Raw genomic sequence first — 56,963 nt, forward strand, 5'->3', positions numbered from 1 at the left:
AGGCTCCCCTTCGACGCCGTGAAGCTCGATCGCACGCTCGTGGCGGGTGTCGCGGGAGACCGCGAAAAGCAGACGATTCTTCGCCTGGCGCTCGGACTTGCGGACGAATTGGGGTTCGAAACGGTCGTTGAAGGCGTCGAAACGGCCGAAGACCTTCGGTTCGCGGCCGAAAACGGCGCCACCATGGCGCAAGGTTATATTTTTTCTCCGCCGCTACCGCTCGAAGAGTTCGCCGTCCTGCTCCAGCCAACCCTTTTGGCGGTCGAACTGGTGCCCAGGCGAGACGGAGCGGAGCGGAAGACTATGATCCGCTGAGGCGTCGGCGCCAACCTCAGATGCCGATCGGGTATCAAATAGGCACCGATCCATACGAGAGCTCTGCAAGAGTTCGCGGTTCTGTACTGAATGGTGGGAAAATGGCGCGCCCGGAACGATTCGAACGTCCGACCCTCAGATTCGTAGTCTGATGCTCTATCCAGCTGAGCTACGGGCGCGTTTTTCGCGGACAGTGCGGGCTGGGCCCGCAGGCAGCCTCCGGACAGCGCCGGAGGGGTGCGAAAGAGCGCTCTGACTAACCGCTCTTGTCCCGATTGGCAAGGTCCGGGATGGGGAGATTTTGTAGAGAAATGACGACTTCGCCCGGGTCATTCCGGGCTCGCGAAGCGAGAAGTGCGGAATCTCGACCCCAAACCTCCGGATTCCGGGTTCGGCGCTTTGCGCCGCCCCGGAATGACGCCGTTGCTCGGCCGCTGACCGACTCGACTTACGCCCGCGCCCGCTCGTTGCGGATGGAGAGCAGTTCCACGGGACGGTCGGGGATGACGATCCGGAAGGTGGCGCCGATAGTGCCTTCGACCAGGTGGATGTCGCCGCCATGGGCGCGGACGAGCTCGGCGGCGATGGCCAAACCAAGCCCGCTGCCGCCGGGACGGCCCGATGTCTGGAACGCCTCGAACAGATGGTCCCGGGTCTTCTGGGGGACGCCGGGACCCGTGTCGGAGACCTCCAGGATGGCGACGGCGCCCTCGCGCTTGCCCGTGATCCGGATCTGCTGCGCGCCGCCGTCGCCGGAGGAATGACTTTCCAGCGCCTGGGCGGCGTTGCGGACGAGGTTGAGCAGCACGCGGAACAGCTGGTCGGGGTCGGCATCGACCGCGAGCCCGCGCTCGATCGCGGCGACCCAGGCGATCGAGGCATCGCTGGCAAGGCCGGCGGTCTCGCGCACCTCGAGCACGACAGGCTCGATCAGGATCATGCGGCGGTCGGGCGAGGCCTCCTGGGCGCGGCCGTAGGACAACGTCGACTGGCAGAAGGCGATGGCGCGCTCGAGCGAACGCACGAGCTTGGGCGCAAAGCGCTGCACCCGCGGATCCGGCACGCTGGCAAGCTGGTCCGACAAAAGCTGCGCCGACGCCAGCAGATTGCGCAGATCGTGGTTGATCTTGGAGACGGCGAGGCCGAGGGCGGCAAGCCGGCTCTTCTGATGCAGCATCGACATCAAATCGCGCTGCATGTCCGACAATTCGCGTTCGGCGACCCCGATCTCGTCGCTGCGCTGGCTCGGCACGATGATCCGCGCCGAGCTCTCGGGGTTTTCGTGGAAGCCGACCAGGCTCGCGGTGAGCCGCCGCATCGGCCGCACGAAGAGATAGTGGAGCGCGAGATAGACGAGGCCCGCGGTCAAGACCCCGATGATCAGCGCGACCACGACGACATTGCGGGAGAAGCGGTACATCGACTGCCGCAGCGGCAATTCGTCGGTCACGATCTCGACGAACTGGGCGTTGCCGACGCCGGGGCCGACGATGCGGATGGCCTGGTTGCCGGTCTCCAGCATCATCTGGATCGAGCCGGTGATCGCCTCCCATACGGTCATGTCGCGGAGATCAACGTCGTGCTCGATCGCGGCGGGCAGATTGTCGCTGGCGAGCAGCCGGCGCTGCTGGCCCATCTTGATGGCGACGGCGCGGGCATTGATGCTTTTCAGGATCTCGCGCGACAGCGAATCGGGAACCATGCCGAGCGGGGCGGCGTCGAGCACCAGCGCCGCCGTGTTGGCGGCGGCCACGCGGTCGTTCAGCCGGTTGACCCAGAAGTTGGCGATGGCGGGCACGTAGAGCAGGATGGCCGCGATCATCACCAGGGGGACCGTGAGCAGCAGCAGCTTGCCTGACAGCCCCAAGCCGGCAGGCCCACGCGGCCGCATCGCCGGCGGGTCCCGCTGATCCGTATCCTGGATCGGCTGGAGGTCTGTCGCTGCCACGAAATTCGTCCTCACTGACTTGGCCCGACTGAGTTGGCCGGTGAACGATCTGGCGGAGGAAGGATGCGGCCCGCCCCCGGTCCGGTCAAATTACGGATCGCTAATCTCCCAAGGTGGGATGTAGGCGCTGATAAGGCGAGTCGCCACCTCAACGATTAAAAACCCCGCACAATCAGCGATATTCAGCGCAATCCTGCGCTCTCGCGGCGTTGACGAAAAGGGAGCGCTCGCATATAAGCCGCCCGAATTGTCCGCGATGACCCGGTGTGACGCCGGGAGCGGCTCTCTTGGGGCCGAAAAAGGGCCCGTTTTGGGCCGCATCGTTGGGACTTTACCATCAATTCTACAGGCAAATTGCCCGGTCAGCGGAGAAAAACCCGTGAAGCGGACTTATCAACCCAGCAAACTGGTGCGCAAGCGCCGTCACGGTTTCCGTGCCCGTCTCGCCACTGCCGGCGGCCGCAAGGTTCTCGCCGCCCGCCGCGCCCGCGGCCGCAAGCGTCTGAGCGCCTGAGCCAGACCCCCTTTTTGGGATTTCATCATGGATCGGCTGAGGCAGCGGGCGGATTTCCTCGCCGTTGCCAATGGCGCGCGGGTGAATAGTCCCGCGTTCGTCCTGCAAAGCCGCCCCCGCGACGACAGCGGCCCGATCAGAATCGGCTTCACCGTCACCAAAAAGAACGGCAACGCCCCCGAGCGCAATCGCATCCGGCGCCGGCTTCGCGAACTCGTGAAGCGGCTCGAGCCGGTGTTAATGCAGCCCCATCATGATTATGTGCTGGTCGGCCGAAGGGACGCGTTGTCGCGCCCCTTCGCCACCATGCTCAACGATCTGCGCATAGCGTTCTCGAAGCCCGCGCGGCATACGGCCAAGGAACAGTCAAAGGGACGCGGCCAGAGGCCCGGCACCGCTCCTGCTGCCAGCCGCAAAACGGATTGATGACGAGACATTAGATGATGACCGACAATCGCAATACCATCCTCGCCGTCATTCTATCGGGCCTCGTGCTGATCGCCTGGCAGTATTTCTACAACGTGCCGGCGATGGAGAAGCAGCGCGCCCAGCAGCAGGCGCAGGCCGAGCTCCAGAAGACCACGCCGCAGCCGACGGCCTCCGCGACGCCGGGGGCCACGCCGCAATCCGGCGGTGCCGCGCAGCCGTCAACGCCGGCAGCAGGCCAGCAGGCTCAGCCGGTCGTCGCCCGCGACGCCGCGATTGCGGCCAGCCCGCGCGTGAAGATCGACACGCCGCGGATCGCCGGCAGCATCTCGCTGAAGGGCGGCCGCATCGACGATGTCGCGCTGGTGCAGTATCGCGAAACGGTCGATCCGAAGTCGCCGCCGATCGTCCTGTATTCGCCCTCGGGCACCGCTGAGCCCTATTACGCCGAGTTCGGCTGGGTGCCGGCCACGGGCGTGACGGCGAAACTGCCGGACGCGCAGACCCTCTGGCAGCAGGACGGCAGCGGCAGCCTGACGCCGACGACGCCGGCGGTGCTGAAGTGGGACAATGGCGAGGGCCTCACCTTCCGCCGCACCATCTCGGTCGACGACCACTATCTCTTCACCATCAAGGACGAGGTGAGCAATGTCGGCAACGCGCCGGTCACGCTCTATCCGTTCGCGCTGATCTCGCGTCACGGCACGCCGCAGGTTTCCGGCTACTACATCCTGCACGAAGGCCTGATCGGCTATCTCGATGGCTTGCAGGAATACGCCTACAAGAAGATCGACGAAGCCAAGTCGGTGAACTTCAAGGCCACCAATGGCTGGCTCGGCATGACCGACAAGTACTGGGCCTCGGCGCTGCTGCCGGACACCAGTGCCCAGCTCCAGGCGCGCTTCTCGTCGAACCCGGTCGGCAACGTCCACACCTATCAGACCGACTATCTGCTCGATCCCGTCACCGTCGCGATCGGCGGCAGTGCGACGGCGAATGCGCGGCTGTTTGCCGGCGCCAAGGAAGCCGGCGTGGTCGGCATCAACTTCCCGCTCGCCGGCCACGGCGGCTACAACAAGGAACTCAACCTCAACCATTTCGACCTGTTGATCGACTGGGGCTGGTTCTACTTCATCACCAAGCCGATGTTCCTCGGCCTCGACTTCTTCTACCGCTTCTTCGGCAATTTCGGCATCTCGATCCTGCTCGTGACCGTGATCGTGAAGCTCTTGTTCTTCCCGCTGGCGAACAAGTCCTACGCCTCGATGGCGAAGATGAAGTCGATCCAGCCGCAGCTTCAGGCGCTGAAGGAGCGCTACCCTGACGACAAGGTGAAGCAGCAGCAGGAGATGATGGAGATCTACCGCAAGGAGAAGATCAATCCGGTCGCCGGCTGTCTTCCCGTCGTGATCCAGATCCCGGTGTTCTTCTCGCTCTACAAGGTGCTGTTCGTCACCATCGAGATGCGGCAGGCGCCGTTCTACGGCTGGATCAAGGACCTCTCCGCGCCGGATCCGACCAATCTGTTCAACCTGTTCGGGCTGATCCCGCTCGATCCGACCACGATTCCGGTGTTCGGCCACTACCTCGCGCTCGGCATCTGGCCGATCATCATGGGCATCACGATGTGGTTCCAGATGAAGCTGAACCCGACGCCGCCGGATCCGACCCAGCAGATGATCTTCAACTGGATGCCGCTGATCTTCACCTTCATGCTGGCGGGCTTCCCGGCGGGCCTCGTGATCTACTGGGCCTGGAACAACACGCTCTCGGTGCTCCAGCAGAGCTTCATCATGCGCCGCAACGGCGTGAAGGTGGAGCTGTTCGACAATCTCAAGGCGACGTTCGCGAGGAAGGCGACGTAAGTCACCCACTCCGTCATTCCGGGATGGTGCGAAGCACCAGACCCGGAATCTCGAGATTTCGGATTCGACGCTTCGCATCGCTCCGGAATGACCGCGAAACAAAGAGCTTCGCATGACCGACGACAAAGATGCGAAGCTGATCGAGGCCGGGCGAAAGCTGTTCGCGCGCGACTGGCAGTTCATCTGGGCCTCGCCCTCGATCCAGACGCTGCCGCCGATGGACGGGCTGGAGATCGCCTTTGCCGGCCGCTCCAATGTCGGCAAGTCGAGCCTGATCAACGCGCTCACCGGCCGTAACGCGCTGGCGCGCACCTCGCATACGCCGGGCCGCACCCAGGAGCTGATCTTCTTCGAGGTCCCCGGAAAGAAAGACCTGCGCCTCGTCGACATGCCCGGCTATGGCTACGCCAAGGCACCGAAGAGCCAGGTCGCGTCCTGGACCGAGCTGATTCATAAATTCCTGCTGGGCCGCGCCAGCCTCGCGCGCGTCTATGTGCTGATCGACGCGCGGCACGGCCTGAAGGACGTCGATCTCGATATCCTCGGGACGCTCGACCGCTCCGCCGTGAGCTACCAGATCGTGCTGACCAAGGCCGACCAGGTGAAGCCCTCCGAGCTTGCCTCGCGCATTGCCGAGACCGAGGCCGCGCTGGCCAAGCATCCGGCCGCGTTCCCGAACGTGCTCGCGACCTCGTCGCGGAGCGCGACGGGCATGGCCGAGCTGCGCGCCGCGATGGCGAAGCTGCTGGAAGAGCGGAGTTCGTGATGGCCGCGCATCGCCTGTTGATTGGGCTTGCCGGCTTGATGGGCGCCGCCGGCGTCGCGCTGGCCGCCGCCTCCGCCCATGGCGGCGACGCGAGCCGGCTTGCGTCGGCCAGCGCCATGCTGCTGTTTCATGCAACTGCCATACTTGCGACGGTCGCGCTGCTCGCGCGCGGCCTTCTGCACGGCGGAATTGGCCTCATTGCCGCGTCCGGCTTCGTAGGCGGCGCCGCGCTGTTCGCGGGCGATCTCACCTTGCGGCAATTTGCCGGGCACTCGCTGTTTCCCTACGCGGCGCCGACCGGTGGGACGGTGATGATCTTGAGCTGGCTGGCGGTGACGCTGGCGGCCGTGGTGGCGCAGAAATAGCGCTCGATCTTCCCCTCCCCTGGAGGGTAAGAACCAACACCCACTTTGCGCTGCCCCCGCCAATCGGATAGAACGCGGCCCGACAGTCCCGCCAGCGAGATCCGCCTCATGACCGACATCTCCCCGCTCGACCAGGCCCGCATCCTGTCCGAAGCGCTGCCGCACATGCAGCAGTATGACGAGGAAACCATCGTCATCAAATATGGCGGCCATGCCATGGGCGACGAGGAGACCGCGAAGAACTTTGCCCGCGACATCGTGCTGCTGGAGCAGACCGCGATCAACCCGGTGGTCGTGCATGGCGGCGGGCCGCAGATCGCGACCATGCTCAAGCGCCTCGGCATCCAGTCGGAATTCGCCGCCGGCCTGCGCATCACCGATGCCGCGACCATCGAGATCGTGGAGATGGTGCTGGCCGGCTCCGTCAACAAGCAGATCGTCGGCTATATCAACGAGGCCGGCGGCAAGGCCGTGGGACTATCCGGCAAGGACGCCAACATGGTGAAGGCGTCGAAGACGACGCGCACCATCGTCGATCCGGGCTCGAACATCGAGAAGGCGATCGATCTCGGCTTCGTCGGCGACCCCGAGAAGGTCGACCTCACGCTGCTCAACCAGCTGATCGGCTACGAGCTGATTCCGGTGCTGGCGCCGCTCGCAACCTCCAAGGAAGGCCAGACGCTGAACGTCAACGCCGACACCTTTGCCGGTGCCGTCGCGGGCGCGCTGAAGGCCAAGCGCCTGTTGCTGCTCACCGACGTGCCGGGTGTGCTCGACAAGTCGAAGAAGCTGATCCCGCAATTGTCCGTGAAGGACGCGCGAAAACTGATCGCCGACGGCACCATTTCCGGCGGCATGATCCCCAAGGTCGAGACCTGCATCTACGCGCTCGAACAGGGCGTCGAGGGCGTCGTCATCATCGACGGCAAGATGCAGCACGCGGTGCTGCTGGAGCTGTTCACCAACCAGGGCACGGGAACGCTGATACATAAGTGAGGCGCGAGCGAACAAAGAGCGGCGTCATGGCCGGGCAACAGCGCGAAGCGCGTCTTCGCGAAAATGTCCCGGCCATCCACGATCTTTCGCCCCGCGCCAAGAACGTGGATGCCCGGGACAAGCCCGGGCATGACGAGCCGAGAGAGCGACGGCATCGTCGCTCGGTCGTGACCCGTTTCCTGATGACGCTGCCGGCTGCGGCCGTGTCATTCGTCTTCTCCTCCGCCCCCGCCTTCGCCGACCTCAAGATCTGCAACCGCATGTCCTATGTCGTCGAGGCCGCGATCGGCATCGACGACAAGGCGGCGACCGCGACGCGCGGCTGGTTCAGGATTGATCCCGCCACCTGCCGCGTGGTGGTGCAGGGCACGCTGACCGCCGACCGCATCCTGCTCAATGCCCGCGCGCTCGGCGTCTATGGCGCCTCGCCGATCCCGCAGAACGGCAACGACATGCTGTGCGTCGCCCAGGACAATTTCGTCATTGCGGCCGCGCGGCAATGCCGCAGCGGCCAGACGCAAGTCCCCTTCACGCAGGTGACGCCGACGCAAGGCGACGACGGCAACCTGGTGACGTATCTCGCCGAGGATTCCGAATATGACGACGAGCAGGCGCGCCTCGCCGGCATCCAGCGGCTGCTGGTGATCATCGGTTATGACGTCGGGGCGATCGACGGTGTCGACGGACCGAAGACGCAAGCAGCGCTGGCTGCGTTCCTGAAGAGCCGCGGGCTCCCGTCCGACGCCGTGTCGTCGCCAAATTTCTTCAAGACCATGGTCGACGCGACGCAGACGCCGTCGCCGAGCGGCCTGACCTGGTGCAACGACACCCCGCACAAGGTGATGGCGGCGATCGCCACCGACGACGGCAAGTCGGTGACGAGCCGAGGCTGGTACCGCATCGACCCCGGCAAGTGCCTGCACCCCGACGTGAGCGGCCAGCCGAGGCAGATCTTCAGCTTCGCGGAAGCCGTCGACGCCGACAACCGCGCCGTCAAGCTGAAGGACAAGCCACTGAACTGGGGCGGCGAGAAGCAGCTCTGCACGCGCGAGACCAAGTTCGAGACCGTTGAGCAGACCGATTGCGGCGCGCGCGGGTTTGCGGCGACGGGTTTTGGCGCGGTCGACATGTCGAGCGGCGGCAGGACGCTGCGGTTTGCGATGCCGTGATGTGATGATGGCGCTACACATTGCGCCGTCGTCCTGGCGAAACCCAGGACCCATTGCCCCAGGATCGGGTCTGGCGAAGAACGACGACCAGATTGCCCCAATGATCGGTCACGGAGTATGGGTCCTGGCTTTCGTCAGGACGACGATTGAGGGCGGGGCCGCGGCCTCGGTCAACGGATAGAGAGTTGCAATGAACCCACCCCGCGCCTTCACCCATGTCGACACCTGGGTGTTCGACCTCGACAACACGCTGTATCCGCATCACGTCAATCTGTGGCAGCAGGTCGATGCGCGGATCGGCGAGTTCGTGTGCAATTGGCTGAACGTCAGCCCTGAGGAAGCGCGCCATATCCAGAAGGACTACTACCGACGCTTCGGCACCACCATGCGCGGCATGATGACCCTGCACGGCGTGCGCGCCGACGACTATCTCGCCTACGTGCACAAGATCGATCATTCGCCGCTGGAGCCGAATCCGGCGCTCGGCGCGGCCATCGCAAAACTGCCGGGACGCAAGCTGATCCTGACCAACGGCTCGGTCGACCATGTCGGTGCGGTGCTGGCGCGGCTCGGCCTCGCCACCCATTTCGACGGCGTGTTCGACATCATCGCGGCCGAGTTCGAGCCCAAGCCGGCCCCGCAGACCTACCGGAAATTCCTCGGCGACCATGCCGTCGATCCCGCCCGCGCCGCGATGTTCGAGGACCTCGCCCGCAACCTCACCGTCCCGCACGAGCTCGGCATGACCACCGTGCTGGTGGTGCCCGACGGCACCAAGGAAGTGGTGCGCGAGGACTGGGAACTGGAGGGCCGCGACGCCGCCCATGTCGACCACGTCACGGATGATCTGGCGGGGTTTTTGGCGGGGTTGTCGCCTCACTGACCGCCGTCGTCCTGGCGAAAGCCAGGACCCATTACCCCAGGGAGAGGTTGCGGCGCGAGACTGACAACCACGAGTCGTCGTTAAACTCCTCCCTGGGGTAATGGGTCCTGGATCGCCGCTCCGCTTCGCTGCGCTGGTCCAGGACGACGGTGGGGGATGGAGGACGACAGCGGAGTATGCCTTGACTCTCCCCTGCCAAATCCCGAAAAAGCGCCCCAATCCGTCAAAATTCCCGTTCCGAAGAGGAAATCCCGATGTCCCTGTCCGCCCTCGAATCCACCATCAACAGCGCCTTCGACGCGCGTGACGGCATCTCGACCTCGACCAAGGGCGAGGTGCGCGAGGCCGTGGACCAGGTGCTGGAGACTCTGGACAAGGGCGAGGCACGCGTTGCCGAGCGCGGGGCCGACGGCAAGTGGAAGGTCAATCAGTGGCTGAAGAAGGCCGTGCTGCTGTCCTTCCGCCTCAACGACATGGGCGTCATTCCCGGTGGTCCGGGCCAGGCGACCTGGTGGGACAAGGTGCCCTCGAAGTTCGAGGGCTGGGGCGAGAACCGTTTTCGCGATGCCGGCTTTCGCGCGGTGCCGGGCGCGGTGGTGCGCCGCTCGGCCTTCATCGCCAAGAACGTCGTGCTGATGCCGTCCTTCGTCAATCTCGGCGCCTACGTCGATGAGAGCACGATGGTCGACACCTGGGCCACCGTCGGCTCCTGCGCGCAGATCGGCAAGCGCGTGCACATCTCCGGCGGCGCCGGCATCGGCGGCGTGCTCGAGCCGCTCCAGGCCGAGCCCGTGATCATCGAGGACGATTGCTTCATCGGCGCGCGCTCCGAGGTCGCCGAAGGCGTGATCGTGCGCAAGGGCGCGGTGCTGGCCATGGGCGTGTTCCTGGGCGCCTCGACCAAGATCGTCGACCGCGACACCGGCGAGGTCTTCATCGGCGAAGTGCCTGAATATTCGGTCGTGGTGCCCGGCGCGCTGCCCGGCAAGCCGATGAAGAACGGCCATATCGGCCCGAGCACCGCCTGCGCCGTGATCGTCAAGCGCGTCGACGAGCGCACGCGGTCGAAGACCAGCATCAACGAGCTGCTGCGGGATTAAGACTCTCTCCTCCCCCTCTCCCCGTTCTTACGGGGAGAGGGTTGGGGTGAGGGGCCTCTCTCCACGGATGAGATTGCCGTGAGACCTGTACCCCCTCACCCGGATCGCTCCGGACGATGCTTCGCATCGCCGAGGCGATCCGACCTCTCCCCGCAGGCGGGGAGAGGTGAAGAGCCCCTTGCGGCACCTATCGAACCCTCCCTCCCTCCATCGCGACCAATTCCCGGACGGCCTGCGCCGCCCGGAACCTTCGCCATGGACTGGACCTGGTACCTCTTCCGCTTCGACGGCCGCATCAACCGCGCCCTGCTATGGCAGGCGCTGCTGATCGTTGCGCTGCTGGCGGGCTTGCTGGAGATCGTCGGTCAGGTCATCGGGATCCTCGGAGGGACCAGATCCACCTTGAAGCTCGCCATCGACCTCGATTTCGACTTCGGTCTCGACGACCTGTTCAAGCTGGTCGATCCCCGAGCCTCCCGCTCGCTGGCATCCGCCGATCGCGCGACCTCGATCCTCAAGGCGTCCGGCATGGCGCTGTTCTTCTGGATTTATCTCGCGACTACGATCAAGCGACTGCACGATCGCGACAGGAGCGGCTGGTGGATCGTTCCGTTCTTCTTCGTACCCGGCTTGTTCAGTCAGTTCGCGGACCTGCTGCCCAAGACAAACTGGATGCATCCTTTCAGCCTGGCGGTTTCGATCCTGTGGCTGTGGGGCCTCGTCGAAATGTTCTGCCGGCCCGGCACCTCGGGCCACAACCGGTTCGGCCCCGATCCGCTCGCCGACATCGAGGACGGCTCCGCGTCCGCCGCGTCCCCTGCGCAAGGCTGGGACCAGAGCCGCGAGATCGAAATTGTCCCGCCCAACGCTAGCCCACCCGGCGGCATGCATGTTAAGCGGGGCGCATGACCGATGCCCTCTCGATTGCCCGCGATCTCATCCGCTGCCCCTCGGTAACCCCGGCCGATGCCGGCGCACTCGGGGTGCTTGAAAACGCCCTCAACGCCGCCGGCTTCACCTGCCACCGCGTGACGTTCAGCGAGCCCGGCACCGCCGACGTCGACAATCTCTATGCGCGGATCGGCAGCGAAGGGCCGCACATCACCTTCGCCGGCCACACCGACGTGGTGCCGGCTGGCGACGAGAGCGCCTGGAGCGTCGGCGCATTCTCCGGCGAGGTGAAGGACGGTTTTCTGCACGGCCGCGGCGCGGTCGACATGAAGGGCGGCATCGCCTGCTCGGTCGCAGCCGTGCTGGAGCATCTCGCCGCCAACGGCGGCAAGCCGCGCGGCGACGGCACGGGTTCGATCTCGTTCCTGATCACCGGCGACGAGGAAGACGTCTCCATCAACGGCACCATCAAACTTCTGAGTTGGGCCGCCGAGCGCGGCGAAACATTCGATCATTGCGTGCTGGGCGAGCCCTCCAATGTCGAGACGCTCGGCGACACCATCAAGGTCGGCCGACGCGGCTCGCAATCCGGCACGCTGTATGTCGACGGCGTGCAGGGCCATGTCGCCTATCCGCACCGCGCCTCCAATCCGGTGCCGGACATTTCGCGGCTGATCGTTGCCATCAGCGACGAGCCGCTCGACCACGGCAGCGCGCAGTTCCAGGCGTCCAACCTCGAATTCACCTCGGTCGACGTCGGCAACACCGCGAGCAACGTCATCCCCGGCCAGGCCCGCGCCAAGTTCAACATCCGCTACAATGACAACCATACGCAAGCGAGCCTGCGCGAGCTGGTCGAGACGCGGCTGGCAAAGGCTTGCGGCAACCGCATCAAGGCTCGCATCGTCTGGGAGCCGTCGAACTCCAACGTGTTCGTGACCAAGCCGGGTCCGTTCACCGATCTCGCTGTGTCCGCGATCGAAGAGGTGACGGGCCGCAAGCCGGAGCTATCAACCTCAGGCGGCACCTCGGATGCGCGCTTCATCTCCAGCTATTGCCCGGTGATCGAGTTCGGCCTGGTGGGGCAGACGATGCATCAGGTGGACGAGCGCGTGCCGGTGGGGGATCTGGAAAAGCTGACGAAGGTGTATCGGGGGATACTGACGCGGTATTTTGGGTGAGGCGATAGCGCCTCCTGGAATTCCGCTGTCATCGCCCGGCGAAAGCGGGCGATCCAGTATTCCAGAGACAGCCGTGATTGAACCGAGAGGCCGCGGCGTACTGGATTCCCCGCCTTCGCGGGGAATGACAGTGGCGGGTGTCGCGAGAGTTTCCCGCCTCCCGTCTCTCTAATAATCTACCTTCACCAGATACAGCCCGTCCGGCGGCGCGACGATGCCGCAGGCGGCGCGGTTGCGGGCCGCCAGCGCTGCGGAAAGATCGTCCGCGGTCCAGCGGCCTTCGCCGACCCAGACCAGCGATCCCACCATCGAGCGCACCTGGCTGTGCAGGAACGAGCGCGCCGAGGTGATGATGGTGATCTCGCGCCCGTCGCGCAGCACGTCGAGCTGGTCGAGCGTCTTCTCCGGCGACTTGGCCTGGCACTCGGTGTCGCGGAAGGTGGTGAAATCATGCTTGCCGAGCAGGCGCCGCGCGGCCGCATGCATCGCATCGCTATCGAGCCGGCGCGGTACGCGCCAGGCGTGGCCAATGTCGAGCGCGAGATTGGCGCGGGTGTTGACGATGCGGTAGCGATAGTGGCGCTTCACGGCCGAGAAGCGCGCTTCAAAAGTATCGGGTACGATCTCGGCCTCGAGCACCGCGATCGGATGCGGCCGCAGATGCGCATTGAGCCCGTCGCGAAAGCGGCCCGGCGGAAACTGCTTCTCGATATCGACATGCGCGACCTGACCGCGCGCATGCACGCCGGCATCGGTGCGACCCGCGCCATGCACCCGCAGATCCGCACCGGTCATCGCCTTCACCGCCGCTTCCAGTGCGCCCTGCACCGACGGCAGCGTATCCTGCACCTGCCAGCCGAAGAACGGCGCGCCGTCATATTCGATGGTGAGCTTGTAGCGGGGCATCGTTTCCAATTCTGCCGTCATCGCCCGGCTTGACCGGGCGATCCAGTACGCCGCGGCCTATCCGTTCGACCGAGAAGCCTCGGCGTACTGGATACCCCGCCTTCGCGGGGTATGACAGTGTCAGGTGAATTTGGCGCCCGCCTTCAGCGGCACACCACGCAAGAAGTCCGTGGCCTGCATCCGCGCCTTGCCTTCGCGCTGCAGCTCGATGATGCGGATCGCGCCCTCGCCGCAGGCGATGGTGAGCCGGTCGTCGAGCACCTCGCCCGGCGCGCCCGAGCCCTTGGCGAGCTCGCAGCGCAGGATTTTGACGCGCGCGTTCTCGCTGACGCCTGCGAGCTCGGCCCAGGCGCCGGGGAACGGCGACAGGCCGTGGATGTGGCGCAGCACCGCCCGTGCGGGCTTGGTCCAGTCGATCCGCGCCTCAGCCTTGTCGATCTTGGCCGCATAGGTGACGCCGTCCTCGCTCTGCTTCTTGAGCTGGAGCCCCCCGCGGTCGAGCGCGGCCATGGCGCGGACCATCAGGTCGGCGCCGAGGCGCGAGAGACGATCGTGCAGGTCGGCCGCGGTCATGGTGTCCGTGATCGCCAGCCGCTCGGCCATGGCGACATCGCCGGTGTCGAGGCCGACATCCATCTTCATCACCATCACGCCGCTTTCCGCATCATCAGCCATAATCGCGCGGTTGATCGGCGCGGCGCCGCGCCAGCGCGGCAAGAGCGAGGCGTGCAGATTGTAGCAGCCGAGCTTCGGCGCATCGAGGATGGCCTGCGGCAGGATCATGCCGTAGGCGACGACGACGGCGGCATCGGCGTCAAAGGCGCGAAATTCTTCCAGCGCCTCCTCTGTCTTCAGCGTCTTCGGCGTCAGCACGGGAACGCCGAGTCTTCGCGCGGCTTCCTCGACCGGGGTCGGCTGCAATTGCAGGCCGCGCCGCCCGCCCGGCTTCGGCGCGCGGGTATAGACGGCGACGATCTCATGGCCATGCGCGACGAGCTCGAGCAGCGTCGGCACGGAGAAATCGGGCGTGCCCATGAAGATCAGGCGAAGGGGCATCGGAAAAACCTGCGAGGAACGTGATCCAATTACTGTCATTCCGGGGCGGCTCGAAGAGCCGAACCCGGAATCTCGAGATTCTCAGGTGCGCAATTGCGCACCATAGTTCGATGCTGTGCATCGCCCCGGAATGACGGAGAACCTCACTCCGCGCGCTTGGCGGCTTTCTCGAACTTCTTCAGCACGCGGTCGCGCTTCAGCTTCGACAGATAGTCGACGAACAGGACGCCGTTGAGGTGGTCGATCTCGTGCTGGATGCAGGTGGCGTAGAGGCCTTCGGCGTCCTCCTCGTGCACCTTGCCGTCGAGATCGGTGAAGCGCACGCGCACCTTCGCAGGCCGCTCGACCTCCTCGTAATATTCGGGGATCGACAGGCAGCCTTCCTCGTAGACCGACAATTCCTCGGACGAGGCGATGACTTCCGGATTGATGAAGACGCGCGGCTCCGGCTTAGTCTCGCCGTTCTCGTCGCGCTTGGCGAGGTCCATGGTGATCAGCCGCAGCGGCTGGGCGATCTGGATCGCCGCCAACCCGATGCCGGGCGCGTCGTACATGGTCTCGAACATGTCGTCGGCAAGCTTGCGGATCTCCGTCGTGACCTTCTCGATCGGCTTGGAGACCAGACGCAGCTGCTTGTCGGGCAGGATGATGATTTCTCTGAGGGCCATGGCGGGCGATTTAAGCCGGGCGCGACAAGCGGTCAATGAGGCCCGGAACGCGTTAACGATCCGCTAACCATAAAACTTCAGCTTTCGTTAACCATAAAAATTAACGGGGCATTTACCATAAATGTTCGCTATTCGTTCGTGCCGGCAGCCGAATCGGCTAGAAGGACAGGCATGAACGAGATCATTTTCGTGGCTGGCGACTGGCCGGTGCGCACGATCGACGCGCTGATCGGCTTCGGCGTCCTGGTCCTCATCCTGCTGGTTGTGATCGCCGTGGTCATTGCACGCTCGGGGCGGCGCGGGGCGGAACTCGCGATGGCGAATGCGATCCGCGCCGACGAGCTCGAGGAGCGCATCAGCCAGATGCTGCACGCCCAGAGCGAGGCTTCGGGCCGGGTCGATGCCATGACCCAGGCGCTGGCCGGCCGCCAGGCCGAGATGGCACGGGCGGTCAACGAGCGGCTGGATTCGGTGACCCATCGCGTCGGCCAGTCCATGGAGCACTCGACCCGCAACACCATGGAGAGCCTGCACGCCCTGCACGAGCGGCTCGGCATCATCGACAACGCGCACAAGAACCTCACCGACCTCACCACGCAGGTGACGACCTTGCGCGACGTGCTCGCCAACAAGCAGTCGCGCGGCGCCTTCGGCCAGGCCCGGATGGAGGCGATCGTCCAGGACGGCTTGCCGAAGGGCGCCTACGAGTTCCAGTTCACGCTCTCGACCGGCAAGCGGCCGGACTGCGTCGTGTTCCTGCCCGACCAGCGCCCGCTCTGCATCGACGCGAAGTTTCCGCTCGAGGCGATGACCGCGCTGCACGACGCCCGCACCGACGAGGAGAAGCGCATCGCCACGCAGCGGCTGCGCGGCGACGTGATGAAGCATGTCAGCGACATCGCGGAAAAATATCTCGTCACCGGCGAGACCCAGGAGATGGCGCTGATGTTCGTGCCGTCGGAATCGGTCTACGCCGAGATCCATGACGGCTTCGACGACGTGATCCAGAAGGCCTATCGCGCCCGCGTCGTGCTGGTGTCGCCCTCGCTGCTGATGCTGGCGATCCAGGTGATGCAGCAGATCATGAAGGACGCGCGCATGCGCGATGCCGCCGACCAGATCCGCACCGAGGTCATCAAGCTCGGCGACGATCTCGGCCGCCTGCGCGACCGCGTGCTGAAGCTCCAGAAGCATTTTGCCGACGTGAACGAGGACGTCCGCCAGGTGCTGATCTCCGCCGACAAGATCGAGAAGCGCGCCGGACGGATCGAGGAGCTGGATTTCAGCAAGGCCGATACGCCCGCGGAGGGCCCGCACCTGGTGGCGACGGGCGCGGCCGAGTTGTTCCCGAGGAAGCTCCAGGCGGGGGAGTAGATTTTTTAGCACACTGTCATGCCCCGCGAAGGCGGGGCATCCAGTACGCCGTGACAGTCGTTGTTGAGCCGAAACGCCCGTGAGTACTGGATCGTCCGCCTTCGCGGACGATGACGTCGAGGATGTTGAAGGCTCTCCCGCCTCACGGCTACCGCGAGAGTCTTTTCCCCCAGAATCTGCTAACACCTCCCCATGACCGCACCCGACGCGACCTCCGGAACCGTCCAAACCAGCGCTGATGCCCCCGCCGCCTCCTGGCGCGACAGCCTTGCCGTGTACCTGCAACCGCGCGTGCTGATCGTGCTGTTTCTCGGCTTCTCGTCCGGCCTGCCGCTGGCGCTGTCGGGCTCGACGCTGCTGGTGTGGATGCGCGAGGCCGGGGTCGATCTCGGAACCATCGGGCTGTTTGCGCTGGTCGGCACGCCCTACACGCTGAAATTTTTGTGGGCGCCGCTGGTGGACGCGCTGCATGTGCCGCTGTTCACGCGCGCGTTCGGACGGCGCCGCGGCTGGCTGCTGTTCTCGCAGCTGCTGCTGATCATCGCCATCCTGCTGCTGGCGCTGACCGATCCCGCGCGCTCGCCGTTCTACGTCGCGCTCGGCGCGTTGCTGGTGGCGACGACGTCCTCGACGCAGGACATCGTGGTCGACGCCTTCCGCGTCGAGAGCCTGCCGGAGAGCGAGCAGGCCGCCGGCATGGCATCCTATGTCGCGGCCTATCGCATCGGCATGCTGGTCTCGACCGCGGGCGCGCTGTTCATCGTCTCCGGTTTCGAGAGCACCGGCATTTCGCGCACATCAGCCTGGATGTGGGGCTATGTGGTGATGGCGGCGATGGTGCTGATCGGCACGATCACCGCGCTGGCCGCGACCGAGCCCGAGCAGTCGGTGCGGGCGGAAGCCGCAACGCAGGCCGATACGGCGTTCGCGCGCGTGCTGCACGCGGCGATCGGCGCGTTCTCGGAATTCCTGGCGCGCAAGGACGCGCTCGCCGCGCTTGCCTTCGTCGTGCTGTTCAAGTTCACCGACGCCTTCTCCGGCACCATGACGGCGCCGTTCGTGATCGACCTCGGCTTCTCCCGCAACGACTATGCGGCGATCGTGAAGGGCGTCGGCCTTGCGGCGACGCTGATCGGCGGCTTTGCCGGCGGCTTCCTTGCCCGACGCTACCCGCTGGCGACGTGCTTGTGGATCGGCGGCGTGGTGCAGGCGCTCGCCAACCTCTCCTTCTCCTGGCTGGCCTTCGTCGGCACCAGCCAATGGGCGCTCGCCTTCGCCATCACAGCTGAGAATTTCACCAGCGCCATCGGCACCGTGATCTTCGTCGCCTATCTCTCCGCGCTGTGCCAGAACCCGCTGCACACGGCGACGCAATACGCGCTGCTGACCGCGCTCGCCGCGGTGGGACGCACCTATCTCTCGTCGGTGGCCGGCTATGTCGCCAAGGCGACCGGCTGGCCGCTGTTCTTCGTGATCTGCGTGCTGGTGGCGATCCCGAGCCTGATCCTGCTGACATGGCTGCAGAAGCGCGGGCATTTCGAAGAGCTGGGGCCGGTAAGGGTGTGACCACCACTGCTGTCATGCCCCGCGAAGGCGGAGCATCCAGTATTCCAGAGACAGTTGTGATTGACCGAGAAGCCGCGGGGTACTGGATCGCCCGCCTTCGCGGGCGATGACACCGGAGTTGTGGAGAAGGCGTCGCGAATCACCCCCTATTGCTTCTTGATGATGCTCCACTTCGTGACCACGGCTTCGCTCATCTGGCCGGGATCGCTGGCGCAGGCGACTTCGTCGACCTTGATCGAGATTTCCTTGCCGACGAAGGTCTTCAGCTGCGCGGCCTGCGCATCGCCGTTCGGAACGAGCTGGAAGGTCTCTGGACCGGTTTCGAGATTGCACAGCCCGTTCGGCGCCGGCAGGCGGCGCGGCTCGGAGGTGATTTGATACATCGCGATCCGCTTGCCGGCGTTCTTGACGTCGCGCACCTTCATTGCGTTCAATTCGCCGGAGAGCACGTCGCCGGTGTTGATCGGCTTGCCGGGCTTGGGCGGCGGCGGCGCCGCGTCGTCCTGCTGCGCGGAGATGGCCGGCGTCACCAGCAGCATCATCGTCGCGGCCAAAGCCAATCGAGTGGCGAAAAGTTTCGTCATGTCGTCCGTTCCGTGGGGTCTGTAGGATAGCTAGAACAGGGTCCGCTGCCGCATCGCGGCCGATAGCGTACCTTCATCGAGATAATCAAGCTCGCCGCCGACCGGCACACCATGGGCGAGCCGGGTTACTTTTACGTTGGCGTCCTGAAGCAGGTCGGTGATGTAGTGCGCCGTGGTCTGGCCGTCGACCGTCGCGTTCAGCGCCAGGATGACTTCGTGGACCTCGGCAGCATGTGCGCGCGCGACCAGCGCGTCGATGGTGAGATCCTGCGGGCCGACGCCGTCGAGCGGCGACAATGTCGCACCCAGCACATGATAGCGCCCTTGAGTGGCATTGGCCCGCTCCAGCGCCCAGAGGTCGGCGACATCGGCGACGACCACGATGATCGCGGGATCGCGCTTCGGATCGGTGCAGACCGTGCAGGGATTTTGCGTGTCGATGTTGCCGCAGGTCCTGCAGACCTGGACCTTGTCGAGCGCGACCTGGAGGGCCGAGGACAGCGGCATCATCAGCGCTTCGCGCTTCTTGATCAGATGCAGCGCGGCGCGCCGCGCGGAGCGCGGACCGAGGCCCGGCAGCCGTGCGAGAAGCTGCACCAGCCGCTCGATTTCGGGACCTGCAACCGCGCCCATGTTACTGGCCGAACAGCCCCGGCGGCAGGCCGAGCCCGCCGGTGAGCGACTGCATCTTCTCCTGCACGGCGGCCTCCGCCTTGCGGCGGGCATCGCCGAGCGCGGTCACGAGCAGGTCCTCGAGCACCTCGCGCTCTTCCGCCTTCATCAGCGAGGGATCGATCTTCACGCCCTTGACGTCCATCTTCGCGGTCATACGCACCACGACGAGGCCGCCGCCGGAGATGCCTTCGACCTCCACACTGCCGAGCGCGTCCTGCATCTCCTGCATCTTGGATTGCAGCTGCGCCGCCTGCTTCATCATTCCGAGAAAGTCAGCCATAGTCCCGTGTCCTTGGAAAGATAGGCTCAGAGATCGTCGTCGGTATCGGAACCGTCGGGCGGATCGTCACTGCCATAGTCGGCGTTAATATTGGATTCCGGCGTCTCGGGGGCAAGCCTGCGGACCTCGACGACCTTCGATCCGGGGAAGCGCGACAGTACCTCCTGCACGCGCGGATCGGCCTCCGCGGTGCGCGCATGCTCCTGCTTGGCGGCCTGGTTCACCGAACGCAGCGTCGGCTGGCCCTGCTCGTTGGAGACGATCACGGTCCAGCGCCGGCCGGTCCAGAGTTCGAACTTGCGCGCGAGCTCGGTGATCATGGTCCTGGAGGCATTGGGCTCGAGCGCGACTTCCAGCCGGCCCTCCTCGAAACGGACGAGGCGCATGTCGGCTTCGAGCGCGGCCTTGGTCATGATGTCGCGCTTCTGGCCGGCAAGCGCGACGAGCTGGGTGAAGCTCGTGATGCGCAGCTGGGGTGCCGCGGCTTGCGGATCCGGCGCGGGCGCCGCCATCTGCGGCCGGGCAGCACCGCCGCCGAACGATGACGGCGATGAGGTCGGCGCGCGCATGGGCGCTGCCGAGGCGACAGGCGCAGCAGAGGCAACCGGCGCAGCCGGCGCGCTACGCGCCGCACTGCCGCCGCTCACGACCGGCGAGCCGCCGCCGTTCTGCTCCAGCATCCGGATCGCCTCGTCCGGCGTCGGCAGGTCGGCGACATAGGCGATGCGCACCAGCACCATCTCGGCGGCGGCGGCGGGGCGCGTCGCGGCCTGCACCTCGGTAATGCCCTTGAGCAGCATCTGCCACATCCGCGACAGCACGCGCATCGAGATTTTCGAGGCGAAATCCCGCGCGCGCACCCGCTCGGTCTCGCCATAGGCGACATTGTCGGCGGTCGCCGGCACGATCTTCACGCGGGTGACGAAATTGACGAACTCGGCGAGGTCCGAGAGCACGACGATCGGATCGGCGCCGACGTCGTACTGGTCGCGGAACTCCTTGAACGCGGCGGCGATGTCGCCACGCGCCAGCGAATCGAACAGGTCGATCACACGCGTCCGGTCGGCGAGGCCCAGCATCTGCCTGACGGCATCGGCTTTCACCGTGCCTGCCGCATGCGCGATCGCCTGGTCGAGCAGCGACAGCGAATCGCGCACGGAGCCTTCCGCGGCACGCGCGATGATGCCGAGCGCCTCGGGCTCGATCTCGACGCTTTCCTTCGCCGCGATGCTGGCGAGGTGCTTCATCAGCACGTCGGCCTCGACCCGGCGCAGGTCGAAACGCTGGCAGCGCGACAGCACGGTGACCGGAACCTTGCGGATCTCCGTCGTCGCGAACACGAACTTGGCGTGCTCCGGCGGTTCCTCCAGCGTCTTCAGGAAGGCGTTGAACGCCGCCGTCGACAGCATGTGGACTTCGTCGATGATGTAGACCTTGTAGCGGGCACTGGCCGGCGCGTAGCGCACGCTGTCATTGATCTGGCGGACGTCGTCGACGCCTGTATGCGAGGCCGCGTCCATCTCCAGCACGTCCATGTGCCGGCTTTCCATGATCGCCTGGCAATGCACGCCCAAGTTCGGCATGTGGATGGTCGGGCCCTTCACTGAGCCGTCCGGCATCTCGTAGTTGAGCGCACGGGCAAGAATTCGCGCGGTGGTGGTCTTGCCGACGCCGCGGACGCCGGTGAGGATCCAGGCCTGCGGGATGCGCCCGGTCTCGAATGCATTGGAGACGGTGCGGACCACGGCCTCCTGGCCGATCAGGTCGTCGAACGAGGAGGGGCGGTATTTGCGCGCCAGCACCCGGTAAGGCGCGTTGCCAGCCTGGCTGGCGCTATCGGGGTTAGGAGGGGCGCCAGCGTCGGTCATCGGTCGATCCGCAATGAAATCTCTCTCGGCCGGCTCTTGCGGAAAGGAGCGCGCTGGCGGCAGGGCCGCCGGCGCAATTCGCTCGGAAAAACATGTAGGAGACTGACGAGCGACCCGATCCGGACCTCGTTAGGGCTGCTTCCTTCCGGACCTGACCCGGTTGGCGAGTGGCTCGTCCACCGCCAATCTCCCGGTCCCTATTTGGGGCCAAAAGGTCGGGAAAGCAAGCGGGTATCAGCTTGAACCGGTTGAGTTTGCCCAGCATCCGGGCAATTCCCGGTCTGCCCAGCCGACAGGCTGTGCTTTCGCTGATGAGACCACCTTGCTAGAACCTTGCCGGAACCCCATCCAACCAGAAAAGCGATTGATCCCAATGGTTACACGTCGTGATGTTGCATCGATTGTCGGACTTGGCGCCGTTGGCGCGATGGCTGCGGGCGCACTGGCGTCCCCGGCCGTGGCCCAGGCCGCCGATCCGAACGAATCGACCTTCGCCCGCATCCGCCGCACCAAGAAGATGCGGATCGGCGCGGTCGGCGGCGGCGCGCCCTATTACATGAAGGACCTCGCCAGCGGCCAGTGGAAGGGCTTTTACGTCGACATCGCCAAGGCGCTGGCCGACGACATGGAAGCCGAGCTCGAGATCACCGAGACCACCTGGGGCAATTCGGTGCTGGACCTGCAGTCCAACAAGATCGACATCTTCTTCGGTCTCAACCCGACCCCGAAGCGCGCGCTGGTGGTCGATTTCTCCGTGCCGGTCTTCAACAACGCCTTCGGCATCCTCTGCAAGAAGGACTTCAAGCCGAAGACCTGGGCCGAGCTGAACTCGCCCGACGTCAAGATCGCGGTCGACCAGGGCTCCTCGCACGACCAGGTCGTCAGCCGCCTGATACCGAAGGCGCAGATCTCGCGCCTCAAGACCGCCGATGACGCCACCGCCGCGCTGCAGACCGGCCGCGTCGACGCGCAATGCCTGATCACCATGCTGTCGCTGACCGTGCTGAAAAAGAATCCCTCGCTCGGCCAGTTCGTGCTGCCGACGCCGATCTTCGCCACCACGTCGAACGCCGGCTTCCGCCGCGAGACCGACAAGACCTGGCGCGACTACGTCAACACCTGGATCGACTTCAACAAGGGCCTCGGCTTCATCCGCAATGCGATCATCACCAACATGGAGCTGGTGGGCGTGACCGAGGCGGACATTCCGCCGGGCGTTTCGTTGTAAGCTCCCACTGTCATTCCGGGGCGATGCGAAGCATCGAACCCGGAATCTCGCACTGCAATCTCTGGATTCCGGGTTCGCGACTTCGTCGCGCCCCGGAATGACGGTGCAAACGGCACCCGCGACGAGTAAACGCACGCATGTATCACTGGGACTTCGGCATTCTCTGGAGCTATCGCTGGCTCTTTCTCAACGGGCTCGGCGTCACCGTCGGCTTCACCGTGGTCATCGTGGTGCTCGGACTGGTGTTCGGCCTGTTCGGCGCGTTCGGCAGCCTGTCGCGCTTCAAGGCGGTGCGCCTCGTCGCCCTCACCTTCATCGAGGCGTTCCGCTGCACGCCGATCTTGGTGCAGCTGATCTGGTTCTATTACGCGCTGCCGATCCTCGCCGGCGTCGAGATGACGCCGATCACGGCCTCGGCGCTGGCGCTGTCGCTCTATGGCGGCTCGTTCTATTCGGAGATCATCCGCGGCGGCATCGTCTCGATCGACAAGGGCCAGTCCGAAGCGGGTGCCGCGCTCGGCATGACCCCCGGCCAGGCGATGCGGCGCATCGTGCTGCCGCAGGCGATCAAGCGCATGATCCCGGCGCTGATGAACCAGTCGATCATCCAGTTCAAGAACACCTCGCTGGTCTCGGTGCTGGCGGTGCCTGACCTCGTCTATCAGAGCCAGGTCGCGGCCCATGACAGCTACCGGCCGCTGGAAACCTACACGGCGGTCGCGGTCGCCTATGCCGCGATCCTGATTCCGCTCACCATCATCGTCCGGCGCGGCGAGAAGCGATTGGCGGTCGGCGAATGAGCGACACTTCGAAAATCGAAATCCGGGAATTGCGCAAGAGCTTCGGCAGCAACGAGGTCCTGAAGAACATCAGTCTCGACGTCGCCAAGGGCGGCGTGGTGGCGCTGATCGGCCCGTCTGGCTCGGGCAAGTCGACGCTGCTCCGCTGCGTCAATCTTCTGGTGACGCCTGATGGCGGCAGCGTTCGCGTCGGCGATACACGCTTCCAGTTCGGCGAGGGCGCAAAGCTGCCCGACGTGAAGACACTCGCAAGATTCCGCGCCACCACCGGCATGGTGTTCCAGCACTTCAACCTGTTCCCGCACATGACCACGCTCCAGAACGTGATGGAGGGACCGGTCACGGTGCGCCGCATGGCCAGGGCCGACGCCGAGAAGCTCGCGCGTGCGCAGCTCGCAAAGGTCGGCCTTGCCGAGAAGGCGGACCAATATCCGGCGACGCTCTCCGGCGGACAGAAGCAGCGCGTCGCGATCGCGCGGGCGCTGGCGATGGAGCCGGACGTGATGCTGTTCGACGAGGCGACCTCGGCGCTCGATCCTGAACTCGTCGGCGAGGTGCTCGCCGTCATGCAGCGGCTGGCCTCGGAGGGCATGACCATGGTGATCGTGACCCATGAGATCGCCTTTGCCCGCGAGGTCGCCGACCGCCTCATCTTCATGCGCGACGGTGTCGTCGTCGAGGAAGGCCCAGCGCGGCAGGTGATCGACAATCCCCAGGAAGCCGCGACGCGTGCCTTCCTCAGCCATTTCCACCGCACCGGCGCGCTGCCGCCGGCCAACGCAACACCCTGATGTCCGATATCAATCGCGTCTATCTCGTCACCGGTGCCGCCAGCGGCATCGGCCGCGCCACCGCAAGACTGCTCGCGGCGCCCGGCACCGCGCTGCTGCTGCACACGCGCTCCAATGCGGCCGGCCTCGATGCCGCTGCGGCGGAAGCCGAAGCGCAAGGCGCTGTGGTCGCAAAATGCCTCGGCGACCTCGCCGGGGAGGCCGCCGCCACCGACGCCGTCGCCGCTGCGCAAACCGCCTTCGGCCGGCTCGATGGGTTGATCCTCGTGGGCGGCCATGCCCGCCGCGGCAGCGCGATCGGCACGCCGGCGGATCAATTCCGCGCGGCGATGGACGAATCCGCGCTGGCCTTCACGCGCCTGGTCGACGCCGCGCTGCCGCTGCTGCGCGCCGGCCGCGACGCACGGATCGTCGCGGTGTCGTCCTTCGTGGCCCACGCGATCCGCCCCGAGTTTGCGCCGTTCGCGGCAACGGCCGCCAGCCGCTCCGCGCTTGAAGCGCTGGTGCGGCTCACTGCGGTTGAGCTCGCGAAAGACGGCATCACCGTCAACGCCGTCTCACCGGGCCTCATCGTCAAGGACAAGCCGAGCGAGAGCCGGCTGTCGCCCGAGCAGATCGCTGCGACCGAAGCGCTGATTCCGATGCGCCGCCGCGGGCGGCCGGAGGAAGTGGCCGAAATCATCGCCTTCCTGGCGTCCCCCAAAGCATCCTACGTCACCGGCCAGGTCTGGCACGTCAATGGAGGCCTGACATGACCGAAGCAACCGTCGAACGCATCAGGCTGTTCCTGATCGAAAGCCCGATCAAGATGGCGCGCCTGCAGGGCGTCGGCAACGTCAAGGGCACGGTGAAGCGCGTGCTGATCGAGCTCACCTCGAGCGACGGCGTGATCGGCTGGGGCGAGGCGGCACCGTGGGAGGTCTTCACGGGCACGCCGGAAGCCGCGTTCTCCGCGCTCGACATCTATCTGCGCCCGATCGTGCTCGGCAAGCCGGTGCGCCGCATCCGGGCGCTAATGGCCGAGCTCGACCGCGCGCTGGTCGGACATGGCGAAGCCAAGGTCGGAATCGAGATGGCGCTGCTCGACATCGTCGGCAAGTCGTCGGGGCTGTCGGTCGCCGACCTGCTCGGAGGCCGCGTGCGCGACACGATCCCGCTGTCGTTCTCGATTGCCGATCCGGACTTTCCCGCCGATCTCGAACGCATGCGAAAAATGGTTCCGGACGGCAATGTCATCTACAAGGTCAAGACCGGCGTGAAGCCGCACCGCGAGGATCTCGATCATCTTGAGGCAATCCGGAAGGAATTCGGCGACAAGGTCGACCTCCGTGTCGACTACAACCAGGCGCTGGCGCCGTTCGGCGCCATCAAGATTTTGCGCGATGTCGAGGAGTTTGCGCCGACCTTCATCGAGCAGCCGGTGCCGCGCAAATATCTCGACGTGATGGCGCAGCTCACCGCGGCGCTGGAAACGCCCGTGCTCGCCGACGAAAGCTGCTTCGACCGCCGCGACATGATGGAGGTGGTGCGACGCGAGGCGGCCGACGCCGTCTCGATCAAGCTGATGAAGGCCGGCGGCCTGTTCGAGGCGCAGGCGATCATGGCGATCGCCGACATTGCCGGCCTGCCCGGCTATGGCGGCACGCTGTGGGAGGGCGGCATCGGCCTTGCCGCAGGTACGCAGCTGATTGCGGCCACGCCGGGCATCTCGCTCGGCTGCGAATTCTACATGCCGCATCATGTGCTCACCGAGGACGTGCTGGAAGAGCGCGTCGCCAACCGCGCGGGTCACGTGGTGGTGCCCGACGGCCCCGGTCTCGGCATCCGCGTCAGCGAAGCCTCGGTCCGCGCCAATGCGCGGGTGCTCGCGGAGGCGTAGTTTCTGTCATTCCGGGGCGCGCAAAGCGCGAGCCCGGAATCCATAACCACAGGAAGAGGTGGTGGCGGGGGCTGGCAACTGCGTGTCCTCACCAAACTACTCCCTGTGGTTATGGGCCCCGGACCAGCGCTCCGCTTCGCTGCGCTTGTCCGGGGCGACGACCGTGTATGCAGTAGCGGCGGAGCCCCGATCCTTCCCCTATCGGAATCGGTATCGTATGGTCGGGCCCAACAAGCCCGTCCCACCGGGCCATCCGGAAAACCTTCATGTCCGAACCCGCCTGGTCGCTGCACTCCCGCCTGAAAGAGGACACCATCGACATCGGCGACCTGCCGTTGTCGAAGGTGCTGGTCATCAAGGACGCGCATTATCCCTGGCTGCTGCTGGTGCCGCGGCGCGTCGATGCGGTCGAGATCATCGATCTCGACGAGGTGCAGCAGGCGCAGCTGATGACCGAGATCTCCCGCGTCTCGCGCGCGCTGAAGGAGATCACCAAATGCGACAAGCTCAATATCGCGGCGCTCGGCAACCTCGTGCCGCAGCTTCACGTCCACATCATCGCCCGCCGCACCGGTGACGCCGCCTGGCCGCGGCCGGTCTGGGGCGTGATGCAGCCCTTGGCGCATGACGCCACAGAGGTGCAGAATTTCATCAGCGCGCTTCGCCGAAAAATCTGGTTGGGTTGAAAGAACAAGAAATGTCAGCATTCGACGCATTTCCGCTGGGGCAGCCGGCCTTCGTCACCAACATCCTCGACCGCGCGGCGCATCTGCGCCGCGATGACGAAAAGCTGTTCGCGCTGGAGCAGAAGCCGACCTCGCGCGCCTATGTCGTCCACCGCGACTCGCTGCTGGTGAAGCGCGAAGGCGAAAAAGTGCGCGCGCTGCTGGGAATCGACGAAGCGCTGAAATGCGGCGCCAATCCCGGCACGATCTTCTTAGGCTTACGCGACGGCGCCGCTGTGTTCGGCATGGGCCTGTCGCAGGCCGCCGCCGAGAAGCTGGTCGGCCGCGAGGACTACAGCCTCACCGAGCTGCGCGGCATGGCCATGCAGGGCGCGATTCCCCCCGACGAGCTTTCGGCGATCGCGATGGCGAAGTCGATGGTGAGCTGGCACCAGCGCCACGGCTATTGCGCCAATTGCGGCACGCGCAGCGCGATGAAGGAAGGCGGCTGGAAGCGCGATTGCCCTGCCTGCAAGGCCGAGCATTTTCCGCGCACCGATCCGGTCGTGATCATGCTGGTCGCCTCCGGAGAAAAATGCCTGCTCGGCCGCCAGAAGCAGTTTCCGCCGGGCATGTTTTCCTGCCTCGCCGGCTTCGTCGAGGCCGCCGAGACCATCGAGGACGCGGTGCGCCGGGAGATCCTCGAAGAATCCGGGATCCGCTGCACCGACGTGCAGTATTACATGACGCAGCCGTGGCCCTACCCGTCGTCGCTGATGATCGGCTGCAGCGCGCGGGCGCTGAACGAGGACATTGTCGTCGATCATTCCGAGCTGGAGGATGCGCGCTGGTTCACGCGCGAGGAGGCGGCACTGATGCTGACGCGGACGCATCCCGACGGGCTCGCCGGCCCGCATCCTTTCGCCATCGCCCATCATCTGCTCGGCCGCTGGGTGCACGACAAGAGCGGCGCTTGAGCTGAGGCCAGCGATGGCCGGGACCGCGCCGCGCATCCTCTGCATCGGCATTCCCGTGCGCGACCTGACCTTTCGCCTGGAGGCCGTGCCTGCGCGCGGCAGCAAGGCGAATGCCACGCATTTCGCCGAGATCTGCGGCGGCAACGCGCTCAATGCCGCGATCGCGATGGCACGGCTTGGCGGCCGCGTCTCGTTCGCGGGTCCCATGGGCGATGCGCGGGAGACGTCGAGCGGCTTCATTCTCGAACGGATGGCGCAGGAAGGCATCGACATCGGCCATATCGTGCGCATGCCAGGCCTGACGACGCCCGTCTCCGCGATCATGATCGAGCCCTCCGGCGAGCGGACACTCACGATCTATCGCGATCCCGGCCTGTGGAGCGTGGAGCTGCCCGATGCCGACGCCCTGCTCGCCGATTGTCGGGCGGTCCTCGTCGAAAGCCGCTGTGCAGGGTTCGCGACCTCCCTCTGCGCCGAGGCACGCCGGCGCGGCATTCCCGCCGTCGTCGGCGTGGACCGCGCGATGTCTTTGCAGGACGGCCTGCTCACGGCGGCCTCGCATCTTCTGTTCGCCAGTGAACAGGTGCAGGAGACTGCCGGCATCGCCGACGACGGCGAAGCATTGCGGCACCTGGCGAGGTTGACGTCGGCCTTCCTCGCCGCCACACGCGGTCCCCTCGGTACGATCTGGCTGAACGATGCAGGCGAGCTTGAGGAGACACCGGCCTTCCCGGTTCAGGCGGTCGATACGCTCGGCGCCGGCGACGTCTTCCATGGCGCCTTCACGCTTCGCCTGGCCGAGGGTGCGGTGGTACGGGAGGCGCTGCGATTCGCCGCGGCTGCCGCAGCGCTGAAATGTACCCGCCATGGTGGCGGCCTGGCTGCCCCGCAACGCGTTGAAGTTGAAAGGCTTTTAGACGGACCGCCAGCGAGGGCGCCGGGCGGGTCGCCAAGATTATAGGCTTGTCGTGGAAAGATTTTCTCTATATCAGGGAAATCGACCCCTATAATGAAACAAAGTTCTTCAAATGACTGACCTCGCCGTCCAGATCCCCGAGACCAGCCGCCGCCTCGACGCCATCGACCGCAAGATCCTGATGGTACTCCAGGAGGATGCCTCCCTGTCCGTCGCCGAGATCGGCGATCGTGTCGGCCTGTCCTCGACCCCCTGCTGGAAACGCATCCAGCGGCTGGAGGCCGACGGGGTGATCCTGAAACGGGTCGCCCTCGTCGACCAGAACAAGATCGGGCTCGGCATCTCCGTGTTCGTCTCGGTCGAGAGCTCCGATCATTCCGACGCCTGGCTCAAGAAGTTCGCCGAGGCCGTCAGCGCCATGCCCGAGGTGATGGAGTTCTACCGGATGGCCGGCGACGTCGACTACATGCTGCGCGTCGTGGTCGCGGACATGCAGGCCTATGACGTGTTCTACAAGAAGCTGATCAGCGCCGTGCCGCTGAAGAACGTCACCTCGCGCTTCGCGATGGAGAAGATCAAGTCGGTCACCGCGCTGCCGATTCCGGCGGTGGTGGCGGCTTAGAGCTCACCACACGAAAAGTGTCATCGCCCGGCTTGACCGGGCGATCCAGTACTCCGAGACGCCTGCGATTGAACCGGGAGGCCGCGGCGTACTGGATGCCCCGCCTGCGCGGGGCATGACGCAGTGCATGTGGTGATACCGGCCCCTCTCAGATCGTCTGATTGTACGCGCCGACTTCGGGATGCGTGCGCAGCACGCTGTTCACCATCTCGAACATGTCGTGCATGCGCTGCTCGGAGACCGGGCTCTCGACCACGACCACGAGCTCGGGCTTGTTGGAGGAGGCGCGCATCAGGCCCCAGCTGCCGTCTTCCACCGTGACGCGCACGCCGTTGACGGTGACGAGATCGCGGATCGCCTGGCCGCCGATCTTGGCACCCTTGGCCTGCAAGCCTTCGAAATGCTTCACCACGGCGTCGATGACGCCGTATTTGACCTCGTCGGCGCAATGCGGCGACATGGTCGGCGACGACCAGGTTTTTGGCAGCGCGTTCTTCAGGTCGGCCATCGACTTGCCGGGGGCACGGTCGAGCATATCGCAGATCGCAATCGCCGAGACCAGGCCGTCGTCATAGCCGCGTCCATACGGCTTGTTGAAGAAGAAGTGGCCCGACTTCTCGAAGCCGGCGAGCGCACCCGTCTCGTGGGTGCGGCGCTTCATGTAGGAATGGCCGGTCTTCCAATAGGTGGTCTTGGCGCCCTGCTTCTGCAACACCGGATCGGTGATGAAGAGGCCGGTCGATTTCACGTCGACGATGAACTGCGCGTCCTTGTGGATCGCCGACATGTCGCGCGCCAGCATCACGCCGACCTTGTCGGCGAAGATTTCCTCGCCGGTGTTGTCGACGACGCCGCAGCGGTCGCCGTCACCGTCGAAGCCGAGGCCGACATCGGCCTTGTGCTGCAGCACCGCGTCGCGGATCGCGTGCAGCATCTCCATGTCTTCAGGATTCGGATTGTATTTCGGGAACGTGTGGTCGAGCTCGGTGTCGAGCGGGATCACCTCGCAGCCGATCGCCTCCAGCACCTGCGGCGCGAATGCGCCCGCGGTGCCGTTGCCGCAGGCCGCGACGACCTTGAGCTTGCGCGTCAGCTTTGGTCGGCTGGTGAGATCGGCGATGTAGCGCACCGGATAATTCTCGTGGAATTGATAGGAGCCGCCGACCTTGTTCTTGAAATCGGCGTTGAGCACGATCTCTTTGAGCCGCGTCATCTCGTCCGGGCCGAAGGTCAGCGGGCGGTTGGCGCCCATCTTCACGCCGGTCCAGCCATTGTCGTTGTGCGAGGCCGTGACCATCGCGCAGCAGGGCACGTCGAGATCGAACTGCGCGAAATAGGCCATCGGCGTCACCGCGAGCCCGATGTCGTGCACCTTGCACCCCGCCGCCATCAGGCCGGAGATCAGCGCATATTTGATCGAGGCCGAATAGCCGCGGAAGTCATGGCCGGTGACGATCTCCTGCTTGACGCCGAGTTCCGCGATCAGTGCGCCCAGCCCCATGCCGAGCGCCTGGATCCCCATCAGGTTGATTTCCTTCTGGAACAGCCAGCGCGCGTCGTATTCGCGAAAACCCGTAGGTTTCACCATCGGCTCGGATTCGAAGGCGTAGGTGTTGGGCAACAAGACGGATTTCGGCTTGGGAAACATTGAGACGGTCTCGTGAAGAAGGGGGGCAGGATTTGATGCAGCCTTAGCGAATGCCAGGCCGCAGCGGAAGGCGGGAATGGCAGCTTGTGGCTTATAATTGCGGCAGTTTAGCAACGGGGGAAATCTGACCGCGAGAGCGGTCGAAACAACGACGCTTTTTGAAATATACGGTCGCAGGAGCCTTTGGGAGGCTTCTACTGCTCCAGCACCATCTGCCCGTTGGCGTACTCGAAACGCTTCAGGCGGGACAGGAAGGAGAGGCCGAGCAGATTTTCCGACAGCGCCTCGTCCGGCAGCACCATGGCGTCGACGTCGCGCACGACGAGGCCGCCGACCTCCAGCATGGCGATGCGGGTGCGCGCGGCCTTGATGGTGCCGTTGGCGGTGGAGACGGTGGCGTTGTACTCGCCGCGCGAGGGACGCAGGCCGAAGCGGGCGGCCGAGGTCTCGTTCAGCGCAACGACGGAGGCGCCGGTGTCGACCATGAAGCCGATGCGCTGGCCCTCGATCCGGCCCTCGGTCTGGAAATGGCCACGGCCGTCGCGGCCAATGGCGAGGCTGCGGCCACCGGCCGGCGCCGTGGTTGCGACCGCGACCGTCGGGCGCGGCGCTGACGTGGCGGAAGCGGAGCTCATCCTGTCCGCCATCTGCGCCATGAAGGTGCCGAGGCCGATCATGATGGCCGCGAGGATCATTATGTTACGCATCACACCACTTCCGAGCCGGAAAGCTCGATTTCACCACGCGACACGACCGTCCGCGAGCGACGCCGCGGCCGGGCCAGTGCCATTTTGACGAAAAGGATGAGCGGACGGTTAATGCGGGTTCGTGATTTCTCAGGTGCCGCGCGGTTTGACCCGCCGGGTCGGCAATGCATTCGCCGGATCTTCCGGCCAGGGATGGCGCGGGTAGCGGCCGCGCAGGTCGGAGCGTACCGCGGCGTAGCTGCCGCGCCAGAAACCGGGGAGATCGCGCGTCACCTGCACCGGGCGCTGCGCCGGCGACAGCAATTCCAGCACCAGCGGCACCTTGCCGGCCGCGATCGACGGATGGGTGTTGAGGCCGAACAACTCCTGGAGCCGCACTGCGATGGTCGGCCCCTGCTCGGCCTCGTAGTCGATCGCGAGCACGGTCCCGGTCGGCGCCTCGAAATGCGTCGGCGCCTCGCGGTCGAGCCGTGCGCGCATCTCCCACGGCAACAGCGCCATCAGCGCATCGGAGAGATCGCCGGCGGAGATATCCTTGAGCGCTATCTTGTCGTAGAGCGCGGGCACCAGCCAGTCGTCGCGCCGCGCGATCAGCCCGTCGTCGGACAGGTCAGGCCAGCTGTCGCCTTCGGCCTTGCGCAGGAACATCACGCGGTCGCGCCATTGCTTGGCCGCCTTCGACCAGGGCAACCGGTCGAGGCCCGCGGCGATCAGACCATCCGCGAAGATGCGCGCGGTCTCCTCCGACGGCGACACAGCCAGCGTAGCTTCAGAGAGCGTGATCGCATGCAGCGCGCGCTTGCGCCGTGCACGCAGCGCCATCGCGCCGCGATCGAACGAGATCTCGTCAACGGTCTCGATATGCTCGGCGAAATGCCGCTCGATGTCGTCCTCGGTGATTTGCGCGGCGAGCAGGATGCGGCCGCTCGCCGCCGTGCCCGTCATTTCGCCGATCGCGATATAGGGCGCGCGGGCGAGCGACGAGGTCTGCTCGACGGCGGCGCCGCGACCGTTGGCGAGCACGAAACTGCCGTTGCCGCGATTGCGCGCGACGCGGTCCGGGAAGGCATAGGCGAGCATCAGGCCGGTCGAGAGATCTTCCTGCGGCCCCTCCTTCTCTGACGCCGCGACCTGCGAGGCCCAGCGCCGGGCAAGGTCGCGCGCACTCGATGCGCGCGGTGAGCGGTCGCGGCGGAACTGGTCGCGCCGGTGCTCGAGATCGGCGCTGTCGCCGCCGAGCCCGCGCTCGGTGAGGATCGCCGCGATCTCGGCGGCGTCTCCGCCCGCGCCGGCGCGATGCGAATCCACGATCATGCGCGCCAGCCGTGGCGGCAATGCCAGCGCGCGCAGGCTCTTACCTTCCGCGGTGATGCGGCCGTCGCCATCCAGCGCATTGAGCTCGCTGAGAAGGCTCTTGGCTTCCTTCCAGGCCGGCTGCGGCGGCGGGTCGAGGAACGACAGCGCGGCGGGGTCAGTGACGCCCCATTGCGCCAGATCGAGCACCAGCGAGGACAGATCGGCGCTGAGGATTTCGGGCTGGGTGTAGGGCGCGAGCGACGCCGTCTGCGGCTCGTCCCAGAGCCGGTAGCAGACGCCCGGCTCGGTGCGGCCGGCGCGGCCGCGGCGCTGGTCAACCGCGGCGCGCGAAGCGCGCACGGTCTCGAGCCGGGTCAGGCCGATATCAGGCTCGTAGCGCGGCACGCGGGCAAGACCGGAATCGACCACGATGCGGACGCCTTCGATGGTGAGCGAGGTCTCCGCGATCGAGGTCGCCAGCACCACCTTGCGCGTGCCCTTCGGCGCGGGCGCAATGGCGCGATCCTGCACGGCGGCATCGAGCGCGCCGAACAGTGGCACGATCTCGATACTGGCGTCCTGGACGCGCTCGCCGAGAAAATTCTGGGTGCGGCGGATTTCAGCGGCGCCGGGCAGGAACGCCAGCACCGAACCGCTATCGGCGCGAAGCGCAGACGCGATCGCATCCGCCATCTGCCGCTCGATCGGCGCGTCCGCCTTGCGGCCGAGATAGCGCGTCTCGACCGGAAAGGCGCGGCCCTCGCTTTCGACGACGGGCGACTCACCGAGCAGCTTTGCGACGCGGGCGCCGTCGAGCGTTGCCGACATCACGAGAATGCGCAGATCCTCGCGCAGGCCGGTTTGCGCGTCACGCGCCAGCGCAAGGCCCATGTCAGCGTCGAGCGAACGCTCGTGGAATTCGTCGAACAGGACGGCGGCAACGCCGGAGAGCTCGGGATCGTCCATGATCTGGCGGGTGAATATGCCTTCGGTCACGACCTCGATGCGCGTCGCGCTCGATATTTTCGAGCCGAAACGGACGCGGTAACCGACGGTCTCACCTGCCCGCTCGCCGAGCGATTTGGCCATGCGATCGGCGCTGGCGCGCGCCGCGATGCGCCGCGGCTCCAGCACGATGATCTTCTTGCCCTTGGCCCAGGGCGCATCGAGCAACGCCAGAGGCACGCGCGTGGTCTTGCCGGCGCCGGGCGGGGCCACCAGCACGGCCGCATTGTGTGCCTTGAGCGTGCGCGACAAATTGTCGAGCACGGCATCGATCGGGAGGGGCGTGTCGAAGCTGCGGGGCAAAGGTCTCGGTCCGTCATCACCCGCGAAGGCGGGTGATCCAGTAAACTCAGGTCCCAATCATCACGAAGATCGGGGTTACTGGATACCCCGCCTTCGCGGGGTATGACAATCGTGTGTCGCTATCAGCCCTGCGCCGACGGACGGCCGACGCTCTCATAGGTGAAGCCGGCGGCGCGCATGTCTTCGGGGCTGTAGATGTTGCGGAGGTCGACGACGACGGGCTGTGCCATGACACTCTTCAGCCGGTCGAGATCGAGGCCGCGGAACTGCACCCATTCGGTGACGACAACCAGCGCATCGGCGCCCTGCGCGCAGGAATAGGCGTCCTCGCAATAGGTGATGCTGGGCAGCTCACCCTTGGCCTGCTCCATGCCGACGGGATCGAAGGCCTTCACCTTGGCGCCCATGTCGATCAGGCCGGTCACCAGCGGGATCGACGGCGCATCGCGCATGTCGTCGGTGTCGGGCTTGAAGGTGAGGCCGAGCACGGCGATGGTCTTGCCGCGCAGCGAGCCGCCGAGCGCCTGGCTGACCTTGCGCGCCATCGCGCGCTTGCGGTTCTCGTTGACGGCCAGCACGGATTCGACGATGCGCAAGGACACGTCGTAGTCCTGCGCGATCTTGATCAGCGCCTTGGTGTCCTTCGGGAAGCACGAGCCGCCGAAGCCGGGACCTGCATGCAGGAACTTGGTGCCGATGCGGTTGTCGAGGCCAATGCCGCGCGCGACCTCCTGCACGTTGGCCCCGACCTTTTCGGAGAGATCGGCGATCTCGTTGATGAAGGTGATCTTGGTCGCGAGGAACGCGTTGGCAGCGTATTTGATCATCTCGGCGGTGCGGCGCGCCGTGAACATCAGCGGCGCCTGGTTCAGCGACAGCGGGCGATAGATGTCGCTCATCACCTTGCGGCCGCGCTCGTCGGAGGTGCCGACCACGACGCGGTCCGGGAACTTGAAGTCGCGGATCGCCGCGCCCTCGCGCAGGAATTCGGGGTTGGAGGCGACGACGACGTCGGCGTTGGGATTGGTTTCGCGGATGATGCGCTCGACCTCGTCGCCGGTGCCGACCGGCACGGTCGACTTGGTCACCACGACGGTGAAGCCCGACAGCGACTGCGCGATCTCTTTCGCGGCGGCGTAGACGTAGGACAGATCGGCGTGCCCGTCACCGCGGCGCGACGGCGTGCCGACCGCGATGAAGACGGCATCGGCGTCCGCGACCGGCTTCGACAGGTCGGTGGTGAAGTCGAGCCGCTTGGCCTTGACGTTGGTCGCGACCAGCTCGTCGAGCCCGGGCTCGTAGATCGGGATCTCGCCGCGATGGAGCGCCGCGATCTTCTTCTCGTCCTTGTCGACGCAGGTGACGTCGTGACCGAAATCCGCAAAGCAGGCCCCGGACACCAGTCCCACATAGCCCGTTCCGATCATCGCGATTCGCATGAGAAACCCTGTCTTGGCTTGGTTAACGAAACCCCAATGCGGGGCGGTTTAGCATTTTCCCGATGGAAGGGAACAGTCTGCGAGCAAAAACCGGCACGCGAATTGAACCGGTAAAGAAGTCGTAAGCCGCAAGGCCCCACACTGCATCACGCCCGCACAGAGCCGGGTGGAACACGCCTCGAAACGGGACACCATGGCACCATCAGGCACAATCCCTGGGAACGGGGGCGTTAACGCCCCTTCTGCCGCACGTGTCGACTGGGTCGACTATGCCAAGGGCATCTGCATCGTCATGGTCGTGATGATGCATTCGGTGCTGGGGGTCGAGCTCGCCGCGGGCGAGACCGGTTTCATGCATGTCGCCGTGGCCTTCGCAAAACCGTTCCGGATGCCGGATTTCTTCCTGATTTCGGGCCTGTTCCTGTCATTGGTGATCGATCGCGACTGGCGAACCTATCTCGACCGCAAGGTGGTGCATTTCGCCTATTTCTATGTCGTCTGGGTGACAATCCAGTTCGGCTTCAAGGCGCCCGCCTTCGCGGCGGAGACGAGCTGGCGCGAGGTCGGCCTCTTGTATCTCGAATCCTTCATCGAGCCGTTCGGCACGCTCTGGTTCATCTACCTGCTGCCGGTCTTCTTCGTCATCACAAAACTGACACGGCGCGTCCCGCCGCTCGCGATCTGGCTGATCGCCGCGGCGCTGGAGACGGCGCGCATCGCGACCGGCTGGACCGCGATCGACGAGTTCTGCGCGCGCTTCGTCTATTTCTATTCGGGCTATCTGTTCGCGCCGTACGTGTTCGCGCTGTCGGATCGCGCGCGCAGCCATCCTGGGCCTGCACTCGCGGCGCTCGCGACCTGGGCGCTGATCAATGCCGGCCTCGTCGCGCATGGGGCCAGCGAATGGAAGGTCGTCTCACTCCTGCTCGGCTTTGCAGGGGCCTGCGCCATCATCACCATGGGCACGCTGCTCGCGCGCGTGCGGTGGCTGAACTTCTTCCGCTTCTGCGGCGAGCACTCGATCGTGATCTATCTCGCCTTCTTCCTGCCGATGGCGGCAACGCGCACGCTGCTGCTGCGCACCGGCGTCATTCCTGATATCGGCACGGTGTCGCTGATCGTCACCATCGTCGGCGTGCTTGGATCGCTCGCGATCTGGCAGGCCGCCCTGCGGCTCGGTGCCGACTTCCTGTTCGAACGGCCGGATGCGTTCTGGATCGCGCCGAAGAAGGCGGGCGTGCGGTTGCAGGCGGCGGAGTAGCTGCACTCTCGGTGTCGTCGCCCGGCTCGACCGGACGACCCAGTACGCCGGGACGCCAGTGATTGAGCCGAGAAGCCGCGGCGTACTGGATTCCCAGCCTTCGCGGGGAATGACAGTGGGGATGCGAGGAATGACAGCGGGGGATAGTCGCGCCGTCAGCCCAAAAATCCCCCTCCAAAGGCTGTCAAAGCCCGCAAAAATTCATACATTGCGGCCATGCCCAAGACATCCCCGAAGACCACCGCCAAAGCTGACACCAAGGCTGCCGCGCCCAAGACGGCCGCCGACAGCAAATCCGCTGCTGCCACAGCTGCTGCCAAACCGGTGGCGGCGAAGGCGGCCGGCAAGGGCGACCATGTCTTCCTGGTCGACGGTTCCTCCTACATCTTCCGCGCCTATCACGCGCTGCCGCCGCTGAACCGCAAATCCGACGGTCTTCAGGTCAATGCCGTGCTCGGCTTCTGCAACATGCTGTGGAAGCTTTTGCGCGACATGCCAGCCGACAACCGGCCGACGCATCTGGCCATCGTGTTCGACAAGTCGGAGGTCACCTTCCGCAACAAGATCTACCCCGAGTACAAGGCGCACCGGCCGCCGGCGCCCGACGATCTGATCCCGCAATTCGCGCTGATCCGCGAGGCCGTGCGCGCCTTCGACCTGCCCTGCCTGGAACAAGGCGGCTTCGAGGCCGACGATCTGATCGCGACCTATGCGCGGGAGGCCAGCGACCGCGGCGCCACCACGACCATCGTGTCCTCCGACAAGGATCTGATGCAGCTCGTGAACGACAGGATCACGATGTACGACACCATGAAGGATCGCCGGATCGGCATTCCCGAGGTGATCGAGAAATTTGGCGTTCCGCCGGAGAAGGTGGTCGAGGTGCAGGCGCTCGCCGGCGATTCCACCGACAACGTGCCGGGCGTCCCCGGCATCGGCATCAAGACCGCGGCGCAGCTGATCGTCGAATATGGCGACCTCGAGCAGCTCCTGTTCCGCGCGACCGAAATCAAGCAGCCGAAGCGGCGCGAGGCGCTGATCGAGAATGCCGAAAAGGCGCGGATCTCGCGCAAGCTGGTGCTGCTCGACGACAAGGTCGAGCTGGAGGTGCCGCTCGACGACCTCGCCGTCCACGAGCCCAACGCGCGCAAGCTGATCGCCTTCCTGAAGGCGATGGAGTTCTCCACGCTGACGCGCCGCGTCGCCGACTATTCGCAGATCGATCCCGCCAATGTCGATGCCGATGTGGCGAACAGCAGCGAGGCCCGCGGCGGCGACAGCGCGGCCAGGACGACCTCGTCCGCGACGTCCGGCGATCTCTTCGCCGCTCCTGCGGTTACGGCAACGGGCGGCGACAAAGGCGGCAAGTCGGCCAGCATCAAGGGCGCGCCGATCTCGCTCGCCGCCGCGCGCGAAGAGGCGCTGCGCAAGCTTCCGGTCGACCGCGGCAAGTACCAGGCGATCAAGACGCTCGCCGAATTGAACGCCTTCATCGCGCGCATTCACGATGCCGGCCATGTCGCGATCGAGATCAGGGCGAACTCGATCGATCCGATGCAGGCCGATCTCTGTGGCATCGCGCTGGCGCTCGCGCCGAACGATGCGTGTTACGTGCCGCTGGCGCACAAGCAGTCCGGCGGCGGCGCCGGCCTGTTCGATGCGGGCCTCGCGCCCGATCAGGTCAAGCATGCCGACGCGATCGACGCGTTGCGGCCGGTGCTGGAATCATCGGGCATCCTCAAGATCGGCTTCGACGTCAAATTCACCGCCGTCATGCTGGCGCAGCACGGCATCACCCTGCGCAACACCGACGACGCGCAGCTGATCTCTTATGTGCTCGACGCCGGCCGCGGCTCGCACGGACTGGAATCGCTCGCCGAGCGCTGGTTCGGCCACGCCATGCTGAAGGAGGGCGAGCTGCTCGGCAGCGGCAAGGGCAAGATCACCTTCGACCAGGTGCCGATCGACAAGGCCGCGCCGCTGTCGGCCGAAGGCGCCGACATGGCCTTGCGGGTCTGGCGCGTGCTGAAGCCGCGCCTCGTCGCCGAGCACATGACGACGGTCTATGAGACATTGGAGCGGCCGCTGGTCGCGGTGCTCGCGCGCATGGAGCGGCGCGGCATCTCGATCGATCGCCAGGTGCTGTCGCGCCTGTCCGGCGACTTCGCCCAGACCGCGGCGCGCGTCGAGGCCGAGATCCAGGAGATCGCGGGCGAACCGGTCAATGTCGGCAGTCCAAAACAGATCGGCGACATCCTGTTCGGCAAGATGGGGCTGCCGGGCGGCACCAAGACCAAGACCGGCGCGTGGTCGACCACCGCGCAGGTGCTCGACGAGCTCGCCGAGCAGGGCCACGACCTTCCGAAGAAAATTCTGGAGTGGCGCCAGGTCTCGAAACTCAAATCGACCTACACCGACGCGCTGCCTGAATACGTCAATCCGCAGACCCATCGCGTGCACACGACCTACGCGCTGGCCGCGACCACGACGGGCCGGCTGTCGTCGAACGAGCCGAACTTGCAGAACATCCCGGTGCGCACCGAGGACGGCCGCAAGATTCGCCGCGCTTTCATCGCGACGCCCGGGCACAAGCTCGTCTCCGCCGACTATTCGCAGATCGAATTGCGGCTGCTGGCCGAGATCGCCGACATCCCCGTGCTGAAGCAGGCGTTCCGCGACGGGCTCGACATTCACGCCATGACCGCGTCGGAAATGTTCGGCGTGCCGATCAAGGGCATGCCGAGCGAAATCCGCCGCCGTGCCAAAGCAATTAATTTCGGCATCATCTACGGCATCTCGGCGTTCGGCCTCGCCAACCAGCTCGGCATCGCGCGCGAGGAGGCGTCGGCCTACATCAAGAAGTACTTCGAGCGCTTCCCCGGCATCCGCGCCTATATGGACGAGACGCGCGACTTCTGCCGGAGCCACGGCTATGTCACGACGCTGTTCGGCCGCAAGTGCCATTACCCCGACATCAAGGCGTCCAACGCCTCGGTGCGCGCCTTCAACGAGCGCGCCGCGATCAACGCGCGTCTTCAGGGCACCGCAGCCGACATCATCCGCCGTGCCATGACGCGGGTGGAGGACGCACTCGCCGAGAAGAAACTCTCGGCGCAGATGCTGCTCCAGGTGCATGACGAATTGATCTTCGAGGTGCCGGACGCCGAGGTCGAGGCGACGCTGCCGGTCGTGCAGCACGTCATGCAGGACGCGCCGTTCCCGGCCGTGCTGCTGTCAGTGCCGCTGCATGTCGATGCACGCGCGGCGAAGAATTGGGACGAGGCGCATTGACGGCTCTTCACCTCGGCTCACTTGCGCTTCGCTGACGCCACAAACACGGTGTCGTCCCGGCGAAGGCCGGGACCCATAACCACAGGATCGAGTTGGGCGAAATTTGCCCACTACGATCCCGCACCACACTTCTCCCTGGGGGTATGGGTCCCGGCCTTCGCCGGGACGACGCCAGAGAGACACGCGCTGAATCGAATTGTCCTCCGAGCAATTGCGCGATGGCTCCGCCGCCTCGCGCATATTAGAACCACCGCATCTCCTGCACCGGTTCTCCCATGCCCCACACTTCCGCGCTGCTCGGCTTCGCTCTCGTCTGCCTCGGCCTCGTGCTCACGCCGGGACCGAACATGATCTACCTGATCTCGCGCTCGATCACGCAGGGGCCGGCGGCGGGCATCGTCTCGCTCGGCGGCGTGGCGCTCGGCTTCGTGTTCTACATGCTGTGCGCGGCGTTCGGCATCACGGCGCTGCTGCTCGCCGTTCCCTTTGCCTATGACGCGCTGCGCTTTGCCGGTGCCGGCTATCTGCTGTGGCTGGCCTGGCAGGCGGTGAAGCCGGGCGGGCGCTCGCCGTTCCAGGTGAAGCAGCTTGCGATCGACAGTCCGCGCAAATTGTTCGCGATGGGCTTCGTCACCAATCTGCTCAACCCGAAGATCGCGATGCTGTATCTGGCGCTGCTGCCGCAGTTCATCGATCCCGCAGCCGGCAGCGTGCTGACGCAGTCGGTGGTGCTGGGCGCGATCCAGATCGCGATCAGCGTCAGCGTCAACGCGATGATCGCGCTCGCGGCAGGTTCGATCGCGCTGTTCCTGGCGAACCGGCCGAGCTGGATGCTGGTGCAGCGCTGGCTGATGGGCACGGTGCTGGCCGGGCTTGCGGTCAGGATGGCGGTGGAAGCGCGGAAGGTGTGATTGCCTTTCTTCCTTCTCCCCTTGTGGGAGAAGGTGGCGCGAAGCGCCGGATGAGGGGTTGCTTCCCCGAGCACAGATGCGGATGAGTTCGTGGAGACAGACCCCTCGCCCGTCTCGCCGCTACGCGGCGAGCCACCCTCCCCCACAAGGGGGGAGGGAAAAAGGCCCAATCAATCCAGCTTCGCGTCCATGCCCCGCTTCACCGCAGGCCGCGCCATCAGGGCCTCGTACCAGCGCTTGACGTTGGGGAAGTCGGCCAGCTCAACCTTGTGGCGTGGATGGCGCCAGGCCCAGCCCAGGATGGCAAAATCGGCAACCGAGAGGTCGCCGGCGACGAAGTCGCGGTCCGCCAGCCGGCGGTCGAGCACGGCGTAGAGCCGGCGGGTTTCGGCCATGAAGCGCTTCAGGCCGTAGGCGCGGTCCTGCTCGTTCTCGAGCGCGATGAAATGATGCACCTGGCCGGGCATCGGGCCGAAGCCGCCCATCTGCCACATCAGCCATTCGTAGACCGGGATACGACCCGCGAGCGATTTCGGCAGGAATTTGCCGGTCTTTTCGCCCAGGTAGAGCAGGATCGCACCGGATTCGAAGATGCTGACGGGCTTGCCGTCCGGCCCCTCGGGGTCGACGATCGCAGGGATCTTGTTGTTGGGGGAGAGCTTCAGGAACTCCGGGGCCATCTGCTCGCCCTTGGTGATGTTCACCGGGATCACCTTGTAGGGCAGCCCCATTTCCTCCAGCGCAACCGAGATCTTGCGGCCGTTCGGCGTGTTCCAGGTGTGCAGCTCGATGGTCATGCGTCGTTTCCTTCCCCAAAAGGCATGAGCCCTCACCTACTCCAGAAGGTTGCGACCCCACAACCGGCGGTCCGGGATGGCCGATCGTCGGCCGATCCCTGTTGACTGGACCTGTCCCCTCTGGAATGTCGCGGCCGTCGCGGATAAATTCCGCCACTTCCAAAAACGCTCCCGAGGGACCGCCGTGTCGAAATCAGCCTCCCGCGCCCGCCTGTTCGAAATCATCCGCCGGCGCTCCTTCGGCCGCGGCGAGGTGACGCTCGCGTCGGGCCGCAAGAGCGATTTCTACTTCAACCTCAAGCCGACCATGCTCGACCCGGAGGGCGCGACGCTGCTCGCCGAGCTGACCTATGAGGCGCTGAAGGACGACAATCTCGATTTCATCGGCGGGCTTGAGATGGGCGCGGTGCCGCTCGCCGGCGCGCTGGCTCAGATCTCCTGGATCAAGGGCCATCCGATCGCGGCGTTCTTCGTGCGCAAGAAGCCGAAGGAGCACGGCGCCAAGCTCGCGATCGAAGGCCTGCCCAGGGGCGAGACGCTCCAGGGCAAGCGCGTCGTGATCGTCGAGGACGTCACCACGACAGGTGGCTCGGCGATGAAGGCGGTGGAATCCGTGCGCGAGACCGGCGCCGAGGTGGTGCTGGTGCTGACCATGGTCGACCGCGAGGAAGGCGCCACCGACACGTTCGGTGCGGCCGGCCTGCCGTTCCGCTCGCTCTACAAGGCGTCGGAATTCTTGAAGGCGTGACGACTCTTCCCCCTCGCCCCGTTCTTACGGGGCCGCGACGAGCTTCGCTCGCGCTGACGGTTGGGGTGAGGGGCCACCCTCCACGGGTAAGATGGCCGCGAGACCTGTCCCCCCTCACCCGGATCGCAAGAGCGATCCGACCTCTCCCCGCAGGCGGGGAGAGGTGACCTCAACCGCTCATTTACCATCCCGCCTTATGGTGAATCCTGTGCTGAGACCTCGCGGGTCGCGGCCGGTTCAGTAGCGTCGGGTGGAGTAAGCGTTGCGTACAGTCATGTCCCATGCGCGCCGGCGGCGTCGCGCGATGCTTGTGGCCGCCACCCTGGCAGCCGCGCTGCTTGCAGCTCCCGCCCCGGTTTCGGCCGAAGGCCTGTTCGACTTCTTCTTCGGCGGCATGCAGCAGCAGCGGCCGCAGCGCGAGGTGCCGCAGCAGGCGAGCTCCTACGCCGATCCCTTCACCGGCCAGCAGAATCCCGCAACCCCGCAATATGTGCCACCGACACGCTCAGCGGCCGCCGGCGGCTCGGGCCCGGCGTTCTGCGTGCGTAGCTGCGATGGCAAATATTTCCCGCTGATGCGCGGCCTCGCCTCGCCGGCGCAGATGTGTCAGGCGTTCTGTCCTGCCAGCGCGACAAAGATTTATTTCGGCTCCTCGATCGACGGCGCCGCGTCGCAGACCGGCGAGCGCTACGCCGACAGCGAGAACGCGTTCGCCTATCGCAAGGCGCTGCGCGCGGACTGCACCTGCAACGGCCGCGAGCCGGTCGGCCTCGCCCCGGTCGATCTCGCGCTGGATTCTTCGCTGAAGGCTGGCGACGTGATCGCCACCTCCGACGGCCTCGTCGCCTATACCGGCATCCGCGTTGGCAACGACCAGACCGCCGACTTCACCCCGGTCGCCTCCTATCCCGGCCTCACCGCACAGGTCCGCGCGCGCCTCGGCGAGATGAAGGTGGCCCCGGTGCGCGCTGAGACGGTGGCAGCAGATGCGCCGGCGGCGGAGATCGTGCGCGAGACGCTGCCTGACGTGACGGTGCCGAAGACGCAGGCGAAGCCGGCGAAGCGGGCAGGACTGGATTAGGACCCAACTGTAACCAAGCCGTCGTTGCGAGGAGCACTTGCGACGAAGCAATCCAGAATCCCTCCGCGGAAGGATTCTGGATTGCTTCGCTACGCTCGCAATGACGGAGGATGGTGAGTCACCTCCCGATAATCACCCCGATCACATTCGGCGCCGCCAGATATTTCTCCTCGATCGCCGCCCGCGCGGCGGCGCGGTTTTCCTGGGTCAGCAGGCCACGCTTCTCGGCCAGGATCATCCAGCAGAAACCCCACCAGTCGGTCAGCATGCCCTGATCGCCAACGAGGTCATAGCCCTGCTCGGCCGCGAAGATGCGCGCATGCGCTTCGTCCAGCGTGTCGAGAAACAGGTGGTCCTCGACCGAGAACAGGTCGTCGCTGATGTCGTCGATGGTGTAGCCCCAGATCGACTGGCACACCGCGTTGAACTCGCGGTCGAGCTGGTCGTCATCGATCCTCTGGCGCCGCGCCGCCTGATGCAGCCGCGACAGCGAGCGCGCGAAATCGGCGATCCGGGTGAGGGCAAACTGGTCGAAGGCGATGGTGGACATGTAGTCCTCGCAAAGTCTGGCAGGCGCTAGATATTGTGTCGGCAACGCGCCGAATCACAATGATATATCAAAGACTTGCTAAAGTGTTCTTAATTTGTTCTGATGCTGAAGGATTGGTTGTTGAGATCGTCGTCCTGGCGAAAGCCAGGACCCATTACCCCGGTCAGCGTTGCCTTTGCGAGCTTGAGCCATGAGCGCAGGCAGCTACTACGTCTACATCCTCGCAAGCCGCCATCACGGGACGATCTATGTCGGCGTGACCAGCGACATCCGCACGCGGCTTGAACAACATCGCTCCGGCCGCGGCTCCAAGTTCGTGCAGAAGTACAAGATCTTCCGTCTCGTTCACGTCGAAGCGTTCGCGACGCCACAGGAAGCGATCGCGCGCGAGAAGCAGCTCAAGTTCTGGAAACGGGACTGGAAGATCAAGCTGATCGAACAAGAAAATCCCGACTGGAATGACCGCTCGGGCCTTCTCTGACAGTCGGGGTAATGGGTCCTGGCTTTCGCCAGGACGACGTTGTGGTGAAAGCTGGCGCGAAGGCGACACCGAAATCTTCGCCGGGACGACGATGGGGAAGCAGTTTCCGCTTCCCTCTCCTCCCCCTCAATTCACCGCCGACACCAACTTGTCCCCGCACGCATTCGCATAAAACTTGCCGCCGCATTGGCGCTTGATGGCGGCGCAGCGTTGTGCGGGAGACGCATTCTGTGGAACGCTGAAGCCGCAGCTCAGGCCATCAGCGCTACGGCCCTTGCCGGCGGCGAAGGCGGCGCTCGAGGTGGCGATGCAGATGACGAGGAGCGCTGCAGCAGCGATTTCAATCAGCAGTCTCATGGGGCGTCTCCTCCACACTGATGGCTGAATTGGCCGCCATTCTAGCACCAAATCCACGTTCTCCGTGCTCGTCCGGGTTCCCAAATCGGCCCGTTCCTTGCATAAATTTGCGCCAGCGCAGTGCACGGCCGCACCGGCGATAGTTCCGGTGCAGAGGCAAGACGCGTAGGGTTAGTGGTGTTTCTGTCGACCAGGAAGTGACGGCCTTGCAAGATCAATCGTTCCAGCCAAACTTTCCCGCCCCCGACCAGCCCATCGACGAGCTCGCGCTGGCCGAGATCAAGGGCGCGATCCTGGCGAAGCTGCGCCTTGCCATCGGCAAGGACGCCGGCATGGCGACCAGGCACGACTGGTACCAGGCCGCGGCGCTCGCGCTGCGCGACCGCATCGTGCATCGCTGGCTCACGGCCGAGAAGCACAGCTACGACGCGGGGCGCAAGCGCGTCTATTATCTCTCGCTCGAATTCCTGATCGGCCGCCTCTTCACCGATGCGCTCAACAATATGGGGCTGCTCAAGATCTTCGAGGTCGCGCTCGGCGACCTCGGCGTCTCCCTGCCCGAACTGCGCAAATGCGAGCCGGATGCCGCGCTCGGCAATGGCGGTCTCGGGCGGCTTGCCGCCTGCTTCATGGAGAGCATGGCAACGCTCTCGATCCCGGCGATCGGCTACGGCATCCGCTACGATTACGGCCTGTTCCGCCAGATCATCAACCAGGGCTGGCAGCAGGAATATCCGGACGAGTGGCTCGGCTTCGGCAACCCCTGGGAATTGCAGCGGCCGGAAGTGATCTACAACATTCATTTCGGCGGCGGCGTCGAGCATGTCGACGACAGGGGCCGCGACCGCGCGATCTGGCATCCGGGCGAGACCGTGCAGGCGATCGCCTACGACACGCCGATCGTCGGCTGGCGCGGCCAGCACGTCAACGCGCTCCGCCTGTGGTCGGCACGCTCGCCCGATCCGCTGAAGCTCGACGCCTTCAACAAGGGCGACTATGTCAGCGCCAGCGCCGAGCAGTCGCGCGCCGAAGCGATCTGCAAATTCCTCTATCCGAACGACGAGAGCCCGGCGGGCCGCGAGCTGCGCCTGCGCCAGGAATATTTCTTCGTCTCCGCCTCGCTCCAGGACCTGGTCAAGCGGCATCTGTCGTCCGACGGCCAGCTTCGCAGCCTGTCGTCGAAGGTCGCGGTGCAGCTCAACGACACCCATCCGAGCCTCGCCGTCACCGAGCTGATGCGGATCCTGGTCGACCTGCACAATTTCCGCTGGGACGAGGCGTGGAAGATCACGGTCGCAACGCTGTCCTACACCAACCACACGCTGCTGCCCGAGGCGCTCGAGACCTGGCCGGTCGAGCTGTTCGAACGCCTGTTGCCGCGGCATCTGGAGATCATCTACCGCATCAACGTCCAGCATCTGGCGCTCGCCGAGGCGCGCGCGCCCGGCGACATCGACTTCCGCGCCTCGGTCTCGCTGATCGACGAGAAGAGCGGCCGCCGCGTGCGCATGGGCCAGCTTGCCTTCGTCGGCTCGCACCGCATCAACGGCGTCTCGGCGATGCATTCGGACCTGATGCGCGAGACCGTATTCCACGATCTCAACCATCTCTATCCCGGCCGCATCACCAACAAGACCAACGGCATCACCTTCCGCCGCTGGCTGATGCTGGCAAACCCGAAGCTGACCGACCTGTTGCGCGAGACCTGCGGCGACGCCGTGCTCGACGATCCGACGCAGCTTTCGCTGATCGAGGCGCGCGCCAGCGACGTCGAATTCCAGAAGAAGTTCCGCGCGGTCAAGCATCACAACAAGACGGCTCTGGCGCGGCTGATCGGCGAGCGGCTCGGCATCAAGGTCGATCCGGGTGCGCTGTTCGACGTGCAGATCAAGCGCATCCACGAATACAAGCGCCAGCTGCTCAACGTCATCGAGACGGTCGCGCTGTACCAGTCGATCAAGGACGATCCCAACGGCAACTGGGTGCCGCGGGTGAAGATCTTCGCCGGCAAGGCGGCGGCGAGCTACAAATACGCCAAGCTGATCATCAAGCTGATCAACGACGTCGCCGAGGTCGTCAACAACGACTCCACGATCGGCGGCAAGCTGAAGGTCGTCTTCCTGCCCGACTACAATGTCAGCCTCGCGGAGGTGATCATCCCCGCGGCCGACCTGTCCGAGCAGATCTCAACCGCCGGCATGGAAGCTTCCGGCACCGGCAACATGAAGCTGGCGCTCAACGGCGCCATCACCATTGGCACGCTCGACGGCGCCAATATCGAGATCCGCGACCATGTCGGGAACGAGAACATCGCGATCTTCGGCATGGAGGCCGGCGACGTCATGATCCGGCGCAAGCAGGGACTGGATGCCTCCGACGTGATCCGCAATTCGCCAAAGCTCCAGCGCGCCATCAACGCGGTCGGCGCCGGCGAGTTCTCGCCCGGCGACCCCGGCCGCTTCGAATCCATCGCGCATGCGCTGCGCTATCTCGACCATTACATGGTCAGCGCCGATTTCGATTCCTACTACGAGGCGCAGCGCGCGGTCGATGCGCGCTGGCAGGTGGCGCCGGCCTGGACCCGCGCTTCGATCCTCAATGTCGCGCGCATGGCGTGGTTCTCCTCCGACCGCACCATCCGCGAATATGCCGAGGAGATCTGGAACGTGCCGGTCAATCCGACCACGCCGCTGCTGCCGGACCTGCGCGACGCCGCAGGCTGATTTTCCGCAGTGTGAAATCGGCGTTACCTGCGAGGTTATTGCACAGCCAGGCAATGGCTGTGGTATGACGATCGTCATTCCGGAGCGGCTCGCAGAGCCGAACCCGGAATCTCGAGATTCCGGGTTCGATGCTTCGCATCGCCCGGAATGACAGACGGAAACACCCATGCACGCCAAGCTCCCGCACCCGTTCGACGACGCCACCCGCATCACCGCCGGTGACTCCAGCTGGCAGGGACACACCAGCGACGATTACTGGGCCTTTGTCGGTCCGTTCGGCGGCGCCACCGCCGCGACCATCTTGCGCGCGTTGATCGAGCATCCGCAGCGCGCCGGCGACCCGCTGGCGCTCACCGTCAATTACTGCGCGCCGATCGCCAAGGGCCCGTTTGACCTGGATGTGCGGCTGGTAAAGGCCAACCGCTCCAGCCAGCACTGGAGCGTCGAACTGTCGCAGGGCGGCGGCGAGGTCGCGACGCTCGCAACCGCGGTGTTCGCCGAGCGGCGGCCGTCCTGGGAGCACAGGGTGGCGACGGTCCCGGACGCAAAGCTGTTCGAAGAGACGCTGCCGTTCCCGAAAATCTCGGCGTCCTGGGCCAACCAATACGAATTCCGCTTCGTCGAGGGCGAGATGCGGATCGGCCCGCCGCAGGCCGAGCTTGCCAGCACCTATTCGAAAATCTGGATCAGCGACCGTACCCCGCGCAGGCTCGACATGCTGTCGCTGATGTCGATGTCGGACGCCTTCTTCGGCCGCATCTTCCACGCGCGGCGCGAGCTGGTGCCGTTCGGCACGGTGTCGCTGACGACCTATTTTCACACCGACAGCGAGGAGCTCGCAGCCGAGGACATCACGCGCGTGCTGGCGACGGCCGATTCGAAGATCATGCACAAGAGCTACGCCGACCAGAACGCCGAGCTGTGGTCGCCGAACGGAAGGCTGCTCGCGACGACGACGCAGATCGCGTATTTCAAGGCTTGAGCTGCCTCCACGTCATTGCGAGGAGCGTAGCGACGAAGCAATCCAGACTGTCTCCGCGGAGGGATTTCTGGATTGCTTCGCTGCGCTCGCAATGACGGTGGAGATATCTCGCCACAATCGGGATAGGGGGAAGCCTCGCGGCTCCGCCCCTCCCACACCACCGGACATACGGGTCCGTATCCGGCGGTTCAGCGGATTATGCGGGTCGCCGTGCCGCGACGGAAGCCAAGCCGAGTGAGGCAAAGAAGCCGTTTGGCAGAGCAATGGTGAGCGCGGGGCTGTTCGCGAGCCGCCAAGGGCCACGTGGGCTGCCGGCGGTTTGCGCCGCCAGATCCCGGCCGACGCCGCGGCGTCGCAACTCGGCAAAGCGAGCGGGTCCATACTTCCATTGCTTCCAGGCAACGGCGCGCAACCGTCGCCTGATCCACTGGTCAAGCACGCGCAACACCGACGGGGTTTGACAGAAGCCGAAGTAGCCGTGCCACCCAATCAGGTAGGTCGACAGTTCTTTGGCGATCTGCACGAGGCATCGACCACGCGTGCGTCGCGTGAGCTCCCGAACCTTCGCCTTGAAGCGGGCGAGTGCCTGCGGCGCGATGCGCCGCCGCGGTTCTTGCCCGCCGGTGAAGCTGAAGCCCAGGAACTTGCGAACACTCGGTTTGGCAACCGCGCTCTTCGCTTTGTTGATCTTGAGCTTGAGGCGCTTTTCGAGGAACCTCTCGACGCCAGCCAGCACCCGTTCGCCCGCCCGCTGACTGCGCACGTAGATGTTGCAGTCGTCGGCGTAACGCACGAAGCGGTGGCCGCGCTTCTCCAGTTCCTTGTCCAGCACATCCAGCATCAGGTTCGACAACAGCGGCGAGAGCGGACCGCCCTGCGGCGTGCCCTCTTCCGTCGGACTGACCAGCCCTCCTTCCAACACACCCGCATTCAGGAAGGCGCGGATGAGCTTCAGGATGCGCTTGTCAGCAACCCGCTTGGCAACCAGTCCCATCAGGATGTCGTGGTTGACCCGGTCAAAGAACTTCTCCAGGTCGATGTCCACCACGATGCTGTGGCCGGCCGCAATGTACGCCTGCGCCCGTTCCACCGCCCGATGTGCCGAGCGCCCCGGCCGAAAGCCGAAGCTCGTCTCGGCGAACGTCCTATCCCAATCCGCCTGCAGCACCTGCATCACCGCCTGCTGGATCAAGCGGTCGAGCACCGTCGGAATGCCGAGCGGCCGCAGGCCGCCCGACGCCTTCGGTATCTCCACCCGCCGCACCGGCTGTGGCTTGTAGGTGCCGTCAAGCAACTGGGCTCGGATCGCAGGCCAGTGCTCCTTCAGGTGGGCTGACAGCTCGCCGACGGTCATCCCGTCGACGCCCGCCGCGCCCTTGTTGCGCTTTACTTGCGCCAACGCTGCCTTCAGATTCTCACTCTCGACAACGTCTTCCATCGACGGTCCTGCGACCGCCGGGCGTTCGAGACAGACTTCCGCCGCACGCGCTTCAGGCTCTCGGGCGCCGGCGCTTCGGGCTTCACCCTCCGCTCCGGGGCTCAAGTTCAGCTCGACCTGATTCTTCTGCCGCATGGCTCGCACGAGATCGCCGCTCTACTGACCACTTCCACCGTTCAGGCCTTCAGCGGCGCGCTGCCGCCTACTACGCCCTCGGCTGACTTCTGCGCTGCGGTCAGGCCGTCTTGCGACGGTCTCAGTCTCGTTGCCGAGACACAGCGCAGACCTCCCGAGGTAAGACCGACCGCCTTCACCGCACGCCCGCCGAATTTACCACCCCGACCTTTGATGACCTTGGACTTCGCGATCAATTGCTCGCTCGTCCGGCCGGGTAGGCCTCGTTATCCGGTGTTTGTCCATCGGGCCGCGGCTTTGCTCCACGCTTTCTTCAGACCCCACCTCACGATGACGCCCTTGCGCTTCGCTAATCCTTCGCCGCCATCAGGCTGGATAGAGGACTTCCACCTCCAAGCTGTCGCTCATACTCGGCACACAACAAAAAGGGCGGCCTCGCGGCCGCCCTTTTGCATTCTCAAATGATGCGACCTTACTCCGCCGCGAGCTTCACGTCCGGCGCGGCCGCGCGCACCTCGGCGTCGACCTGGGCTTCGAACTTGGCAAAGTTCTTCTGGAACATGCCGACCAGCGCGCGCGCGGTCTTGTCGAACTCGTCCTTGTCCTTCCAGGTGTTGACCGGGTTGAGGATTTCGCTCGGCACGCCCGGCAGCGCGGTCGGGACCGCGAAGCCGAAATACTTGTCGGTGCGGAATTCGACGTTGCGAAGCGAACCGTCGAGCGCCGCGGTGAGCAGCGCGCGCGTCACCTTGATCGGCATGCGCGAGCCCGTGCCATACTTGCCGCCGGTCCAGCCGGTGTTGACCAGCCAGCAGTCGACATTGTGCTGGGCGATCAGGTCGCGCAGCATGTTGCCGTAGACGGATGGATCGAGCGGCAGGAAGGGCGAGCCGAAGCAGGTCGAGAACTCCGGCTGCGGCTCGTTGCCGAGACCGCGCTCGGTGCCCGCGACCTTGGCGGTGTAGCCGGAGAGGAAGTGATACATCGCCTGCGCCGGCGACAGCTTTGCGATCGGCGGCAGCACGCCGAAGGCGTCGGCGGCGAGCATCACCACGTTCTTCGGCTGCGGCGCGCGGCCGGTGCGCGAAGCGTTCGGGATGAAGTCGAGCGGATAGGCCGAGCGGGTGTTCTCGGTCTTGGAGCCGTCGTCGAAGTCCACCACGCGGGTGTCCTCGTCGAGCACGCAGTTCTCGAGCACCGCGCCGAAGCGCGTGCTTGCGGCATAAATCTGCGGCTCGGCTTCCTGCGAAAGCTTGATGCACTTGGCGTAGCAGCCACCTTCGAAATTGAAGACGCCGTTCGGGCCCCAGCCGTGCTCGTCGTCACCGATCAGGGTGCGGTTCGGGTCGGCCGACAGCGTGGTCTTGCCGGTGCCGGAGAGGCCGAAGAAGATCGCGGCATCGTCCTTGGCGCCGACATTGGCCGAGCAGTGCATCGGCATCACGCCGCGCTCGGGCAGATAGTAGTTCAGCGTGGTGAAGACCGACTTCTTCATCTCGCCGGCGTAGTAGGAGCCGCCGATCAGCACGATCTTGCGGGCGAAGTCGATCGCGACGACGTTCTCCGACTTGCAGCCGTGGCGCTTCGGATCGGCGCGGAAGCTCGGCATGTCGATGATGGTGAGCTCGGGCGTGAAGGTCGACAGCTCGATCGCCTCGGGGCGGATCAGCAGCGTGCGGATGAACAGCGAATGCCAGGCGAGCTCGGTGAACACGCGGGTCTTGATCCGGTAGGCCGGATCGGCGCCGCCGTAGAGGTCCTGCGCGAACAGGCTCTTGCCTTCGGCGTGCTTGAGGAAGTCCTGATAGAGCGTCTCGAACTGCTCCGCGGTGATCGACTGGTTGCCGGCCCACCACATCTTCTTGTCGGTGGTGGCGTCACGCACCGTGAACTTGTCCTTGGGGCTGCGGCCCGTGAACTCGCCGGTGTCGGCGCACAGCGCACCGTCGGCAGACAGCACCGCCTCGCCCGCGGAGAGCGAGTATTGATAGAGTTGCGGCGCGCCGAGGTTCCAGTGAACCTGTTTGAGATTCTTTAAGCCGAATTTGTCGGCGCCGAAGGCACCGTTGCGCACGCCCGTCTCTTGCACGAAAAAATCCTCCTAGAACCCGCGACACATAGCGCGACCAAGCTTTGGCGCCATCGCAGTCACCGTGAATAATAGGCCATCCGGCCTAGGTTGGGCGACCTAATACTGATGAACGCTGGCGTTGCCAAGCCGATCCCGCAGGATTTGGTTTATTCAAGGACCGCGCCAAACGTCGCGCATGTCTGCTCTGAGCAGGTGCATCAAAAAATCACGAATGATCGCGCAACCAAATGCGCGTTTCGACGTTATCGGGGGTTATTGCGACGCACAATTCCCTGGCGGTCTATCGTACGTCTCCCTCGCCGATCAGTGCGAACGGTCCCCACATCGCAGGATAGGCGTTGCGCGGCGACGAGGCGTCGTCGAGATACGTCAACATGGCGCGGCGCAATGCTTGGGCACGACCGATTCTTGGTTCGTTTTTGAGCAGAGCGAATGTCGACGTGGTCAAGCGGGTGGCAGCTTCCGAATCCACTGCCCAATGCGAGACCAGGAGCGCGCGGGCACCGGCATAGAAGAACGAGCGCGCCAATCCCGACAGGGCCTCTGCGCCGGGCTTGTCGCCGGCGATGGTGTTGCAGGCCGACAGCACAACCCAATCCGCATTGAGCTTGAGCTGGGCGACTTCGCTCGCGGTGAGAAGACCGTCGTCGAGCTCGGAGGGCTGATCGGGAATGGAGAGCGCGAGCGAGGGCTCGCCCAGTCCCTTGACGTCGCCCGCAACGAGTCCGTGGGTGGCAAAGTAGATGATGCTGTATTGAGCAAGCGCTGCACGCTTGAGCGTCGTTTCGCTGGCGTCGCGGCCGAGATGGATATCGACATCGCCTGCGCCGACATCCCTGGCCACCACGTTCAGTTCGTCGGCAGTGTCAGGCAGCTGCGGCAGCGCTTGCGCAAGCCGCGCACGATCGACGCCGGCGCCGCGCCAGAAGTCGGTATAGGCAATCGTCGCGATGCTGCGCGCGGCGACCTTGCCGCTTGCGGCGCGACGATCGGCCGGCCCTTCGGCTGCAGGGTTGAACACGGGATCGCCAAAGCCGGTCATTGGCTTGACGCCCTGATCCTTGCGCGCAAAGGCCCGCAGCGATTTCAGGCTGATCACCGACGGCAGCACCGAGACGGCCTGACGCCGCAACAGCCAGGCGGCGCTGCGATAGCCTTCGAGCTTGTCCGGGATCGCAGCTTGCGGCTTCTCGGTGACGAGCAGATGAAACGGCAATGCGGTCAGTGCGGCCGAGGGCACCACCAGCAGGCTGCGCTTGTCTTTCGTCAGCGCTTCGACCGGGCCGAGCAGCGCGACATAGAGCTCATTGGCGAGCGCGAGGTCGAACAGGCCGGATTTGCCGGACGCATCGTGTGCCTTGCCGACGTCGAGCCCCTTGCGGAACGCAGACACTTTCTGCGCCAGCGCGTCCGCGCCGAGCGGAATCTCCTTCCAGTCGACGCCCTCGCGCGTGATCGCGATGACATAGCCCTGCTTGTCCACGACGGAATAGATCGTCATCGCCTCGTCGGCCGACAGCAACGGCTGGATGTCCTTCACGCCGAGCGGCAGCGGATTGGACAGCGAGGCATAGTCGGGAAACTCGACGGCGAGTGTCTTCTGCAAGCCGGCGCGCTCGCTCGCGATCGCCGCGATCCGCGCGCGGCTGCGCTGCTCGGCCGCGACGTCGCGTTGCGCGGCTTGCTTGGACACCGCCGTGATGATCGCCTTGTCGAGCGCCTCGGCCTCGGCCGCGAGATCCTGCTCCTTGCGCGCGAGCTCGGCGAGCCGGTCGCTGCCGGCCGCAAGCCGCACCGCGAGCTTGTTCACGGCGGATGCGGCGGACGATTGCGTGCCGCGCTGGATCGCGGCCAGCGCTTCGTCGAGGGCCTTGTCGTCGGAGAGGAGATGCTGCTGCCGCGCGGAAAACAGGATCGGCAGCACCACACGCAGCTGCGCGCGGCCGCTGCGAAGCGTCCTTTCCGCCAGCGGCAAGGCATCGGCAGTGCGCCCGGAGACATAAAGGAAATAAGCGAGATTGCTGGTCGAGGTCACGACGTCAGGATGGTCCGGCCCAAGCGCGCGCTCGCGGATCGCAAGGGCGCGCCGGTAGAGCGGCTCGGCATCGGCATAACGCTGCTGGTGCTCGTAGAGCCCGGCGAGATTGTTCAGCGAACGCGCGACGTCGGGATGATCCGGACCCAGCACCTTTTCGCGGATCGCGAGCGAGCGCTTGATCGGCGCCTCGGCATCCGCATCGCGGTTGAGGTCGCGATCGACCTGACCGATGTTGTTCAGAACCGTGGCGACCGCGGGATGCTCGGGCCCGGCGGCCTTCTGATAGATCGCGAGCGCCCGCTGGAACAGCGGCTCGGCGTCCGCAAAATGCTCCTGCTTCACGTAGAGCGTGGCGAGATTGTTGAGGGCCTGGCCGACATCGGGATGCTCGCGCGACAGCGCCTTTTCGCGAATGGCCAGCGCACGCTTGAACAGCGGCTCGGCTTCAGTGAAGCGGCCCTGCCGCTGATACAGCGCGGCGAGATTGTTCAGCTCGGGCGCGATCAAGGCGGTGTCGAGGCCGAGCGACTTTTCCATCAGCGCGATCGCGCGCTTGTAGATCGGCTCGGCGAGGTCGTCGCGGCCCTGGCCGGCATAGACCTGGCCGAGATTGTTGAGCGCGGCGGAGAGTTCGCGGCCGTCGTTGCCCTTCTCCAGGCTCGCCACCATGGCCTGCGCCAGGGGCAGCGCCTCCGCATATTTGCCGGCCTGGTTGAGCGCGTTGATCCGCGCGCCCTGTGCGGCGAGATCGGCCTTCTGGGCAAGACCGGGGGTGGCAAGCGACGTGGTGATCGCGAGCGCCAGACCCGCGGCCAACGCCAAACGACGATGCGTCATGAACCCTCTCGCTGCCAATCCCGAACCGCTCACGGTGTTGGGTCGCAGCGATCGGCAGCGGCGTTCAATTCTGGCGCGGCTCCTCCGCCTTCGCGCGCGCCTCGCCGGCAAGGCGGACCAGCATCTTGCGCAGCGCCGTGCCGCTGGTCACCCGCTCCGGGAAGTCCAGCCGCAGCGCGGTCTGGCCGTCCTGCATGTCGAGGCCCTCCGGGTCACAGCCGGTGCAGCGCCAGTCGCCGGCGGCGGCGCCGAGCAGCCTGGTGGCGTAGAGGCCCATGGCGTCGCGGTGGTCGGCATTCATGTGCTCCACGGCCCCCTCTTCCGCCGCCAGCAGGTCCTCGGCGCCGCTGAGATCGGTCAGAAACTGCTCCGGCTTGAGGTCGACGATCCGTCCGAAGCCGGCCACCAGATGGGTTCCCGTGGGCCGGATCCTGAAGAACGAGAAGTCCTTAAACGAAACAAAGGCTTCCGCCGACGGGTGCGCATTCAGATACCGCCGTTCGAGAAGATCCTTCTCGGCGCCGGCCTGCTCCGCCAGGCCGGACAACATGATCCGGGCGCCTTCTAGCGGATCGCCGGCGGCGCGCTCATCCAGCATCAAGGAGACCCGGCTATCTGCCAGGATGTTCCTGGTGTGCACGGCCAATCCGGAGATCAGCAGGATCGGCGAGCCATCCGGGTGGCTCGCCAGATTGACCAGGGAACAATAGGGATCGCCGCTGCCCACCATCAACGTTGCGAGAGCGCCCTGCCGCGACCGCCTGAGCAGCGACTTGGCGAGCTTTCCGGGGTCGAAATCGGGGGTCGGTTGCATGGGCTTTCTCGGCTCAGGTGGTTGCAAGGGGGGTCTTTTTTCGGCTAAACGGGGGTCTGGTTATGGGTCGGGATGCGGCGAATCTGCCGTGTTTCGTGGAACTTGGTCACACTTCAGCCCAGCTTGCATTGCTCGGTGACAAAGTTCGAACGCCAAGTTCGGGACCCATGTATGCGGCGCATCACTGGATTGCTCGCCGTTTCAAGCCACGACCCAAACGGAAAGCAGAAAGCAGAGGCTCATGCCCACAATCGCTTTGGTCGACGACGACCGCAACATTCTCACATCCGTCTCGATCGCGCTGGAAGCCGAAGGCTACCGCATCATGACCTACACCGACGGCGCTTCCGCGCTTGACGGTTTCCGCACCACCCAACCCGACCTCGCCATCCTCGACATCAAGATGCCGCGCATGGACGGCATGGAGACGCTGCGCCGCCTGCGGCAGAAGTCCGACCTGCCGGTGATCTTCCTGACCTCCAAGGACGAAGAGATCGACGAGCTGTTCGGCCTCAAGATGGGCGCCGACGATTTCATCCGCAAACCGTTCTCGCAGCGGTTGCTGGTCGAGCGCGTCAAGGCAGTGCTGCGCCGCTCGGCGCCGAAGGACCCGACCGTAGCGCCGAAGGAGAACGACGCCAAGGCGCTCGACCGCGGTCTTTTGCGCATGGATCCGGAACGCCATACCTGCACCTGGAAGAACGAGCCGGTGACGTTGACCGTCACCGAATTCCTGATCCTGCAGGCGCTCGCGA

The 56,963-nt window shown here is 65.3% G+C and carries 51 protein-coding genes, 1 tRNA gene and 1 other RNA gene (2 of these 53 only partly in view); 32 read left to right on the forward strand and 21 right to left on the reverse strand.

From position 1 onward, the window contains the following. On the forward strand, positions 1-315 hold the final stretch of the coding sequence (locus ACE10W_RS37895; protein ID WP_304549088.1) for an EAL domain-containing protein. The gene continues 2,307 nt to the left of window position 1, outside the view; 315 of the gene's 2,622 nt are visible here — the last part of the coding sequence; its start codon lies beyond the left edge, outside the window; it ends in the stop codon at positions 313-315. A 102-nt stretch (positions 316-417) separates the two neighbouring features. Here the strand turns inward: ACE10W_RS37895 and ACE10W_RS37900 are convergent. Then, positions 418-494: transfer RNA gene (locus tag ACE10W_RS37900), tRNA-Arg, on the reverse strand. Positions 495-763: 269 nt separating this feature from the next. Continuing rightward, a complete protein-coding gene (locus ACE10W_RS37905) occupies positions 764-2,263 on the reverse strand; it encodes a HAMP domain-containing sensor histidine kinase (protein WP_028175987.1) in 1,500 nt (499 codons plus the stop codon). A gap of 379 nt (positions 2,264-2,642) precedes the next feature. On the opposite strand from ACE10W_RS37905, the gene rpmH reads away from it, so the two are divergent. The 11 genes from rpmH to dapE all read left to right on the forward strand — a co-directional run bounded on the left by rpmH (position 2,643) and on the right by dapE (position 12,419). Then, complete coding sequence (gene rpmH / locus ACE10W_RS37910) at positions 2,643-2,777, forward strand: 50S ribosomal protein L34 (RefSeq protein WP_008542748.1); 135 nt, start codon at positions 2,643-2,645, stop codon at positions 2,775-2,777. A gap of 27 nt (positions 2,778-2,804) precedes the next feature. Further along, on the forward strand, positions 2,805-3,203 hold the full coding sequence (gene rnpA, locus ACE10W_RS37915; protein ID WP_271553970.1) for a ribonuclease P protein component: 399 nt from the start codon (positions 2,805-2,807) through the stop codon (positions 3,201-3,203). Between the two features lie 17 nt (positions 3,204-3,220). Beyond that, the gene (gene yidC / locus ACE10W_RS37920; RefSeq protein WP_038966085.1) at positions 3,221-5,068 is read left to right on the forward strand and encodes a membrane protein insertase YidC; all 1,848 of its coding nucleotides are present in this window, start codon (positions 3,221-3,223) and stop codon (positions 5,066-5,068) included. Between the two features lie 112 nt (positions 5,069-5,180). After that, entirely contained in the window at positions 5,181-5,834 is a 654-nt protein-coding gene (gene yihA, locus ACE10W_RS37925) for a ribosome biogenesis GTP-binding protein YihA/YsxC (protein WP_028175985.1), read from the forward strand. After that, complete coding sequence (locus ACE10W_RS37930) at positions 5,834-6,199, forward strand: DUF423 domain-containing protein (protein WP_028175984.1); 366 nt, start codon at positions 5,834-5,836, stop codon at positions 6,197-6,199. The genes yihA and ACE10W_RS37930 overlap by 1 nt, the downstream gene beginning before the upstream one ends. Before the next feature lie 108 nt (positions 6,200-6,307). Then, a complete protein-coding gene (argB, locus tag ACE10W_RS37935) occupies positions 6,308-7,195 on the forward strand; it encodes an acetylglutamate kinase (RefSeq protein WP_011090823.1) in 888 nt (295 codons plus the stop codon). Between the two features lie 182 nt (positions 7,196-7,377). Further along, positions 7,378-8,364, forward strand: coding sequence for a DUF1036 domain-containing protein (locus tag ACE10W_RS37940; protein ID WP_304553927.1), 987 nt, complete (start codon positions 7,378-7,380; stop codon positions 8,362-8,364). A gap of 190 nt (positions 8,365-8,554) precedes the next feature. Beyond that, positions 8,555-9,247 (forward strand): pyrimidine 5'-nucleotidase, encoded by a 693-nt coding sequence (locus tag ACE10W_RS37945; protein ID WP_011090825.1) that lies wholly within the window; start codon positions 8,555-8,557, stop codon positions 9,245-9,247. A 254-nt stretch (positions 9,248-9,501) separates the two neighbouring features. Next, entirely contained in the window at positions 9,502-10,347 is an 846-nt protein-coding gene (gene dapD, locus ACE10W_RS37950; protein ID WP_011090826.1) for a 2,3,4,5-tetrahydropyridine-2,6-dicarboxylate N-succinyltransferase, read from the forward strand. 255 nt (positions 10,348-10,602) lie between these two features. Next, positions 10,603-11,256: a DUF805 domain-containing protein gene (locus tag ACE10W_RS37955; RefSeq protein ID WP_161532428.1), complete on the forward strand. Its 654-nt coding sequence runs from the start codon at positions 10,603-10,605 to the stop codon at positions 11,254-11,256. Further along, on the forward strand, positions 11,253-12,419 hold the full coding sequence (dapE, locus tag ACE10W_RS37960; RefSeq protein ID WP_304549093.1) for a succinyl-diaminopimelate desuccinylase: 1,167 nt from the start codon (positions 11,253-11,255) through the stop codon (positions 12,417-12,419). The genes ACE10W_RS37955 and dapE overlap by 4 nt, the downstream gene beginning before the upstream one ends. Positions 12,420-12,587: 168 nt before the next feature. Here the strand turns inward: dapE and truA are convergent, their stop codons facing one another. The 3 genes from truA to def form a co-directional block, all read right to left on the reverse strand. Continuing rightward, entirely contained in the window at positions 12,588-13,325 is a 738-nt protein-coding gene (truA, locus tag ACE10W_RS37965; RefSeq protein WP_038966077.1) for a tRNA pseudouridine(38-40) synthase TruA, read from the reverse strand. A 120-nt stretch (positions 13,326-13,445) separates the two neighbouring features. Then, positions 13,446-14,381, reverse strand: a complete 936-nt coding sequence (gene fmt / locus ACE10W_RS37970) for a methionyl-tRNA formyltransferase (protein ID WP_028175977.1) — start codon at positions 14,379-14,381, stop codon at positions 13,446-13,448. A gap of 143 nt (positions 14,382-14,524) precedes the next feature. Continuing rightward, positions 14,525-15,049, reverse strand: coding sequence for a peptide deformylase (def, locus tag ACE10W_RS37975; protein WP_011090831.1), 525 nt, complete (start codon positions 15,047-15,049; stop codon positions 14,525-14,527). 171 nt (positions 15,050-15,220) lie between these two features. Here def and ACE10W_RS37980 point away from each other — a divergent pair, with 171 nt between their 5' ends. Together ACE10W_RS37980 and ACE10W_RS37985 are read left to right on the forward strand one after the other, a co-directional pair. Beyond that, entirely contained in the window at positions 15,221-16,423 is a 1,203-nt protein-coding gene (locus ACE10W_RS37980) for a DNA recombination protein RmuC (RefSeq protein WP_161532431.1), read from the forward strand. A gap of 192 nt (positions 16,424-16,615) precedes the next feature. Further along, on the forward strand, positions 16,616-17,989 hold the full coding sequence (locus tag ACE10W_RS37985; RefSeq protein ID WP_304549099.1) for an MFS transporter: 1,374 nt from the start codon (positions 16,616-16,618) through the stop codon (positions 17,987-17,989). A gap of 146 nt (positions 17,990-18,135) precedes the next feature. Here ACE10W_RS37985 and ACE10W_RS37990 read toward each other — a convergent pair whose 3' ends face one another. The 5 genes from ACE10W_RS37990 to ffs all read right to left on the reverse strand — a co-directional run bounded on the left by ACE10W_RS37990 (position 18,136) and on the right by ffs (position 21,587). Then, positions 18,136-18,573 (reverse strand): hypothetical protein, encoded by a 438-nt coding sequence (locus ACE10W_RS37990; RefSeq protein ID WP_304549101.1) that lies wholly within the window; start codon positions 18,571-18,573, stop codon positions 18,136-18,138. A gap of 30 nt (positions 18,574-18,603) precedes the next feature. Then, on the reverse strand, positions 18,604-19,206 hold the full coding sequence (recR, locus tag ACE10W_RS37995) for a recombination mediator RecR (protein ID WP_304549102.1): 603 nt from the start codon (positions 19,204-19,206) through the stop codon (positions 18,604-18,606). Position 19,207: 1 nt separating this feature from the next. After that, positions 19,208-19,528, reverse strand: a complete 321-nt coding sequence (locus ACE10W_RS38000) for a YbaB/EbfC family nucleoid-associated protein (protein WP_304549103.1) — start codon at positions 19,526-19,528, stop codon at positions 19,208-19,210. Between the two features lie 26 nt (positions 19,529-19,554). Then, positions 19,555-21,396 (reverse strand): DNA polymerase III subunit gamma/tau, encoded by a 1,842-nt coding sequence (locus tag ACE10W_RS38005; RefSeq protein WP_304549104.1) that lies wholly within the window; start codon positions 21,394-21,396, stop codon positions 19,555-19,557. A gap of 94 nt (positions 21,397-21,490) precedes the next feature. Beyond that, positions 21,491-21,587: signal recognition particle sRNA small type (gene ffs / locus ACE10W_RS38010), an RNA gene on the reverse strand. Between the two features lie 182 nt (positions 21,588-21,769). On the opposite strand from ffs, the gene ACE10W_RS38015 reads away from it, so the two are divergent. The 9 genes from ACE10W_RS38015 (at position 21,770) to ACE10W_RS38055 (ending at position 29,274) form a co-directional block, all read left to right on the forward strand. Beyond that, positions 21,770-22,624: a transporter substrate-binding domain-containing protein gene (locus ACE10W_RS38015; protein WP_271553964.1), complete on the forward strand. Its 855-nt coding sequence runs from the start codon at positions 21,770-21,772 to the stop codon at positions 22,622-22,624. A gap of 137 nt (positions 22,625-22,761) precedes the next feature. Then, positions 22,762-23,424, forward strand: a complete 663-nt coding sequence (locus tag ACE10W_RS38020) for an amino acid ABC transporter permease (RefSeq protein ID WP_027547482.1) — start codon at positions 22,762-22,764, stop codon at positions 23,422-23,424. Further along, on the forward strand, positions 23,421-24,215 hold the full coding sequence (locus ACE10W_RS38025; protein WP_304549110.1) for an amino acid ABC transporter ATP-binding protein: 795 nt from the start codon (positions 23,421-23,423) through the stop codon (positions 24,213-24,215). The genes ACE10W_RS38020 and ACE10W_RS38025 overlap by 4 nt, the downstream gene beginning before the upstream one ends. After that, the gene (locus tag ACE10W_RS38030; protein WP_304549112.1) at positions 24,215-24,970 is read left to right on the forward strand and encodes an SDR family NAD(P)-dependent oxidoreductase; all 756 of its coding nucleotides are present in this window, start codon (positions 24,215-24,217) and stop codon (positions 24,968-24,970) included. The genes ACE10W_RS38025 and ACE10W_RS38030 overlap by 1 nt, the downstream gene beginning before the upstream one ends. After that, positions 24,967-26,094, forward strand: coding sequence for a muconate cycloisomerase family protein (locus tag ACE10W_RS38035; protein ID WP_304549114.1), 1,128 nt, complete (start codon positions 24,967-24,969; stop codon positions 26,092-26,094). Before ACE10W_RS38030 ends, ACE10W_RS38035 begins: the two co-directional genes overlap by 4 nt. Positions 26,095-26,360: 266 nt before the next feature. Next, positions 26,361-26,780 (forward strand): HIT domain-containing protein, encoded by a 420-nt coding sequence (locus ACE10W_RS38040; RefSeq protein ID WP_304549115.1) that lies wholly within the window; start codon positions 26,361-26,363, stop codon positions 26,778-26,780. A gap of 11 nt (positions 26,781-26,791) precedes the next feature. Then, the gene (gene nudC / locus ACE10W_RS38045) at positions 26,792-27,736 is read left to right on the forward strand and encodes an NAD(+) diphosphatase (protein WP_304549116.1); all 945 of its coding nucleotides are present in this window, start codon (positions 26,792-26,794) and stop codon (positions 27,734-27,736) included. 13 nt (positions 27,737-27,749) lie between these two features. Then, entirely contained in the window at positions 27,750-28,697 is a 948-nt protein-coding gene (locus ACE10W_RS38050; protein WP_304549117.1) for a sugar kinase, read from the forward strand. A 67-nt stretch (positions 28,698-28,764) separates the two neighbouring features. Next, entirely contained in the window at positions 28,765-29,274 is a 510-nt protein-coding gene (locus tag ACE10W_RS38055; protein WP_011090847.1) for an Lrp/AsnC family transcriptional regulator, read from the forward strand. A gap of 148 nt (positions 29,275-29,422) precedes the next feature. On the opposite strand, the gene ACE10W_RS38060 is transcribed toward ACE10W_RS38055, so the two are convergent. From ACE10W_RS38060 to ACE10W_RS38075, 4 genes are all read right to left on the reverse strand, one after another. Continuing rightward, positions 29,423-30,922, reverse strand: coding sequence for a phosphomannomutase/phosphoglucomutase (locus tag ACE10W_RS38060; protein ID WP_304549121.1), 1,500 nt, complete (start codon positions 30,920-30,922; stop codon positions 29,423-29,425). Positions 30,923-31,116: 194 nt separating this feature from the next. Beyond that, on the reverse strand, positions 31,117-31,629 hold the full coding sequence (locus ACE10W_RS38065; protein WP_304549123.1) for a TIGR02281 family clan AA aspartic protease: 513 nt from the start codon (positions 31,627-31,629) through the stop codon (positions 31,117-31,119). Positions 31,630-31,758: 129 nt separating this feature from the next. Beyond that, complete coding sequence (gene hrpB, locus ACE10W_RS38070; RefSeq protein ID WP_304549125.1) at positions 31,759-34,233, reverse strand: ATP-dependent helicase HrpB; 2,475 nt, start codon at positions 34,231-34,233, stop codon at positions 31,759-31,761. 122 nt (positions 34,234-34,355) lie between these two features. Next, positions 34,356-35,672: a UDP-glucose/GDP-mannose dehydrogenase family protein gene (locus ACE10W_RS38075; RefSeq protein WP_304549127.1), complete on the reverse strand. Its 1,317-nt coding sequence runs from the start codon at positions 35,670-35,672 to the stop codon at positions 34,356-34,358. Positions 35,673-35,865: 193 nt separating this feature from the next. Between ACE10W_RS38075 and ACE10W_RS38080 the strand changes: the two genes are divergently transcribed. From ACE10W_RS38080 to ACE10W_RS38090, 3 genes are all read left to right on the forward strand, one after another. Next, positions 35,866-36,933: an acyltransferase family protein gene (locus ACE10W_RS38080; protein WP_304549129.1), complete on the forward strand. Its 1,068-nt coding sequence runs from the start codon at positions 35,866-35,868 to the stop codon at positions 36,931-36,933. 216 nt (positions 36,934-37,149) lie between these two features. Continuing rightward, complete coding sequence (polA, locus tag ACE10W_RS38085) at positions 37,150-40,224, forward strand: DNA polymerase I (protein ID WP_304549131.1); 3,075 nt, start codon at positions 37,150-37,152, stop codon at positions 40,222-40,224. A gap of 275 nt (positions 40,225-40,499) precedes the next feature. Further along, positions 40,500-41,135 (forward strand): LysE family translocator, encoded by a 636-nt coding sequence (locus ACE10W_RS38090; protein ID WP_028176044.1) that lies wholly within the window; start codon positions 40,500-40,502, stop codon positions 41,133-41,135. A gap of 170 nt (positions 41,136-41,305) precedes the next feature. On the opposite strand, the gene ACE10W_RS38095 is transcribed toward ACE10W_RS38090, so the two are convergent. Then, a complete protein-coding gene (locus tag ACE10W_RS38095) occupies positions 41,306-41,932 on the reverse strand; it encodes a glutathione S-transferase family protein (RefSeq protein WP_011090855.1) in 627 nt (208 codons plus the stop codon). A gap of 184 nt (positions 41,933-42,116) precedes the next feature. Here ACE10W_RS38095 and pyrE point away from each other — a divergent pair, with 184 nt between their 5' ends. Together pyrE and ACE10W_RS38105 are read left to right on the forward strand one after the other, a co-directional pair. Then, entirely contained in the window at positions 42,117-42,680 is a 564-nt protein-coding gene (gene pyrE, locus ACE10W_RS38100; RefSeq protein ID WP_027547500.1) for an orotate phosphoribosyltransferase, read from the forward strand. Positions 42,681-42,984: 304 nt separating this feature from the next. Next, positions 42,985-43,761, forward strand: coding sequence for a DUF2865 domain-containing protein (locus ACE10W_RS38105; RefSeq protein WP_304549134.1), 777 nt, complete (start codon positions 42,985-42,987; stop codon positions 43,759-43,761). 118 nt (positions 43,762-43,879) lie between these two features. Here ACE10W_RS38105 and ACE10W_RS38110 read toward each other — a convergent pair whose 3' ends face one another. Further along, on the reverse strand, positions 43,880-44,311 hold the full coding sequence (locus ACE10W_RS38110) for a hypothetical protein (RefSeq protein ID WP_011090858.1): 432 nt from the start codon (positions 44,309-44,311) through the stop codon (positions 43,880-43,882). 190 nt (positions 44,312-44,501) lie between these two features. Between ACE10W_RS38110 and ACE10W_RS38115 the strand changes: the two genes are divergently transcribed. Beyond that, a complete protein-coding gene (locus ACE10W_RS38115; protein ID WP_304549137.1) occupies positions 44,502-44,792 on the forward strand; it encodes a GIY-YIG nuclease family protein in 291 nt (96 codons plus the stop codon). A gap of 126 nt (positions 44,793-44,918) precedes the next feature. Here the strand turns inward: ACE10W_RS38115 and ACE10W_RS38120 are convergent, their stop codons facing one another. Continuing rightward, positions 44,919-45,149, reverse strand: coding sequence for a hypothetical protein (locus tag ACE10W_RS38120; protein ID WP_304549138.1), 231 nt, complete (start codon positions 45,147-45,149; stop codon positions 44,919-44,921). A gap of 206 nt (positions 45,150-45,355) precedes the next feature. On the opposite strand from ACE10W_RS38120, the gene ACE10W_RS38125 reads away from it, so the two are divergent. Beyond that, complete coding sequence (locus tag ACE10W_RS38125) at positions 45,356-47,872, forward strand: glycogen/starch/alpha-glucan phosphorylase (protein ID WP_304549139.1); 2,517 nt, start codon at positions 45,356-45,358, stop codon at positions 47,870-47,872. A gap of 166 nt (positions 47,873-48,038) precedes the next feature. After that, on the forward strand, positions 48,039-48,854 hold the full coding sequence (locus ACE10W_RS38130; RefSeq protein WP_161532446.1) for an acyl-CoA thioesterase II: 816 nt from the start codon (positions 48,039-48,041) through the stop codon (positions 48,852-48,854). A 196-nt stretch (positions 48,855-49,050) separates the two neighbouring features. On the opposite strand, the gene ltrA is transcribed toward ACE10W_RS38130, so the two are convergent. The 4 genes from ltrA to ACE10W_RS38150 all read right to left on the reverse strand — a co-directional run bounded on the left by ltrA (position 49,051) and on the right by ACE10W_RS38150 (position 56,208). Beyond that, positions 49,051-50,292, reverse strand: coding sequence for a group II intron reverse transcriptase/maturase (ltrA, locus tag ACE10W_RS38135; RefSeq protein WP_232208763.1), 1,242 nt, complete (start codon positions 50,290-50,292; stop codon positions 49,051-49,053). 607 nt (positions 50,293-50,899) lie between these two features. After that, positions 50,900-52,516 (reverse strand): phosphoenolpyruvate carboxykinase, encoded by a 1,617-nt coding sequence (locus ACE10W_RS38140; protein WP_011090863.1) that lies wholly within the window; start codon positions 52,514-52,516, stop codon positions 50,900-50,902. 283 nt (positions 52,517-52,799) lie between these two features. Next, positions 52,800-55,394, reverse strand: a complete 2,595-nt coding sequence (locus ACE10W_RS38145; protein WP_304549140.1) for a CHAT domain-containing protein — start codon at positions 55,392-55,394, stop codon at positions 52,800-52,802. A gap of 64 nt (positions 55,395-55,458) precedes the next feature. Then, complete coding sequence (locus ACE10W_RS38150; RefSeq protein ID WP_060910018.1) at positions 55,459-56,208, reverse strand: HugZ family protein; 750 nt, start codon at positions 56,206-56,208, stop codon at positions 55,459-55,461. Between the two features lie 241 nt (positions 56,209-56,449). Here ACE10W_RS38150 and ACE10W_RS38155 point away from each other — a divergent pair, with 241 nt between their 5' ends. Continuing rightward, positions 56,450-56,963: the 5' portion of a response regulator transcription factor gene (locus ACE10W_RS38155; protein WP_008542552.1), read on the forward strand. 188 nt of this gene lie beyond the right edge of the window; 514 of the gene's 702 nt are visible here — the first part of the coding sequence; its start codon is at positions 56,450-56,452; its stop codon lies off the right edge, out of view.

It is taken from the genome of Bradyrhizobium sp. B025 (genome assembly GCF_042257955.1).
Taxonomy (GTDB): domain Bacteria; phylum Pseudomonadota; class Alphaproteobacteria; order Rhizobiales; family Xanthobacteraceae; genus Bradyrhizobium; species Bradyrhizobium diazoefficiens.

Coding starts and splice junctions, on each gene's coding strand:
- ACE10W_RS38060 (WP_304549121.1), bottom strand. CDS start 30,922: ATGTTTCCCAAGCCGAAATCCGTCTTGTTGCCCAACACCTACGCCTTC.
- ACE10W_RS38050 (WP_304549117.1), top strand. CDS start 27,750: ATGGCCGGGACCGCGCCGCGCATCCTCTGCATCGGCATTCCCGTGCGC.
- ACE10W_RS38040 (WP_304549115.1), top strand. CDS start 26,361: ATGTCCGAACCCGCCTGGTCGCTGCACTCCCGCCTGAAAGAGGACACC.
- ACE10W_RS38025 (WP_304549110.1), top strand. CDS start 23,421: ATGAGCGACACTTCGAAAATCGAAATCCGGGAATTGCGCAAGAGCTTC.
- ACE10W_RS38145 (WP_304549140.1), bottom strand. CDS start 55,394: ATGACGCATCGTCGTTTGGCGTTGGCCGCGGGTCTGGCGCTCGCGATC.
- ACE10W_RS38030 (WP_304549112.1), top strand. CDS start 24,215: ATGTCCGATATCAATCGCGTCTATCTCGTCACCGGTGCCGCCAGCGGC.
- ACE10W_RS38035 (WP_304549114.1), top strand. CDS start 24,967: ATGACCGAAGCAACCGTCGAACGCATCAGGCTGTTCCTGATCGAAAGC.
- ACE10W_RS38105 (WP_304549134.1), top strand. CDS start 42,985: ATGCTTGTGGCCGCCACCCTGGCAGCCGCGCTGCTTGCAGCTCCCGCC.
- ACE10W_RS38150 (WP_060910018.1), bottom strand. CDS start 56,208: ATGCAACCGACCCCCGATTTCGACCCCGGAAAGCTCGCCAAGTCGCTG.
- ACE10W_RS38110 (WP_011090858.1), bottom strand. CDS start 44,311: ATGTCCACCATCGCCTTCGACCAGTTTGCCCTCACCCGGATCGCCGAT.
- ACE10W_RS38000 (WP_304549103.1), bottom strand. CDS start 19,528: ATGGCTGACTTTCTCGGAATGATGAAGCAGGCGGCGCAGCTGCAATCC.
- ltrA (WP_232208763.1), bottom strand. CDS start 50,292: ATGGAAGACGTTGTCGAGAGTGAGAATCTGAAGGCAGCGTTGGCGCAA.
- ACE10W_RS38120 (WP_304549138.1), bottom strand. CDS start 45,149: ATGAGACTGCTGATTGAAATCGCTGCTGCAGCGCTCCTCGTCATCTGC.
- ACE10W_RS37980 (WP_161532431.1), top strand. CDS start 15,221: ATGAACGAGATCATTTTCGTGGCTGGCGACTGGCCGGTGCGCACGATC.
- ACE10W_RS38005 (WP_304549104.1), bottom strand. CDS start 21,396: ATGACCGACGCTGGCGCCCCTCCTAACCCCGATAGCGCCAGCCAGGCT.
- ACE10W_RS37940 (WP_304553927.1), top strand. CDS start 7,378: ATGACGCTGCCGGCTGCGGCCGTGTCATTCGTCTTCTCCTCCGCCCCC.
- ACE10W_RS38095 (WP_011090855.1), bottom strand. CDS start 41,932: ATGACCATCGAGCTGCACACCTGGAACACGCCGAACGGCCGCAAGATC.
- ACE10W_RS38080 (WP_304549129.1), top strand. CDS start 35,866: ATGGCACCATCAGGCACAATCCCTGGGAACGGGGGCGTTAACGCCCCT.
- ACE10W_RS38015 (WP_271553964.1), top strand. CDS start 21,770: ATGGTTACACGTCGTGATGTTGCATCGATTGTCGGACTTGGCGCCGTT.
- ACE10W_RS37945 (WP_011090825.1), top strand. CDS start 8,555: ATGAACCCACCCCGCGCCTTCACCCATGTCGACACCTGGGTGTTCGAC.
- truA (WP_038966077.1), bottom strand. CDS start 13,325: ATGCCCCGCTACAAGCTCACCATCGAATATGACGGCGCGCCGTTCTTC.
- recR (WP_304549102.1), bottom strand. CDS start 19,206: ATGGGCGCGGTTGCAGGTCCCGAAATCGAGCGGCTGGTGCAGCTTCTC.
- yidC (WP_038966085.1), top strand. CDS start 3,221: ATGACCGACAATCGCAATACCATCCTCGCCGTCATTCTATCGGGCCTC.
- dapE (WP_304549093.1), top strand. CDS start 11,253: ATGACCGATGCCCTCTCGATTGCCCGCGATCTCATCCGCTGCCCCTCG.
- def (WP_011090831.1), bottom strand. CDS start 15,049: ATGGCCCTCAGAGAAATCATCATCCTGCCCGACAAGCAGCTGCGTCTG.
- ACE10W_RS38130 (WP_161532446.1), top strand. CDS start 48,039: ATGCACGCCAAGCTCCCGCACCCGTTCGACGACGCCACCCGCATCACC.
- ACE10W_RS38020 (WP_027547482.1), top strand. CDS start 22,762: ATGTATCACTGGGACTTCGGCATTCTCTGGAGCTATCGCTGGCTCTTT.
- ACE10W_RS38090 (WP_028176044.1), top strand. CDS start 40,500: ATGCCCCACACTTCCGCGCTGCTCGGCTTCGCTCTCGTCTGCCTCGGC.
- ACE10W_RS38065 (WP_304549123.1), bottom strand. CDS start 31,629: ATGCGTAACATAATGATCCTCGCGGCCATCATGATCGGCCTCGGCACC.
- nudC (WP_304549116.1), top strand. CDS start 26,792: ATGTCAGCATTCGACGCATTTCCGCTGGGGCAGCCGGCCTTCGTCACC.
- ACE10W_RS38115 (WP_304549137.1), top strand. CDS start 44,502: ATGAGCGCAGGCAGCTACTACGTCTACATCCTCGCAAGCCGCCATCAC.
- ACE10W_RS37955 (WP_161532428.1), top strand. CDS start 10,603: ATGGACTGGACCTGGTACCTCTTCCGCTTCGACGGCCGCATCAACCGC.
- ACE10W_RS37930 (WP_028175984.1), top strand. CDS start 5,834: ATGGCCGCGCATCGCCTGTTGATTGGGCTTGCCGGCTTGATGGGCGCC.
- rnpA (WP_271553970.1), top strand. CDS start 2,805: ATGGATCGGCTGAGGCAGCGGGCGGATTTCCTCGCCGTTGCCAATGGC.
- dapD (WP_011090826.1), top strand. CDS start 9,502: ATGTCCCTGTCCGCCCTCGAATCCACCATCAACAGCGCCTTCGACGCG.
- argB (WP_011090823.1), top strand. CDS start 6,308: ATGACCGACATCTCCCCGCTCGACCAGGCCCGCATCCTGTCCGAAGCG.
- yihA (WP_028175985.1), top strand. CDS start 5,181: ATGACCGACGACAAAGATGCGAAGCTGATCGAGGCCGGGCGAAAGCTG.
- polA (WP_304549131.1), top strand. CDS start 37,150: ATGCCCAAGACATCCCCGAAGACCACCGCCAAAGCTGACACCAAGGCT.
- ACE10W_RS38075 (WP_304549127.1), bottom strand. CDS start 35,672: ATGCGAATCGCGATGATCGGAACGGGCTATGTGGGACTGGTGTCCGGG.
- ACE10W_RS37985 (WP_304549099.1), top strand. CDS start 16,616: ATGACCGCACCCGACGCGACCTCCGGAACCGTCCAAACCAGCGCTGAT.
- ACE10W_RS38055 (WP_011090847.1), top strand. CDS start 28,765: ATGACTGACCTCGCCGTCCAGATCCCCGAGACCAGCCGCCGCCTCGAC.
- fmt (WP_028175977.1), bottom strand. CDS start 14,381: ATGCCCCTTCGCCTGATCTTCATGGGCACGCCCGATTTCTCCGTGCCG.
- ACE10W_RS37990 (WP_304549101.1), bottom strand. CDS start 18,573: ATGACGAAACTTTTCGCCACTCGATTGGCTTTGGCCGCGACGATGATG.